This window comes from Streptomyces sp. ATexAB-D23, from assembly GCF_000373645.1.
GTDB classification, from domain to species: Bacteria; Actinomycetota; Actinomycetes; order Streptomycetales; family Streptomycetaceae; genus Streptomyces; species Streptomyces castrisilvae.
The window spans coordinates 433,370-491,040 of record NZ_KB892024.1 but is presented as its reverse complement, the minus strand read 5'-3'; the positions used below and the strand labels follow the sequence as shown (position 1 = coordinate 491,040).

The window sequence follows — 57,671 nt, the reverse complement described above, 5'->3', positions numbered from 1 at the left end:
GCCGAGCTGCGCGAACGCGCCCGCCCCCTGCTGGTCGCCCCCGCGTAGGACCCCTCCGGCGGGTCGGGGCGGACGGGCCCCGGGCCGCCCGCCCCGGGAAGAAGCGCCACGCTCGCCCGCACTGGTTTGAGTGCGTTGTCAGTGGGTCAGTGCACTATCGGGGTGGGAGGTGGCGTGATGATGACGCACGCGGCGTACGACTGCGATGTGCTGGTGATCGGCGGCGGGATCGTCGGCCTGTCGGCCGCGTACGCGCTCACGCGGACCGCACCGGGCACGCGGGTGACCGTGCTGGAGAAGGAGCGTGCTCCGGCGCGCCACCAGACCGGACGCAACAGCGGAGTGATCCACAGCGGGATCTACTACCCGCCCGGCTCCCTCAAGGCCCGGTACGCGCTCCGCGGCGCCGCGGAGATGGTCGACTTCTGCCGGGATCACGGAATCGCGCACGCCGTGACCGGAAAGCTGATCGTCGCGACGGACCGCGCCGAGCTGCCCCGGCTGCACGCCCTGGTCCAGCGCGGCCGCGAGCACGGGCTGCCGGTGCGCGAGCTGGGGCCCGCGCAGATCGCCGAGTACGAGCCGAGGGTGCGGGGCCTGGCCGCGATCCGGGTGGGCACGACCGGGGTGTGCGACTTCCGGGCGGTCGCCGGGCGCCTCGCCGACGAGGTGCGCGGCGCGGGCGGCCTGATCCGGTTCGGCGCCGAGGTCACCGCGATAGACCGGCGCCCCTGGGGCGTGGCCGTGCGCACGGCCGACGGTCTGGTGGTGCGGGCCCGGGTGCTGGTCAACTGCGCGGGACTGCACTGCGACCGCGTCGCGCGGCTGGCCGGTGACGACCCGGGCATGCGGATCGTGCCGTTCCGGGGGGAGTACTACGAGCTGGCCCGGCCCGAGCTGGTGCGCGCTCTGGTCTATCCGGTGCCCGACCCGGCGTTCCCCTTCCTCGGCGTGCACCTGACCCGCGGCCACGACGGCTCCGTCCACGTCGGCCCCAACGCGGTCCCGGCGGCGGCCCGCGAGGGGTACGGCTGGCCGGTCGTCCGCCCCCGGGAGCTGCTGGACACGCTGGCCTGGCCGGGCTCCTGGCGGATCGCCCGAAGACACTGGCGGTACGGGGCGGGCGAGGTGCACCGCTCGCTGTCGAAGGGAGCGTTCACCCGGGCCGTGCGGCGGCTCCTGCCCGACGTCACGGAGGATGACCTGCGCCCCTCGCCGGCCGGTGTCCGGGCCCAGGCGGTGCTGCGGGACGGCACCCTGGTGGACGACTTCCTGATCCGCGAGGCCCCGCACACCGTGCACGTGCTGAACGCCCCGTCGCCCGCCGCCACCGCGTCCCTGCCCATCGGCCGGGAGGTGGCCCGCCGGGCGCTGCTCCGAGCTCGGGCGGCCGGGTGGAAGCCGCCCACCCTGGAGTCCGTCGAGTGACCCCCGTGGCCCGTCGGGCGCCTGTCGCGTGCGGACGCCGGGCGGCCCGTGCGCGCCTTCGCCGAGTGACCCGTGCGCGGGCGGCCCCGTAGAATCAGGGCATTGTGTCTGAGCCCTTGAACCCCTCCCGCCCGACGCCCGGCGAGGCCGCCGCGCCGGACGGCGCCGTGTCCTCCACCGCCGGAATCCCGGACGATCTGCGTGCCGCGTCGCTGGACCGCGCGCGCCGGCTGCGCCAGGAGCCCCGCTTCCCCGGCGGCCCCGCCGCCGACCCGGCCGGCTCGCACCACGAGCGCCGCATCCGCAGCTTCCAGCCGCGCCGCAGCCGGGTCACGCCCGGCCAGCAGGACGCCCTGGAGCGGCTCTGGCCCAAGTGGGGCCTGGACATCGACGGACTGCGCGTCCTCGACCTGCCCGCGATGTTCGACGGGCTCCCGGTGGTCCTGGAGATCGGCTTCGGCATGGGTGAGGCCACCGCGCAGATGGCGGCCGACGACCCGGCCACCGGCATCCTCGCCGTCGACGTCCACACGCCCGGCCAGGGCAACCTGCTCGGTCTCGCCGACCGGAACGGGTCGTCCAACATCCGGGTCGCCAACGGGGACGCGATCATCCTGCTCCGCGAAATGCTGGAGCCGGACTCGCTCGACGGGCTGCGGGTGTACTTCCCCGACCCGTGGCCCAAGACCCGCCACCACAAGCGGCGGCTGATCCAGCCGGAGTTCCTGGACCTGGTGGCGGGACGGCTGAAGCCCGGGGCGATCGTGCACTGCGCGACCGACTGGGAGCCGTACGCCGAGCAGATGCTCGATGTGCTGACCGCGCACCCCCGCTTCGAGAACACGGCGGCCGACGGCGGTTACGCCCCGCGCCCCGCGTTCCGGCCGCTGACCCGCTTCGAGGGGCAGGGCCTGGACAAGGGCCATGTGGTGCACGACCTGCTCTTCGCCCGCCGCTGACCGGCCCGGCTCTCCCCTCGGGGTCCACGCCCCGTGCCATGGCCGTTGTCAGTGCCGCTCGTTAGGGTCATGGGGTGTCCGACGGGTCTGTTCAGCGACAACGGCAGGAGCAGCCGGCCGTCCCGGTGCTCAGGGAGCAGCGGGTCGGCGAGATCCTGGCGGCCGTTCCGGAGCGGAGCCAGTGGCGTTACCGGCCGCGCCGCGCCGGCCTGGTGTGGCGGAGCCGTACGTTCCGCGTGGTCGCCGTCTTCACGCTGCTGGCGCTCTGCGGGGTGGTGATCCTGGCCCTGGTGCGCGACGAGACGGGGACCGAGGGGTTCCTCGTCGGTCTGGGCCTGGCGGTGCTGCCGGTCCCGGTGCTGATGACGGCTTTCCGCTGGCTGGACCGGGTCGACCCGGGGCCGTGGCGCAACCTGCTGTTCGCCTTCGCGTGGGGCGCGTGCGCGGCGGCGCTCGTCGCGATCATCGCCAACTCCTTCGCGACCCGGTGGATCGCCACCGCCGACCCGGGCAACGCGGACACCCTGGGCGCCACGGTCATAGCCCCCGTGGTCGAGGAGAGCGCCAAGGCGGCGGCCGTCCTGCTGCTCTTCCTCTTCCGCGGGCGGCAGTTCACCGGGATCGTCAGCGGCGTCGTCGCCGCCGGCTTCACCGCGACGGGGTTCGCCTTCACCGAGAACATCCTCTATCTGGGCAACGCCTTCGGCGAGGACCAGCAACTGGGCTCCGGCTTCGCGGCGGTGACCGTGATGACCTTCCTCGTCCGGGCGGTGATGACGCCGTTCGCGCATCCGCTCTTCACCGTGCTGACCGGCATCGGGCTCGGGATCGCCGCGAGCAGCCCGCCGCACCGGCGGTTCAGGCGCGTCGCGGCGCCGCTGCTCGGCCTGCTCCTCGCGATGGGCATGCACTCCCTGTGGAACGGCTCGCCGACCTTCGGCCGGTACGGCTTCTACGTCGTGTACGGGCTCTTCATGGTCCCGGTCTTCGGCCTGGTGACCTGGCTGGCCGTCCGGTCGCGCCGCAACGAGCTGCGCACGCTCGCCGTCGAACTCCCGGTGTACGCGGAGGCCGGCTGGCTGCCGCCCGCCGAACCTCTCACCCTCGCCTCGATGCGGGCCCGCGCCCTGGCGAGGAACGCCGCGCGGCGACGGTACGAGGTGGCGGTCCGCCCGTACGGCGGGCACCACCCGGCGCACGCCGCCTCGTCCGCACCGGCCGCGGCCAGGGAACGCGGCAGGGCGGCGGCGCGGACGGTCGCCGAGTACGAGGCGTTCGCGACGTCCCTGGCCTTCCTGCGCCGGCAGGTCCGCCGGGGCACGGCGGACCCGGACTTCGCCGCGCGCGAGCTGGAGCTGCTGCACCACCTGTGGCAGCGCAGGGATGTCGCGGGCCCCGCCCTGGCCTACGCCGCTCAGGTCACGCAGCGCGTGCGCGCCCGCCGCGCCGCCCCGCCGCCGGGCCCTTACCCGTGGTACGGAGCGCGCGGGCCCACCGGCCCGTACGGCCCCGGTCCCTACGCGCACCCGGCGCAGCCGTACGGCCCCGGCGCCCACGGCCAACAGCCGTACGCCTATCAGCCGTACGCTCAGCCGCCGTACACCGCACCACAGCAGACCGGCAGCCCTGACGTCGGGGGGTGAGCGCCAGGACTGCCGGGGTTCGGTGGCCGCGGAGCAGCCGTGCGGGGGCGCGCCGGGGCGCGTGTGAACGCGAGGGGGCACGCCGGAGCGAAAGGGGTGTCAGACGGTCAGGCCGCGGGCGCGGAGCCAGGCCATCGGGTCGATGCCGGTGCCGTCCGGGGTGTGGACCTCCAGGTGGAGGTGCGGTCCGGTGACATTGCCGGTCGCGCCGACGCGTCCGATGGTGTCGCCGGTGGTGACCTTCTGGCCGACGGTGACGCCGATCGAGGACTGGTGGCAGAACCACAGCTCCGTACCGTCGTCCAGCTCCAGCACCGTGCGGTAGCCGTAGGCACCGGACCAGCCGGCCGACTTGATGGTGCCGGTGTGGATGGCCTTGATCGGAGTACCGGTCGGCGCCGCGAAGTCGAGGCCCGTGTGGTAGCCGGAGGACCACATCGAACCGGCCTCGCCGAACGTCGAGGTGATCGTGTACGAGGAGGTCGGGATGGCGTAGCTGGCGGCGAGCTTGGCGAGGCGCAGGGCCTCGGCCTTCTTCTTCGCCTCCTCCTCCGCCTTCTTCTTCTCGGCGGCGGCCTTGGCCTCGGCCTCGTCCTGCTGCTTCTTCGCCTCGGCGGCGGCCTTCTCCGCCGCGGCCTTCTCCTCGGCCGCCTTGGCCTCGGCGTCGGCGGCGCCCTGCTGCTGCTCGGCCTGCTGGAGGATGCGGGCGCGCAGCGCCTCACCGGCGTCCGTGGTGCCCTGCTCGGCCTCGGCGGTGGTGATGCCGGCGGTCGTCAGCGGGGCGGCGGCGGTCGCGGTGGCCGGGGTGTCGGCCTCGGCCTCACCGGAGAACAACGCGCCCACGCCGGGGAGGGACTTGGCGTCGGGGAGATTGTCCGCGATGGAATCGGGAAGAGAGATGGAGACCGGCGGTTTGCTCTGTGCGGTGGCCATGCCGCCCGCACCGACGGCCGCGATGACACCGACGCCGAGGACGGTGGAGCTACGGGCCAGACCATTGCGCTGCTTGGCGACGCGGTGCTTGCCTCGGACGGGGCGGACGGACTCCTCGGTAGGGTTCCATTCCTCCCAGGTCCGGTCTGAGCCGGCGTCACCCGCGTCCGTGCGGAAACCGGTGCCGAAGTCGGGGCCGGCGCCGAAGTCCGGGCCGGCGCCGTCGGCGAAGCCGTTGCCCGGATCGGTCGCGTAGCCACTTCCCTGCTCCGGGACGTACGCGGTGCCGGGGACCGGGGCGAAGCCGGGGCCGTACTCGGGCACGAACCTGGAAGGGGATTCGGGGGCAGGCTTGTTGGACGCCACGCGGGCGCACTCCTTTCCTTCCTTCTCGCCTACCGGGTTAGCTGACGGGTTCGGAGCAGGAAGGTCTCCTACGGGTTCCTCCGCCTCTTGCGAAGACAGAGATGCCCGATTCACCCCATGTAGGTGGTTCCCCGGTTCCCTTGCGGAATTCGGCGCTCGCGCACGGTGCCGCCACTGACGGCGGCTGGGACAACCGCGCTGCGTTATCGAACGTTAATAGACAGGCGGGCCCGATTCCAAGCCGTTCCCGCTGATCGTTCACGTCTTTGGCCTGGACTTTACGGGACACAAGCGGGTGGAAGCGGGCGAGCTGCCAGCCATCCGGGCCCTGCCCAGTTTCTGACGGTGTGTCAAATGTTATGCGGAGCGGCGCCCTTCAGTCACGGAGGGTGGCATCCCGTTTGATGATCTTGACCGTCCTGCGCCGGTCGGGCTGCCCCTTCGCCGGCCGCAGGACCGCGAGCAGCGCCATGTCGTCGGTCGCCTTGCCCCCCGTATGCAGCCGTACGTCGTCGCTGAGCGCGGAGAGCAGTTCCTCGGGCTCGGGGAAGAGCCGTCCGCGCAGCCGCTCCACCGGGTCGTAGAAGACGCCCTCGGCGTCGCGAGCCTCGGACAGCCCGTCCGTGTAGAACAGGAGCGTCCCCCCGGCCGGCAGCTCCCACTCGTCCGCCCGGTCCGGCCGCACGACCAGATCCATGCCCAGCGGCAGCGCGGGCTCCGAAGGCGTCAGCGTCTCCACCGCCCCGTCCTGACTCAGCAGCAGCGGGTCGGGGTGGCCCCGGTTCACGATCCGCACCCGTTGCGCACCCGGCGGAATCTCCGCGACCACGGCGGTGACGAACTCCTCGAACGCGTCGAAGCCGCCGTCCCGGGTCGACTCCCGCTCCAGTGCGCGCTCCAGCCGCCGCGCCACCCCCTCCAGCGACTTCTCCTGCTCGGCCGCCTCCCGGAACGCCCCGATGACCACCGCTACCGCGGCCACCGCGTCCAGCCCCTTCCCCCGCACGTCCCCGAGCACCAGCCGCACGCCGTACGGGGTGTCGGTCGCCGAGAACAGGTCGCCCCCGACGAACTCGTCCGCCTGCGCCGCCTCGTACCGCGCGGCCACGTGCAACCCGCCGATCCGCTCGGCCGGCGTCGGCAGCACGGCCCGCATGGCGGTCTCCGCGATGACCCGGGCCGAGGCCAGCCGCTCATTGCTCCGCTGGACGACCCGGTTGATCACGCACGCCTGGACGAAGACCGTGAAGACGGTGAGCAGTTCGATGAACGGGACCACACCCGGCAGCGCCCCCCTGTACAGCCGCATGCCCACTATGGCGACCATCGAGGCGATCCCGATCCGGATGGTCGCGCCCAGACTGAAGAAGGGGGCGGCGAGCAGCGGGGCGGCCGCGAACATCGGGACGGCCGTGAAGGCGGCCGGGGTGAAGAAGTCGAACACCACCCCCACGAGGATCATCGCGGCGGGCAGAGTCCGGACGAGCCGGCGGTTCGGCACGCCACCGCGCCCCCGCCACCGTCGCTGCCACTTCCCCACCTGCGGTCTCCTGCCCGGCGCCACCACGGCCGCGGACGGTACCGCGCACCACTCCCCAGACTCACCTCATCCCGGCCGCACGGCGACTCCTCGTCGGCCGATGGGGCTAGCGAGAGGGCTGAGGGCCCCCGGGAAACGCATCAGGCCCGGCACGCTTCATGCGTGCCGGGCCTGATCCTTCAGTAGCGGGGACAGGATTTGAACCTGCGACCTCTGGGTTATGAGCCCAGCGAGCTACCGAGCTGCTCCACCCCGCGTCGTTGAATACAACTCTACGGCATGTTCACGGCCTTGATGACCACCGAGCGGCCCCACCCCGGCGGATGCGCGGCCCCCCTCGCCCCACACCAACGAGCAATGGGGTGAATGTGGTGATATGACTGGTTTCAGATTCAGCCATTCAGCACGGCTCCGGGAGTGGACGATGGACGACTATCCGCTGCTCAACCTGTTCTGGACGATGCTCTGGTTCTTCCTCTGGATCATGTGGCTCTTCCTGCTCTTCCGGGTCATCATGGACGTCTTCCGCAGCCACGACCTCGGTGGCCTGGCCAAGGCCGGCTGGCTGATCCTGGTGCTGGTCCTGCCCTACCTGGGCGTTCTCATCTACGTGGTCGCCCGCGGCAAGTCCATGAGCAAGCGCGACGCCCGGGAGGCCAAGGAGCGCGAGGCCGCCTTCAAGGCGTATGTGAGAGAGGCGGCCGGCACGGACGGCCGCGACGGTCAGGACGGCACCCGCGGGGGCAGCCACGTCGAGGACCTGTCGAGGCTCTCCGACCTCAAGGACAAGGGCGCGCTCACGGAGGAGGAGTACCAGCGGGCGAAGTCGAGGATCCTGGTCTGACGCCGGGCCGCCGCACGGCGCGCACGGCCGACTCCCACTCGTCACGCCCGGGGCCGTCGGTCCCGGGCGTGAAGTCCGGGTGGTCCGCCAGCCAGACCGCCAGCCGGGCCCGCACCTCCTCGGTGCCGTAGGCCCGGTCGGCGGTCTCGACGAGATGGCGGACACGGGCGCGGGCCCGCATCACGACCGGGTCCTCCCAGGAACACGCGGACAGGGCGGCCTTCTCCCGGGCACTTTCCCGGCCGCCCTCCCGGTCCGCCGCTCCCCCGGCCCCGCCCGTCGGTGTCCGGTCCGGTTCCCGCCCGAGGTTCTTCAGCCGGGCCGCGTTGGCCCGGTCCGTCGCGACCTGGACGTCGAACCACGGGCGCAGCCGGCGCCCGGCCCAGCGGTGGTAGGCGTCCGCGAACGACGCCGGGTCGTCCGCCGCGACGCCCGCGTTGCCCGCCACCCACTGGGCCGCCCACAGGGCCAGGGACACCCCCTGGCCCAGCGTCGGATTGGTGTGCGTCGTCGCGTCCCCGACGCCGACCAGGCCGGTGACGACCGGCCCTTCCGCGTCGGCCAACGCGGTCCAGCGGTTGTCGAGGCCGCCCATCGCGAGGACCCCGGACACCGGCTCCGGGCCCAGCGCCAGCCAGGCCGCGACGGCGGGGAACGTCCGGGCCGCCCGTTCGAACACCTCGGGGTCCATGAGCGCGCCGCGTGTGGGGTCGGCGGTGGACACGGTCAGGAGCACGGCGAATATTCCGTTGTCGGAGGGGAAGACCCCGCCGACCGCGAACGCCGCCACCGAACCCGCCCTGACCCGCCCCGGATCCCTCGGCCCGTCCGGCGGCAGCCGGTACCAGCGGCTGAAGTACGCGATGCCGATGCGGTGGTTCTCCACGGCCACGTCCCGGCAGCCCGCACCGGCCAGCCAGCCGGGCACCGGGGAGCGCCGCCCGCCGGCGTCCAGCACCAGATCGGCGTCGTACCGCCCGGCCGCCGTCCGGACCCCCGTCACCCGGGGAACAGCACCGCCCCGCTCGACGAGGAGCCCTTCGGCGGGCTCCCCGAGCCGCACGTCGACGTTGGGCTCGCGGTGCGCGGCATCGTGCAGTGCGGCCTCCAGCACGATGCGCCGCGCCTGCACGGTGACCAGGTCCTCGTCCCCCGGCCGGGCGGGCACGGGTTCGGCGAACCACTCCATCTCGTTGCGCTCACGGGCGCCCCGCCGCAGCATCGCCTCGTACACGTCCGGGGCCTGTGCGCGCAGCACGGTGCGCACCGGCGCCAGGAGCCCGTGCGGCTGGACGGCCTGGGGCACGCCCGGCCGCCGCCAGGCGGAGAAGTCCGCGTCGAGATCGGACCCGGGCCGGTACGGATCGCGCTCCAGCACCGTGACCGTGTGCCCCCTGCGCGCCAGGAACAGCGCGGCGGCCAGACCCGCGATCCCCCCGCCGACCGTCGTGACCCGAGTCAATGCGGCCCCCTCCACGCCGTGTTGCCCGTCAACGGTAGCGGAGGACACCGACAGTCCACCCGTACAGGAACGCACGGCGGCCCCGGACCGGCGGTGTGCCGGTCCGGGGCCACGAGGTAGGCCGTGTGGGACTCGAACCCACAACCAACGGATTAAAAGTCCGCTGCTCTGACCAATTGAGCTAACGGCCCTCGGCGAATCACCCACGAGCATAGCCCGCCCCGGCCGCGCAGCCGATCGGGTATCAGTTGCGCGGCCCCGTCATCGGGGTGGGGGCGGGCTCGGGGGGCTCAGAAGAGGTGCTGGTACATCTGCCAGCTGCCGCCGACCTTCACCCGCGCGGCCAGGGCGCCCTTGCCGTCGCCCCGGTAGCTCCACAGCACCCCGGACGCGTCCCGCGCGAGCAGGTCCGCCCTGCCGTCGCCGTTCAGGTCGCCGGAGCCGACCATCGTGTCGTACATGGTCCAGCCGTAACCGACCTGGACGCGGGTGCCGAGCGTGCCGTTGCCGGTGGACGGGTAGCGCCAGACCAGTCCCGAGCGGTCCCGGGCCAGCAGGTCGCCGTTGCCGTCGCCGTCGAGGTCGCCCATGCCGGCGAGGAGGTAGCCGTGCCAGCTGTAGCCGATCTTCACCCGGGGCTCGAACAGGCCGTTGCCCCTGCCGCGGTAGAAATAGAGGTCGCCCTCGGGCGTCCGGCCGAGCAGGTCCGCGTGGCCGTCACCCGTCATGTCGCCGGGCGAGGTCAGGGCGTCGAACATGTTCCAGCCGGCGCCGATCCTCGTGTACGGCGTGGAGGGCTTGAACGCGGCGCCGCAGGCCGGCTTGTACGCGCGCAGCTCGCCGGCCTTCGTACGGACCAGCACGTCGTTGCAGCGGTCGCCGTTGATGTCCTCGAACGGCACGGCGGCGGTCACGGTGTCGTCGCCCGTCCAGCCGGTGGCCGACACCTTGTCCTCGACCCGCCCGGTCCCGGTGCCCGTACCCGCACGCCAGTCGGCGGTGCCGGCCGAGGTGAAGGCGAGGAGGTCGCCGAACCCGTCGTTCCCGACGAAGTCCCGCGCCACGGCCGCCCCACCGGTCAGCTCGACCGTCCCCGAGGTGGTCAGGGCGGCGCCCACGCCGTCGGCGGGCGCGGCGGTGAGCGTCCAGGTGTAGGCCCCGTTGGGGGCGTACGCGCCGGCGGCGGTCCTGCCGTCCCACGAGGCCGTCACCAGACCACGCGCCTCACCGCCGGAGAGGGTACGCACCGCGGCGCCCGACGCCGTGTTCCTCAGCGTCAGCTGCCAGGAGGCGGCGGGCTTGGACAGCCACCAGGAGCCCTGCCAGTGCGGGGCGGACGCCCGTAGGTCGAGCGAGCCGCCCGGTGCCTCGGTGTCGATGACGGTCAGGGCCGGGGCCGGGACGCCCGTGGGGACGATGCGCACCCGCCGGTCGTCCCCGGTGTACGCGACGTGACCGCCGAAGCGGTCCACGGTCCAGCCGGAGCGGCGCACGGTGCTCCGGCCCAGGTCCGCCGCGTCCACCAGTGTCCGCTGCGGCAGATCGGCGTACGTCCCGCCCGCCGGCAGGCCGTTGTGCAGGTCGAAGAGGGTGAGTCCGCCGCCCTCCTCGTGAGTGACGAAGTAGCCGTCGGCGAGGAGGGTGTCGTCGTCGGGTGCGGTCACGAAGCGGCCGGTCTGCCGGTCGTAGACGCCCGCGCCCTTGACCCAGCCCCCGTCCCGGCACAGCCAGTGCACCCAGCGGCCCACGGCCTGCAACTCGGTGGGGACGCACTGGTTGGGTGTGGTGAACGAGGCGCCGGCCGCGCCGGTCGTCAGGGTCTTCGACGCGACGGTGGGCGAGCCGGGGAGATTGCTCCACAGCATGTTGCCCCACAGCGCCGCGACCGTTTGCGACCGGGTCTCCAGCACCTTGCCCGAGTCGGTGCTCCCCTGGAACTCGACGACCTTCTGACCGGCGCCCGACGCCTCGTTCACCACACCGAACCGGCCGGAGAGGTCGACGAGCCGGGGAGTCATCAGGCCCGTGGTGAGCTGCGGGCCCCAGTCCTCGGCGCCGTTGCGGAAGAGCATCGTCTGACCGCGTTCGGTGCCCTCCCTGCGGCCGTGGAGCCCGTCACCGCTCGCGAGCAAGGTCACGCAGTACGGCTCGTCGCCGCCCCAGCCACAGTCCGCGTCCCGCCCGCTGGTGAGGCCGTCCACGGTCGTACGGACCTCGTCCGGGCGGCCGGACGTCTTGAGCCAGGTGCTCCGGTACGCGCCGATGTACGTGGCCGGCTGGAACAGGCGGGAGTCGTCCGCCGTGGTGAGGATGCCGCTGCCCAGGGCGATGCCCGCGGGCCGGGCTGGCATGTCCTCGATGTCCGCGACGCGCGTGCGCTTCACGGTCCCGTCGGCGGCTTCCGTGAACCGGTAGTAGCCCCAGTCGAGAGGGCCCTCGGCGGTCCGGGTCTCGGCGCCCGCGACCAGGAGGGAGCCGTCCGGTGTCCGGGCCAGGTCGGGGTGGGCGACGGCCAGCAGGTCCCCGGTGGTCCTGCCGTCGTCGGAGATGCGCACCAGATTGTCGCCGCGGTACTCGTTGTTGCCGGTGCTGACGGGCGCGACCCCGACGAGCGAGTTCCCGAGCATCCTGAAGGTCGTGTCGTGCTCGTAGCGCCGCAGGTCGAACGACCGGGGTTCGGCCGACAGATCCTCACGGTCGAACAACTCGGCGGCGTAGGAGCCCACTTGCAGCAGGGTGTCCGTGCCCAGAGTGACGTCCGAGGCATGCTCGTCCAGGGCCTGGAGCGTCCCGCTCGCCAGGTCGACTAGCCACCAGCCCTGGGCCATGGTGGTGCCCTCCCAGGAGATTCCCCGGATCACGACCGAGCGGGCGTCCCCGTCGGAGACCGACAGGTTCCACCCCTCGGGAAGCCCTTCCAGCCGCTGGTCCTCGACCTCGCCGTTCGCGGTCCGCAGCAGGTGGAGGCCGGCCACCGTGCTCTCGGTGCCGGTGCGGGTGACGACGGTCGTGCCGTATGTCCCCACATACGTCCGGCCCTCCGGGATCGCGATGCTCGTGACCGGTCCGCCGCCCGCGCCCTGTCGCAGCGTCACATGCGGACTCGGGCTCTCCGCGTAGACCGCCACGGTGTCGGAGCCGTGCCCGAATCCGGTGGGCCAGTCGCCACGGGGGCGGACCGCCTCGGGGTCGTACTCCGGCGCCTTCGGAAGCCGGTCGGGCAGCACGGTCTCCGTACCGGACGCGTAGTCGGTCCAGCGGAGGCGGTCGTCGCCCTCACGCGCCGTCAGGAAGCCCGTGTCACCGGCGTTCAGCACACTCGTGGCGCGGGGTACGAAGCGGGCGCCCGGCTTCACGATCACGGTCTCGGCGGCCGTATCGGCGACGGCCGTACCCGTGGCCATCGCACTCGCCCCGGCGGTCATCGCCAAGGTGACCATAAGAGCGATGCGCGCGGAGGCGCGCCGGTGTCTCCACCCGTTGGAAGAGCGGGTCACGTTGAAGGTCCCTCCCCAGGAACAAGGCGCGGGGAGAGGCAGGCGGAGAACACATCCGGCCTTCGCGGTGCGGCAGTTGCCGCGTGCACCCACCCCCGCGCAGATGCGGTGACCATAACAGCAGTCGCGGACACGCCAACGCCCATTTCGAACTCGTTCAAAGGGGCCGGGCCAGGCAGGTCGGCGGGCCTCTTCCGGCCCATGCGAAAGCGGGCCCGTCCATGGAGGACGGGCCCGCTCCCAACAGACCTTCAGCAGGTCTTCAGCGCTCTCTCAGCCGTTGCGCTTCCAGCGCGGCTTGTCGTCGCGGCGGCCGAAGGAGCCGGTGCTCGTGCCGGTCGAGCGGTGGTCGTCGCGGCGGCCGGTCGGGCGGTCGCCGCCGCCGGAGCGGAAGCCGCCCGAGGGACGGTCGTCACGACGGTCACGGTTGAACGGACGGTCGCCGCCGCCGGAGCGGAAGCCGCCCGAGGGACGGTCGTCACGACGGTCACGGTTGAACGAGGGACGCTCGTCGCGGCGCTCGAAGGAACGGCCACCACGGTCGTCGCGACGGTCACCGCCACCCGAGCGGAAGCCGCCCGAGGGACGGTCGTCACGACGGTCACGGTTGAACGAGGGACGCTCGTCGCGGCGCTCGAAGGAACGGCCACCACGGTCGTCGCGACGGTCGCCACCACCCGAGCGGAAGCCGCCCGAGGGACGGTCGTCACGACGGTCGTTGCTGCTGCGGAACGAGGGGCGGTCGCTGCTGCCCCGGTAGCCGCTCTGGCCGGCGGGGCGGCCGGAGCGCTCGCCGACACGGTCGTCGCGGCGGTCGTTGCCCCGGTAGCCACCGCGGTTGTCGCGGCGCTCGTAGTTGCCCCGCTCGTCGCGGCGTTCCTCGCGCGCGGCCGGCTGCTCCGGCACGGCGGCGGCCGCGAGGGCGGCCTCCGCCTCGGCGGTGACCTCGGCCACGGCGGCCTCGGGGTCGTCGCCCCGCTCGCGCGCCGCGCGGGCGACCAGACGGCCGGCCTCCTCGCGGAGCTCCACCGCACGGCGCTGGACGCGCTCCAGCTGCTTGCTCAGCTCGGCGGCCTCGCGCTCGGCCTGCTTGGCGGCGTTGTTCGCGGAGTCGGCCTGGACCTCGGTGAGCGAGCGGGCGCCGGTGATCTCGGCGACCTCCGGCTCGAAGACGCCCGCGCCCTGGACGATGTGGCGCGAGGCGTCGACGCCCGCGTCCTCCATCAGGCGGAAGATCTGGCGACGCTGGTGCGGCAGGGCCAGCGAGACGACGACCCCGGACTTGCCGGCACGGGCGGTACGGCCCGAGCGGTGCAGGTAGTCCTTGTGGTCACCGGCCGGGTCCACGTTCAGGACCAGGTCGATGCCGTCGACGTGGATGCCGCGCGCGGCGACGTCGGTCGCGACGAGCGCGTTGACGTAGCCCTTCTTGAAGTCCTCCAGGACGCGGGTGCGCGCGCCCTGGGTCATGCCGCCGTGCAGCGCGTCCGCCTTGACGCCCGCGTCGACGAGCTGCTCGGCGATGCGGTCGGCGCCCAGCTGGGTGCGGACGAAGATGATGGTGCGGCCCTTGCGGGCGGCGATGGCGGAGGTGACCGGCGCCTTGTCCTTCGGCTTCACGACGAGGACGTGGTGGGACATGGTCGAGACGTTGCCCTGGGCGGAGTCGACCTCGTGGGTGACCGGGTTGCTCAGGTAGCGCTTGACCAGGGTGCCGATCTCGTTCTCCATGGTGGCGGAGAAGAGCATGCGCTGGCCACCGCCGGGGATCTGGTCCAGCAGCTCGGTGACCTCGGGCAGGAAGCCCAGGTCGGACATCTGGTCGGCCTCGTCGAGGACGGCGACCTGGACGCTCGAAAGGGAGCAGGCGCCCCGGTTGATGATGTCGCGCAGCCGGCCCGGGGTGGCGACGAGGACGTCGACGCCGCGCTCCAGCGCGTAGATCTGGTTGCCCATCGACGTACCGCCGCAGACGACCTTCATCTTCAGGCCGAGCACGTCGCCGTACGGCTGGAGCGCGTCCGCGACCTGCATCGCGAGCTCGCGGGTCGGGGTGAGGATGATCGCGCGGGGCTTCTTCTTCTCGGTGTGCCCGCCGGCCAGGGCGGACAGGGTCGGCAGACCGAAGGAGAGGGTCTTGCCGGAGCCGGTACGGCCACGGCCGAGGATGTCCTTGCCGGCCAGGGCGTCCGGGATGGTCGCCGCCTGGATCGGGAAGGGCGCGGTCACACCGTTCTGCGCGAGCTTGCGGACGATGCCCTCGGGCAGGCCCAGGTCGGCGAAGGTGATGGTCGGCTCGGCGTCCGCGACCTCGGCCTCGGACGCGGCGGACTCGACGACGGCCTCCGCGACCGCGGTGACCTCGGTGAGCTCGTCGTTCTCGACGTGCTCGGGCATGACGGTGTGGTCAGAACTGGAAATTGACATGCGAAATGCGAAACCTTCCGGAGTCTCGGCACGCGCCCGTAACTCCGTGATTCGCAATTTCGACCGCCTCAATGCGGTCCAGCCACGGCAAGGGAGAGTACGCGCCACACGGCGCTCTTCTGTGTCGGCGCCGGGCAATGGGATCAAACGATCTACCACCATACGCACCCTCCCCCACATCGCGCAAACCGCCTCCCTGCGGCCGGCCCCTCAAGCGGGTCCCGCCTGCGGTGATGCCTCCGGTGTCCGCAGCATGTCCACCTCCTCCGGCCACCCCCTCGCGTCGGTCCGGAACTGCGCGGCCGGAGACGCCGAGGGCGCCGGCTGCTCGGGCTCCGAGGGCTCATCGGGCTTCGATGGCTCCGGCTCGGGCTCCGGCGGGTCCGGAGGCCGCGGGGTGTCCTCCGGGTCCGGCCCCGGGTCCGGGTCGGAGGGGCCCGGGGGCTCTGGCTGCCCGCCCGTCCCCGGGGCGGCCGACGCCTCCGGCTCGGACGGGCGGCCGGCCCGGTCGCGGTCCTCGTCCGGCCGGGACTCCTCGGCCGCGGGCTTCCCCGCCGGTGGCGCGGAGGCGCTCGGGGCGCCCGGACCGGCGCTCCGCCGCTGCGACTGCGCCCCGGCGCCGCCCGCGCCGGAGCTGCCGGTGCCCGTCACCGTGGTGCCGTTCGGCTCGACCGCGGCACCCTTCTCGTCGGCGGACCGCGAGGACACGGGCTCCGCACCGTCGGAGCCGACGCTCATACAGCCGGTGGAGGTGGCGAGCGTCACAGCGGTGACGGCCACCCAGCGGACGGGGACGGGCAACTGGCGCACGGGGGCACCTCCGGGGGCACGGGGAGGACGGGCCGGCCGGTCTGGCATTCCTGACATGAACGAGCCGGGTGTGCCGTGCCCAACTCCCGCCGACCCGCCGGGGACACGCCCGCCCGGCCGGTCCGCACACCTCGTTCACAGGTGACGGCCCCCGGAGGCTCACCCGTAGCCCAGCGCGTGCAGCCTCTCGTCGTCGATGCCGAAGTGGTGGGCGATCTCATGGACGACCGTGATCTCGGTCTCGGCCACGACGTCCTCGCGCGTCTCGCACATCCGCAGCGTCGGCCCCCGGTAGATGGTGATCCGGTCCGGGAGCACGCCCGCGTACCACTCACCGCGCTCGGTCAGCGGCGTGCCCTCGTACAGACCGAGCAGTTCCGGATCGTCGGATTCCGGTTCGTCCTCGACGAACACCGCGACGTTGTCCATCAGCCGGGTCAGCTCCGGCGGAATCCGGTCCAGCGCCTCGGCGACCAGTTCCTCGAACGCTTCCCTCGTCATCTCCAGCACCCGGCCATTGTCCCGTACGGGCACCGCACGCGCCTCGGCCCCGGAAAGCCCCCGGAAAGGGCATATCCACCCCGGGCCCGGGGCACAGGCACCCAATGGCCCGCGCCCGTCACCTCCTCCGCCCGCCGACCCGCCCCACCACCGGCGGGCCCCTCGCCTCGCCCCGCCCCTTCGTCCGGGCGCTGGGCCTGGTCGTCGTCGTGCTGTTCGGCGCCTGGCTGGGGCTGCTGGCCGTCGGCAGCGTCCGTACGCCCGTGGGGCCGATGGACACGACGATGACCCTGCGGCCCTCGCTCAGCGGCGGCACCAAGATCAACGTCTCGCCGCTCGGCGCCCTGGAGCTGGACTCGCACCACGCCCCGGTCCGGCTCGACGTCGACGTGGACCGGCTCGACCCGGTCCGCTCCGAGGCCCTGGTCCAGCATCCGGAACGGCTGTCGGGCCTGGAGGACGAGGTCACCGCGGATGTCGCGTCCGGCACCCGCGAGCTCGCCCTGCGCTCCTGCGTGGCGGTCGTCACCGGGGCGACCGCGCTCGGCCTGGCCGTCTACCGCAGGCCGCGCCGGGCCCTGGCGGCCGGCGGACTCGCCCTCGCGCTGCTGGCCGCGTCCGGCGTCGGCGCGTACGCCACCTGGAACCCCAAATCGGTCCTGGAGCCCAAGTTCTCCGGGCTGCTCTCCAGCGCCCCCTCCGTCGTCGGCGACGCCCGCTCGATCGTCACGGACTTCGACGTCTACCAGCAGGAGCTGGCCCGGCTGGTCACCAACGTCACCAAGCTGTACGACGCCACGTCGACGCTCCCCGTCTACAGCCCGAACCCGGCGACCCTGCGCGTCCTGCACGTCTCCGACATCCACCTCAACCCGGCCGCGTGGCACATCATCGGCTCGCTCGTCGAGCAGTACGACATCGACGTGATCATCGACTCGGGCGACACCATGGACCACGGCACCGCCGTCGAGAACGGCTTCCTGGACCCCATCGCCGACCTCGGCGCCCCGTACGTCTGGGTGCGCGGGAACCACGACTCGTCGGTGACGCAGAAGTACCTGGAGAACAAGAAGCGCTTCAAGAACGTGCACGTCCTGGACCAGGGCCGGACCGTCACCGTCGGCGGGCTGCGGGTGGCCGGCGTCGGGGACCCGCAGTTCACCCCGGACCGGACGGGACCCGAGCAGTCCGAGGACGTCCAGCGCGTGGCGGGCCGCACGCTCGCCGCCGCCCTGCGCGAGCAGCAGCGGTCCGGCACGCCCGCGGACATCGCCGTCGCCCACGAACCGGAGGCGGCGAAGGAGACGGACGGCGAGGTCCCGCTGGCCCTGGCCGGCCATGTGCACCACCGGCAGAACGAGGTCCTGAAGGGCGGCACCCGGCTGATGGTGGAGGGGTCCACGGGCGGCGGCGGGCTGCGGGCCGTACAGAACAAGAAGCCGGAACAGGTGCTCGCGTCGGTGCTCTATCTGGACCGCTCCACGCGCCGGCTCCAGGCCTGGGACGAGATCACCCTGGGCGGTCTCGGGCTGACGACTGCTGAGGTCAGCCGTCATCTGCCGGCGGACGGCCACCCCGACGCGTCACCCTCCCCTATTCGGTTTGGCTGACGCGGAAACGCCGTAGTACAGTCTCCCACGTGCCCAAGGGCGCCGGTCGGGACTTGACCGTTCTGAAACCTCCAGGGGTGAAGGAAGAAGCGGAACCTCCAGGGGGAAGCGGAGTCACATGCTTCTCACGTTCCCTCGGGCCTCGTGGTAACAGACGCGGAAGCAAGCTGTAACAGCAGTTCTGCCCTCATCGTCTAGTGGCCCAGGACGCCGCCCTTTCAAGGCGGTAGCACGGGTTCGAATCCCGTTGGGGGCACGCATCACCCTATGCAGTAGGCATTTTGCATAGTTCTTGGTCCTGTGGAGCAGTTAGGAGTGCTCGCCACCCTGTCAAGGTGGAGGCCGCGGGTTCAAATCCCGTCAGGACCGCTTGCAGCCCACTTCGGTGGACTGCGTGGCTGGGTAGCTCAGTTGGTACGAGCGATCGCCTGAAAAGCGATAGGTCGCCGGTTCGATCCCGGCCCCAGCCACCACCATGAGAACGTCCCGGACGGCATCCCGTCCGGGACGTTCTCGTTTGTATGCCTCTGTATGCCCCGGAGTCCGTATGCCCCGGAGTCCGTATGCCCCGGAGTCTGTATGCCCCGGAGAAGGCCCGCCGGAGCCGGGGAGCCCGAGCCGCAGCGGCGCGTACCCGTGGCATGAACCGGAAGCGAAGGATCCATTCGTGAGCCTTGCGCGGGGAAGCCATCGTGTGCCATGACTGCCCCGGAACCATGGGGCTACCGTGCCGCCGTGGATCAGCTGACTCCCCAAGACCCTGCCCGGATAGGCCCGTACCGTCTGATCGCCCGGCTGGGTGAGGGAGGGATGGGGCTGGTGTACCTGGGGCGCTCGGACGCCGGGCGCACGGTCGCGGTCAAGGTCGTCCAGGCGGAGCACGCCCAGCATCCGGAATTCCGCCGGCGGTTCGCCCGCGAGGTGGCCGCCGCCCGGCGGGTGGGCGGCGAGTGGACCGCGGACGTGCTCGACGCCGACACCGACGCCGCCGTTCCCTGGGTGGCGACGCAGTACGTTCCCGGGCCCGACCTGACCCGTGTGGTGGGACGTGACTTCGGGCCGTTGCCCGAGGACTCCGTGCGGGTCCTGGCCCACCGCCTCGCGCTCGCCCTGACCGCGGTGCACGGCGCGGGCCTGATCCACCGGGACCTCAAACCGTCCAATGTCCTGGTGACCGTGGACGGACCGCGCGTGATCGACTTCGGGATCGCGCGGGCCATGGACACGCTCGCGCCGCAGAGCCTGCTCACGCGCACCGGCATGCTGATCGGGTCCCCGGGCTTCATGTCGCCCGAGCAAGTGCGCGGCCTCGAACTCACCGCTGCCAGCGATGTGTTCTGCCTGGGCGCGGTCCTCGTGTACGCCGCCACGGGGCGGCTGCTGTTCGGTGCCGCGGACACCGGCCTCAACGCCCACCTGTTCCGGGTCGCCGAGGAAGCGGCGGACCTGACCGGGGTCCCCGAGTCGCTGCGGGATCTCGTCGGCGCGTGCCTCGCCAAGGACCCGGCCGAGCGCCCCACCCTCCAGGAGGTCGCCGACCGGACCGCCTCGGGCTCCGACGAGGTCTGGCTGCCGAGCGCGATCCTGGCCCAGCTGGGCCGCCACGCCGCGCAGTTGCTGGACTTCGCACCCCAGGCCCCGGCCAGTCCCGCTCCGGACGGGCCACCGCCGAACCCGCCCGTACGGCTCGGCCGGCTCCAGCCGTCCGTCTCCCCGCGGGACCTGTACACACCCACCGCCGCCGCGCACCTCGGCGCCCCGCCCGCCTTCGGTCCGCCCCCGGGCACGGCCGGGGACCCCGCTCGTCCGGCGTCCGCTCCGGGCCGGGCGCCGGATCCGCGCCGATGGCGGGGCCTGGCCGCCGCGGTGTTCGCACAGTTCGTCGTGGTCCTCGACGCCGCGAGTCTGCACGCGGCCGCCCCCTCCCTCGCCCGCGACCTCGCCATGCGCACCACGTACTCGCTGTTCACCGCCTACGGCGTGGCCCTGGGCGCGCTGTTGCTGCTCGGCGGACACCTCGTGGACCGGGTGGGCGGCCGGCGGACGCTCTTGACGGGGCTGTCCGCGGTGGCGGTGGCCGCCGTTGTCGGCGCGTTCGCCCCGACCGCCGGCGTACTCATCGCGGCCCTTGCCCTGCAGGGCGCCGGTGCCGCGCTGGTGACACCCGCCGTGCTCGCGCTGGTCTCGGCCCGCTTCGCCGAGCCCGGGGAGCGCGGCCGGGCCCTCGGTGTCTACGCCGCGGTCGCGGTGGGCGGCTGGCCCGCGGGGTTGACCTGGGGCGCGGTGACGACCGAGTTCGTGAGCTGGCGCACCTGCCTGTTCGCCGACGTGCTCCTCGTACTGACCGCCCTCGTCGTCGCCGCCACCCGGGTGCGGGACCGTACGGGGCCCGGCCGGGGCGGGCTCACGACGCCGGGCCTGCTGCTCGGCTCCGTGGGCGCCCTGCTCACGAGCTACGGGCTGTACGAGGCGCGCCCGCACAGCTGGACAGCCGCTTCGCTCCTGGGCCCGCTCGGCATCGGCGTCCTCTTGCTCGCGGCTGCGGGCGTTCCGCACGCCGCCCGCGCGTTCGCCCGCGACCGGGACCGGATCGTCGGCCTGGTGGTGCTGTGTCTGGGCGCGGCGGGCCTGTTCGCGCTCTTTCCCGCGCTCACGCTCGTCCTGGGGCCCGTCTCGGGCCTCTCGCCGGCAGCGGCCGGTGTGGCGGTGCTGCCGGCGGGCATCGCCTTCGTCATCGGTGCCACCCGGATCGCCCCGAGCCTGCGACGCGTCGCGCCGCGAAAGCTGATCGCGGCGGGCCTGCTGCCGGCCGCCGTCGGGCTGCTGCCCCTGGGTGCCATCGGAAACGGCGGGACGTTCGCCCTCGTGCTGGCAGGCTCGGTGCCGGCTGGACTCGGCCTGGGTACGGCCATGGCGCCGCTGTTCTCCATCGCCGTGGCGGGGGCGGCGGACCGGGGCCGGGGCGGTGCCGCGGCGGTGGCCACCACCGCTCTCCAGCTGGGCACGGCCCTCGGCGCCGCCTTGTTCGGCGCCGGGGCCCCCGCCTGGGGAGGCACCGGCACCAGCGCCCTGTTCGGCGCCGCCGGGCTCACCCTCGTCGCTGGCCTCTGCGCGGCGGCGCTGATCACGACCGCTGCGGGCCCGCCGGTCATCGCACGGACCGGACCCCGCCTCCCCGAGTGACGGGGCACCGGACGACGCCGGCCCCTCACGAGGGTGCGCCGCCGGGTCCCCGTTCCGCCAGGTCCTGGTGCGGAGCGGGGCCTCACCCGGTCATGGCCTCCACCAGGCGCGGCAGCAGTACGGCGTTGGGACTGTCGAGCGACACCCTGAGCGGCTGCGACCGGCCCTGCTCGTGGACGGAGACCAGGCCGTGCGCGACCTCGATACGGGTCAGCGCGCGCCAGTCGGCGTCCATGACCCCGCGCAGCGTGAGCCCGTCACGGTGCACGCGCACCTCGCCGATGGTGAATGCCCCGCCCCGCCGGATCAGGTCGAGGTGCTGCGCCAGGAGCCGGGGTTCGACCACCCGCTGGACGAAGTCGACGAGGGCCACCCACTCCTCGGGGGGCGTGGACCTCTTCCCTCCGTTGTCCCAGCTGATACGTCCCAGTTTCCCGGGGGAGTCCGCGTACGTGCCCACGCCGAAGGCGTAGGTGTTGGTGTAGAGGGACGGAAAGAGGAAGCCCTGGTGCTTCATCCGGGAGACCGGATACCGGACCCAGTCGACCTCGTCCCAGTCGAGCGTGTCGTGCCCGTAGCTGACGCGGTGCCGGTCGGCGACCAGCGAGGACCTGCCGACCCTGCTCTCCACGAAGGGCCGCTCGGCCGGCTCGGGTCGCGAGGGCTCCACCCGCGCGGCCGGCGTACGCGAGGGCTCCGCCCCCGCGCGCTCCGGCCGCCGCCCATGTCCTGCGGCATAGCGCGTCAGCCATGCCGGCACCTCGGCCCGCGGGTAGGCGGCGAGGTCGTTGCGGTAGTGCGCCGGGGCCAGCAGGTGGGCGTCGGCCAGGCGCTCGTCCCCGTAGTCGTACTCGGTGGCGACCTGCGCGCGCCCGTCCGCGCCCTTGGTGATGGTGAGCAGCATGCGCAGCCACGGGCCGGCCGGCATGGCGGCGGCGAGGTGCCGCTGGCGGCGTACGAGGAGCGCGACCTGTTCCGGGACCCGCACGTCCAGGGGCTGTTCATGGTCCCAGAAGGACACTCCCGCCCTCTCGGCGGACACCGCGCACGAGAAGACCGCGGTCATGCGTTGCCACTGCGCCGGTCCGAGCAGGGCCAGTTGCTGCGCGGTCTCCTGGGCGAGTGCGGCTACGCGGCCCGCGATCTGTTCCTCGGGCGGGGTGGAGACGACCGTGAAGTCCGCGATGGCGCTCGGCCGCCCCGACAGGGCGTCGAGGCGCTCGAACTCCTCCTTGAAGCTGTTCATGAAGGACTCCTCGACGGGCGCGCGCCGCACGAAGGCCTCCTCGGCGGTGAACAGGGTCCGTGCCTGTCCGGGTGGGATCGCCGTGGTGACCTCCTTGATCCGCCCCACGTCGCTGATCAGGAACACCGATCGGTCGAGCGGCAGGTCGAGGAAGGCCATGGGGTCGCTGTCGTCGATGTCGACGGGCGCGTACACGCTCCACCCGGCGGCGAACCGGTCCGCCTCCAGTCCCTGGGACGGGTAGTCCAGACCGCGGGCGTCGATGTGTTCCCGGACCAGGGCGACGGCGCCCGCCGCGTCGATGCTTCCGCCGGCCCCCGCGGCGGGAGCCCTGCCGAGCGGATGGCTTCCGGCTGTCCTGCCGGGGCCGGGGAAGTGGTGGGTGAGGTCGAACCAGAGGCGCATCTCGTCGACGGTCACGGCGTCGGTGCCGGCGCACACGACGCACCAGATCCCGTCGGGGTCGCGGGCGTAGAGGCTCACTGCCGCGTCCTGGGTCACGGTCACGTAGTCGCACGCGTGCAGGTCCCCGTACGAGGCGACCAGCGCCAGCGGGGGCGCCGTGTCGCGGGCCTCCTGCCCGATCGGTTCGCCCCCGGCGCCGACCGCGGTCAACACATGGCGGGGCATCGGCACACTCCCTTCGCCGCCTTGCGTGGCGACCGTAGCCCAAGGCGACTTTCACGGTGGGGGGAACGGTGAGATCGCCCGCCCGGTGCCGGGGTCCGCATCTCGTTGGGGGCGCACGAAACCTGTGCGACACTTGGTCGAGCGATGCTTGGTCCTGTGGAGCAGTTAGGAGTGCTCGCCACCCTGTCAAGGTGGAGGCCGCGGGTTCAAATCCCGTCAGGACCGCTTGCAGCCCGTACGAGCTGCGTGGCTGGGTAGCTCAGTTGGTACGAGCGATCGCCTGAAAAGCGATAGGTCGCCGGTTCGATCCCGGCCCCAGCCACCATCCGAAGGCCCCGTCCGGTGGACGGGGCCTTCGCCGTGTCAGACGGTCTCGCTCTCCGTGGCGTCCGGCTCGTCCTCGCCCGCCGTGGGGCGCCGGCGCACGGCCCGTACCGCGAGCACCAGCAGCACCACCGCCGCCACCGAGACGAGCAGCACCGCGTCCGGCACATGCCGGCCGACGCCCTGGGCCCATCGCTCGACGGCGAACGACTGGTCCACGTCCAGCAGTCCCGGGAGCGCGGTCGTCCCGTCGTACGCCAGGAACAGCGCGCCGAGCGCGACGAAGAAGAGGCCCGAGAGCAGGGTCGTGGTGTGCAGCTCGAAGCGCCCGAGCCGCAGGACCCGGCCCCGCAGCCAGGTGCGCCGGCCCAGCTCGAACCGCTCCCAGAGCAGGGCGAGCACGAAGAGGGGCACCGCCATGCCCAGGGCGTAGACGGCGAGCAGCAGTCCCCCGTACGCCGGGCTGCCGCTGACCGCCGCCACCGTCAGCACGCTGCCCAAAATCGGGCCCGCGCAGAACCCGGCGAGGCCGTACACCGCGCCGAGCGCGTAGACCGACAGGGCGGTCGTGGGGCGGATGCGGCCACTGAGGGCGGCGATCCGGCGCGAGGCGAAGCCCAGGCCGATGATCTGGGCCACACCGAGCGCGATGATCAGCCAGCCCGCGCCGAGGACGAGGGCGTCGCGGTGCCGGTAGAACAGCCGCCCGGCGTACGAACCCGCGGCGCCCAGCGGGACCAGGGTGGTGGCCAGGCCCGCGTAGAAGATGCCGGTGCGGGCGAGGAGCCGCGACGCGGAGTCGATGGAGTACGCGAAGAACGCGGGGAGCAGCAGGGCGCTGCACGGGCTGAGCAGGGCGAGCAGCCCGCCGAGGAACGCGGCGAAGTAGCCGACATCGGCCGTCACTTGGCGGAGCCCTTCGTTCCGGAAGGCCCGGCCGCGGCCGCCGCCCGCTCGATGGCGTCGGTGAAGGTCTCGATGGGCTGGGCACCGGCGATCGGACGGCCGTTGATCAGGAAGGACGGGGTGGAGGTCGCGCCGATCGAGTACCCCTGCTCCTGGTCCTCGCCGACCGCGGCGGCCGCCGCCGGGCCGTCGGTGTCGCGGGCGAAGCGGTCGAGGTCGGCCACTCCCGCCCGGCGTGCGAGCGCCTTCAGACGGTCCTTGCCGAACCCCTTCTCCTTGACGCCCTCGGCGTAGGCGGCGCGGTGGAACTCCCAGAATCGGTCCTGCTGCCCGGCCGCCCAGGAGGCCCGCGCGACGGCCTCGGACTCGGCGCCGAAGATCGGGAAGTTGCGCCACTCGATGCGCAGGACGCCCTCGTCGACGTACTTCTTCACGAGGGCCGGTTCGGTGTCGCGGGCGAACTTCGCGCAGTAGCCGCACTTGAAGTCGGCGTACTCGATGAGGACGACGGGCGCGTCGGCCCGGCCCAGGGCCAGCTTGTCGCCGGAGTCGCGGCGGGCGAGCTTCGCCAGTTCGGGGTAGACGCCGTCCTGCGGGTCCGCCGTGACGTCGGCGGCCACGGAGGAGCCGGCGCTCCGGGGCTCGGGGGCGGTGGCGCGGTAGGAGACGTATCCGAGCAGGGCGGCCACGGCGATGACTCCGGCGCCGTAGAGGAGCGGCTTGCGGGACGTGGCGCGGGCCTTCCCGCGCGCCTTCCCCGGGGTCTGCTCCCGGGTCTTCTCGCGGGCCTTCTCGCGGGACTTCGGGGACGGCTTGGACGTGGGCGTGGGCATGCGGAACTCCGGGATGGCGGTACGGGAGGAGAGTGGACGGGCGGGGGCGCCGCCGTCTACACCCGTAGGACGGAGAGCTCCACCGGGCCCGGCGCGGCCTCGTCCGGTCCGCGCGGCGTCATGGGCGCGTACGCCTCGGCCGGCTCGGTTCCAGGGGTGGCGGGCAGGCCCCACTCGGCGAGGCCGGGCGCCTGGTCGTGGGCGGCCCGTGCCCGCGCGGGGGTGGACGGCTCGGTGCCGTCGCGCTTGCCGCCCTTGCCGCAGCCCGGAATCCCCTGCCCGGCGTCCACGGCGGACGCGGCGACGGGGGCGGGCGCGGGGGCCCCGGCCGCCGACGCCCGCACGGCCGGTCCGCAGAACAGCCCGAGCACGACCGCGAGCACCGCCACCAGGCAGCACCACTGCGAACGGGACACGGGGCGGGCCTTTCGGCAGGTAATGGTCGACTGCCCGGAATCGTACGTCCTGTCATCGCGCCGCTTCCCACCACGCCGACGCGGAAACCCGCCCGTACGGGCACCCCCGCCGAGGGCGTACGGGCGTTGCGGCCGGGAACGTACGTGCACCGCCACCGGGAACGTAAGAGCACCGTGACCGGGAACGTACGAGCATCGTGACCAGGACCGCTCGAAATAGGTTCGCCGTTCCCCGGGCCCGGGTGAGATCCTGGGACCCGTATGTCTACTTCCTTCGCCGATCTCCAGTCCCAGCTCGCGCAGCTCTCGCTCCGCGACGCGCACCGGCTCGGCCGCCGCCTCGAAGGCGCCCGCCGCATCCGCAAGCCCGAGGCCCAGCAGGCCGTGCTGGACGAGATCGCCGCCCAGGCCGGCAAGGCCGCCGGGCGGCTCACTCAGCGGGCCGCGCGGATGCCCGGCGTCTCGTACCCGGAACAGCTCCCGGTCAGCCAGAAGAAGGACGAGATCCTGGAGGCGATACGCGACCACCAGGTCGTGATCGTCGCGGGTGAGACCGGCTCCGGCAAGACCACCCAGATCCCCAAGATCTGCATGGAGCTGGGCCGTGGCGTCCGCGGCATGATCGGGCACACCCAGCCGCGCAGGATCGCGGCGCGCACGGTGGCCGAGCGGATCGCCGACGAGCTGGACACGCCGCTGGGCGAGACGGTCGGCTGGAAGGTCCGCTTCACCGACCAGGTGAACCAGGACGCGACCTTCGTCAAGCTGATGACGGACGGCATCCTGCTCGCGGAGATCCAGACGGACCGCGAGCTGCTGGCGTACGACACGATCATCATCGACGAGGCCCACGAGCGGTCGCTGAACATCGACTTCCTGCTCGGCTATCTGGCCCGGCTGCTGCCCAAGCGCCCCGATCTGAAGGTCGTCGTCACCTCCGCGACCATCGACCCGGAGCGCTTCTCGCGCCACTTCGGCGACGCGCCGATCGTCGAGGTCAGCGGGCGTACGTATCCGGTGGAGGTCCGTTACCGGCCGCTGCTGGAGGGGGACGCCGAAGACACGGACGACGCCGACCGGGACCAGATCACCGCGATCTGCGACGCCGTGGACGAGCTCCAGTCCGAGGGGCCCGGCGACGTCCTGGTCTTCCTCTCCGGCGAGCGCGAGATCCGCGACACCGCGGACGCGCTCGGCAAACGCAACCTCAGACATACCGAGGTACTCCCCCTCTACGCGCGCCTGTCGCACGCCGAGCAGCACCGGGTGTTCCAGCGCCACACGGGACGCAGGATCGTTCTGGCGACCAACGTCGCCGAGACCTCGCTGACCGTCCCCGGCATCAAGTACGTGATCGACCCGGGCACCGCCCGTATCTCCCGCTACAGCCACCGCACCAAGGTCCAGCGGCTGCCGATCGAACGGATCTCGCAGGCCAGCGCCAACCAGCGCAAGGGCCGCTGCGGCCGTACGTCGGACGGCATCTGCATCCGGCTGTACTCCGAGGACGACTTCCTGACCCGCCCGGAGTTCACCGACGCGGAGATCCTGCGGACGAACCTGGCCTCCGTCATCCTCCAGATGACCGCGGCCGGCCTCGGCGACATCGAGAAGTTCCCCTTCATCGACCCGCCGGACCACCGCAACATCCGCGACGGCGTGCAGCTGCTCCAGGAGCTGGGCGCGCTGGAGCAGGAGGAGAAGTCCCCCCGGGAGGGGAAGAGGGGACAGCGGCTCACCCCGCTGGGGCGCAAGCTCTCGCAGCTCCCGGTGGACCCGCGTCTGGCCCGCATGGTCATCGAGGCGGACCGCAACGGCTGTGTCCGCGAGGTCATGGTCATCGCCGCCGCGCTCTCCATCCAGGACCCGCGCGAGCGGCCCTCCGAGAAGCAGACGCAGGCCGATCAGCAGCACGCCCGGTTCAAGGACGAGACGTCCGACTTCCTGGCGTTCCTGAATCTGTGGCGCTACATCCGCGAGCAGCAGAAGGAGCGCGGCTCCTCCAGCTTCCGCCGGATGTGCAAACAGGAGTACCTGAACTTCCTGCGCATCCGCGAATGGCAGGACATCTACGCGCAGCTGCGCACGGTCGCCAAGCAGATGGGGATCGAGCCCAATGAGGACGACGCTCCCGAGCAGTCGGTGCACACCTCGCTGCTCGCCGGCCTGCTGTCGCACATCGGGCTGAAGGACACCGAGAAGAACGAGTACCTGGGCGCCCGCAGCGCCAAGTTCGCGATCTTCCCCGGTTCGGCGCTGTTCAAGAAGCAGCCGCGGTTCGTGATGTCGGCCGAGCTGGTCGAGACGTCCCGGCTGTGGGCACGGGTCAACGCCCGGGTCGAGCCGGAGTGGATCGAACCGCTGGCCCAGCACCTGCTGAAGCGCACCTACAGCGAGCCGCACTGGGAGAAGGACCAGGCGGCGGTGATGGCGTACGAGCGGGTCACGCTGTACGGCGTACCGATCGTCGCCCAGCGCAAGATCAATTTCGGCCGTATCGACCAGGAGACCTCGCGGGACCTCTTCATCCGCAACGCCCTGGTCGAGGGCGACTGGCGCACGCACCACCAGTTCTTCCACGACAACCGCAAGCTGCTCGGCGAGGTCGAGGAGCTGGAGCACCGGGCCCGGCGCCGCGACATCCTCGTGGACGACGAGACGCTGTTCGACTTCTACGACCAGCGCATCCCGGAGCACGTCGTCTCCGGTGCGCACTTCGACTCGTGGTGGAAGCACAAGCGCCGGGACGAGCCGGACGCGCTCGACTTCGAGCGCTCGATGCTCATCAACGAGAAGGCCGGGGCCGTCACCAAGGACGACTACCCGGACTCCTGGCGGCAGGGGAAGCTCAAGTTCCGGGTGACCTACCAGTTCGAGCCGGGCGCGGACGCCGACGGGGTGACCGTCCACATTCCGCTCCAGGTGCTCAACCAGGTCACGTCCGAGGGCTTCGACTGGCAGATCCCGGGCCTGCGCGAGGAGGTCGTCACCGAGCTGATCCGCTCGCTGCCGAAGCCGATCCGCCGGCACTACGTGCCCGCGCCGAACTACGCGGACAAGTTCCTCGACCGGGCCGTACCGCTCCAGGAGCCGCTGCCGGTGACGCTGGCCCGTGAGCTCCAGCGGATGGTCGGGGTCCCGGTCACCGCGGACGACTTCGACCTGGGCCGGGTCCCGGACCACCTCAAGATCACCTTCCGGATCGTCGACGAACGGCGCCGCAAGGTCGCCGAGGACAAGGACCTGGAGGCGCTGCGCGTACAGCTGCGACCGAAGGCCCGCCAGGCGCTGTCCAAGGCCGCCGCGGCGACCGCGGGGCCGACCGGTGAGTCCATCGAGCGTTCCGGCCTCACGGACTGGACGATCGGCACGCTGGACCGGGTCTTCGAGACCCTTCCCCGAGCTCTCAGCTCCGTTCGAGCAGGGGAGACCCCACTGGCCGGACAGCCGGTCAAGGCGTACCCGGCCCTGGTCGACCAGGGCGCGACCGTCGCCGTACGCCTCTTCGACACCGAGGCGGAGCAGCAGCAGGCGATGTGGCGCGGCACCCGGAAGCTGATCCTGCTGAACATCCCGGTCAACCCGGCGAAGTTCGCCTCGGACAAGCTCACCAACCAGCAGAAGCTCGCCCTGTCCCGCAATCCGCACGGCTCCATCCAGGCGCTCTTCGACGACTGCGCGACGGCCGCCGCCGACCGGCTGATCGCGGCGCACGGCGGCCCCGCCTGGGACGAGGCGTCGTTCCGGAAGCTGTACGACAAGGTGCGCGCGGACCTGGTGGACCTGACCGTCCGCACGATCGGCCAGGTGCAGCAGATCCTGGCGGCCTGGCAGGCGTGCGAGCGCCGGCTGAAGACCACCAACAGCCTGGTGCTGATCAACAACGTCACGGACGTACGCGATCACCTGGCGCGCCTGATGCCGCCCGGCTTCGTCACCGCGACCGGGCTGCGCAGGCTGCCCGACCTGATGCGCTACCTGGTCGCCGAGGACCGCAGGCTCCAGCAGATGCCGGCCAACGCCCAGCGCGACACCACGCGCATGGAGAAGGTCCACGAGATGCAGGACGAGTACGCCTGGCTGCTGGAGCAGCTGCCGAAGGGCAGGCCCGTCCCGCAGGAGGTGCTGGACATCCGGTGGATGATCGAGGAGCTGCGGGTGAGCTACTTCGCGCACGCCCTCGGCACCGCGTTCCCCGTCTCGGACAAGCGGATCGTCAAGGCGATCGACGCGGCGGCGCCGTAGGAACGGCGGGTGCCGGTCCGGGTGACGGCTGGGCAACCAGGAGTGAGTTCGACCGCACCCGTCGGCCTCCTGTACAGTCTGTCTTCGCAGCAGGCCGCAAGGCAGCCGCGAAAACCTGGTCCTGTGGAGCAGTTAGGAGTGCTCGCCACCCTGTCAAGGTGGAGGCCGCGGGTTCAAATCCCGTCAGGACCGCAGTGACGAAAGCCCGGATCCCCTGGATCCGGGCTTTCGCGCGTCTTGACTCCGGTGTGTGCCGACGAGTACTCAGAACCCAGGGGCTGCCCCGGGATTCCCGGAGCGGGGCGGCGCGCATCCACCGGGAGGTGGCGCGATGGGGGCATCCACGGGCGAGGGGTACCGCGAGCCGGCGCAGGGCCGCGGCAGGGCACCCCGGCACGAGATACGCGCGCTGCTGCGCGCGCACCTGGCGGCCGCGTCCGGCTACCGCCACCTCACCCGGCACTGCGCGGTCTGCGCCCGGCTGCTGAGGCTCGCCATGGAGCCCGTGGCGGCCCCACGGGGCGGCCGGGCGGCCGATGAGCCCTCCCGGGCGCCCGAGCCACCCACGGAGCGCCCCAGGGCCGCTTTACGGGCCTCGCGAGCCGGGGACGTAAGTCCTCCCACGACGTGACCTTCGGCGCGACCGTCGGCTTCCTCACAGTGGCAGGCTCGTAGTTGGCAACACCTATGCGGTGTGACGGGTGTCACTGAATCAGTTTTGAGAAGGGGTGACTTTACACCCTTCCTACAACTGGCGAATTTAATATGTGCAATTGCACCTCTCGGGAGGGCGCCCGCCGAACCCGCGTGAAGCGGCCCCGACGGCCTTCCCGACGCTCGGCCACCGGGCCGCGGAGCGGTGCGGCACGGGGTGCGCCACAGGCCGCGGGGACGCTCCCGCGCGGACCCGCGCAGGGGCCGGCCCGACACCCGCATACGGACCCGACTCGGGCACGGGCGGGCAGCGACTCGGGCACCGGCGGGCACAAAAAAATCGCGCTGGACCCGGCGGAGTCCAGCGCGATCGGATGACATGACCCGTATGGCACAGGTATGGCGCCCGTTGGGGCGGGCGCCCGTCATATGGAGCTATGGGTGGGCAAGTGGGTTGGGGGACCCAAAAGCCCAGGTGTGGCGCGGCGACAGGGGGTTTGTCAGGCCTCGCTGCGCTGCTGCGGAATACCCGCAAGCAGTGCGCGGACCTCTGCCTCGCGGTACCGGCGATGTCCACCGAGCGTGCGGATGGACGTGAGCTTGCCAGCCTTCGCCCAACGGGTAACCGTCTTCGGGTCCACGCGGAACATCGTGGCAACCTCAGCCGGGGTCAGCAGCGGCTCGGCATCAGGGGTGCGAGCGGTCATGAGCGGCCTCCTCGGGAGAACCGAACCATCTCGGTTCTTTCCTCTAAATTCTGCACCTTGACCCGCGTTGCCCGAAATGGCGGACGCGGGCCGAGTCGGTTATAGGACGAACGGCTTGTCCTCGGCACTACAACTACACCATCCGTCCAGCCACGTCGGCCAAACCGATGGAATTGCCCTCCCAGGTGTTCATCAGCGACGGAAAGCCGATGGACCATGCCATAGCGGACAGTCACACCCCCGTGACGATCAGTCACAGAGCGATCAGGGGTCACCAGACCCCCCATAGCGTGCAATGCTGAAGCAATCCGTCCAGACATGGACGGATGGAGTCCTCCCCGGACTCCTTGTCCTATTTTGGCACGAGGAGTAGGGAAGGGCGCAAGGGCCCCGTAAGTGCTATCCATCACGGTTGAGGCAAAGGCCCGGTTCGGGACGTAGGTCCTGACGCCCCTGGAGAAGCTTCCGCCCCTTCACCCTCACGTGTCACACACGAAGCGGGTTCATCGCCGTTCAGTTGGCGAACTGACGGTCCCTTACGGCCCGCCAGCGCTCCGCGAGACGCGCGTACGCCTCGGCCGCCCTCTCGGCGTCCCCCGCGCGCAGCGCTGCGATGCCCTCGGCCACATCGGCGGCGCTGCGGTCCTGAGCGAGCTGCCGCTCCGGCAGCGCGTGCACGAGCCCGCCGTAGTCCAGCTCGACCAGCGCGCGCGGATGGAACTCCTCCAGCCACCGCCCGACGTCCACCAGGCCCGCGGTCAGCGGCCCCTCGTCCATCGTCTCCCGCAGCGTCCTGAGCGACCTGGCCAGCCGGCGCCGCGCCTGGACCATCGGCGTGCGGTAGCGGAACACGGGCGGCTCCCCGTCCCGCCCGGCCGTCACATGCTCGCGCTCCTCGTCCGTGAACAGCACGAACCAGCGCACCGGCACCTGCCACACCGCCGTCCTGATCCACGGCCGGGCGTCCGGATTGCGCTGCGCCCACCGCTCGTGGTCGGCGAGGACCTGGCCGCGCACCACCGGCGGCAGCACCGCGTCGAGCACCGGCCCGGGGAACAGGTCCGCCAGCCCGTCCAGGGCCAGCCACCCGCGCAGCCGGGTCCGCCACGGGCAGACGCACACCACGCCGTCCGCCTCCGCGACGAAGGCGTCCGCGCTCTCGTGGACGGGCACTCCGGCGGGCGGGGTCGCCGCCAAGTCCGCGAGCGAGCGGCGCAGTTCGTCCTGGGCCGTGGGGATCCGGTCCCGGGCCGCGTAGCGGGCCCAGTGCGCGCGCTCGGCCTCCGGGAAGGCCGCCAGTGGCTCGTAGACCCGGAGGTAGGACGCGTAAGGGACGAGCACCGAAGACACCACCGACATGCGGTGATCGTGTCACGCCTGTCCCCCGGTAGGGGGTGATCCTGGGCACTGGAACAGATCTACGTGCGCGTAGGACTTACCCTCTTGCCCACCGGGCCGTCCGTGGCGGTCGGTCCGGTGGGCCCTCCCCACCTTCAGGAGGGACCTTCCCGCCGCTTCGTACTTGGGAGTCACCACAGTGACCGATGTGACCGGCGTGCCTGTCGATGTCCTGCACACCCTGTTCCACTCGGACCAGGGCGGACACGAACAAGTCGTCCTCTGCCAGGACCGTGCCAGCGGCCTCAAGGCCGTCATCGCGCTCCACTCCACCGCCCTGGGCCCGGCCCTCGGCGGTACCCGCTTCTACCCGTACGCCTCCGAGGCGGAGGCCGTCGCCGACGCGCTGAACCTCGCGCGCGGAATGTCGTACAAGAACGCCCTGGCCGGCCTCGACCACGGGGGCGGCAAGGCCGTCATCATCGGCGACCCGGAGCAGATCAAGAGCGAGGAACTGCTCCTTGCCTACGGCCGGTTCGTGGCCTCGCTCGGTGGCCGTTACGTGACGGCCTGCGACGTCGGCACCTATGTCGCCGACATGGACGTGGTGGCCCGCGAGTGCCGCTGGACCACCGGCCGCTCCCCCGAGAACGGCGGCGCGGGCGACTCCTCCGTGCTCACCGCCTTCGGTGTCTTCCAGGGCATGCGCGCCTCCGCCCAGCACCTGTGGGGCGACCCGACGCTGCGTGGCCGAAAAGTGGGGGTCGCCGGAGTCGGCAAGGTCGGCCACCACCTCGTCGAGCACCTGCTCGCGGACGGCGCCGACGTGGTGATCACCGATGTGCGGGAGGAGTCCGTGCGCCGGATCACCGAGAAGCACCCCGGGGTCGCCGTCGCGGCGGACACCGAGGCGCTCATCCGCACCGAGGGCCTGGACATCTACGCCCCGTGCGCGCTGGGCGGCGCCCTCAACGACGACAGCGTGCCGGTGCTCACCGCGAAGGTGGTGTGCGGTGCGGCCAACAACCAGCTCGCGCACCCGGGTGTCGAGAAGGACCTCGCGGACCGCGCGATCCTGTACGCGCCCGACTACGTGGTGAACGCGGGCGGTGTCATCCAGGTCGCCGACGAGCTGAACGGGTTCGACTTCGACCGGTGCAAGGCCAAGGCCACGAAGATCTTCGACACCACGCTGACCATATTCGCACGTGCGAAGGCTGATGGGATTCCGCCGGCCGCCGCCGCCGACCGGATCGCCGAGCAGCGGATGGCCGAGGCCCGCCGCCGCTGATCCGTGCGGGCCCCCGGGCCGCCGGCTCCGGCCGGCGGCCCGCTTTCGCGCGCGCCGGCGGCCGGCCGGGGAGACAAGACTCACCCCGGTCGGCGGGTCGCCTGCCGATAAGAGGTTAAAATCGCAGTTGACCAGCGAGGACGGGGCTCCTCGCGGGTCCTCTTCCGGGGCACGTGATGCGGGCGGCGTACCGTATGGCCGCGGAAGCAGGTACCGTTAAAGCTCTACAGGCACGGTCTCTCTGCCGAGAGTCCGTCCTGAAACATGAACGCGTGTCAAGACTCTGGGGCCGTCGAGCCCCGTCACCGAGGGGGTCGAGCCATGGGGCGCGGCCGGGCAAAGGCCAAGCAGACCAAGGTCGCCCGCCAGCTGAAGTACAGCACCGGCGGGACTGACCTGTCGCGTCTGGCCAATGAGCTGGGCGCATCGCCTTCGAGTCAGCCACCGAACGCAGAGCCGTTCGAGGACGACGACGAGGAAGATGACCCGTACGCACAGTACGCGGATCTCTACAACGACGACGAGGACGAGGACGGGGACCAGCAGTCCGGTCCGTCGTCCAAGCGCCGCGGCGCTTGACCTCGCATTGACACATCGACCCGGTCCGGGCCTGTCCCGGACCGGGTTCTGTGCTGTCCCGGTCCGGAGCGGCTGTCCCGGTCCGGAGCCGACGAGGCAGCCGGTGACCGGGCGGACCCGAGGGCCCACCCGGTGTTCCGTGCGTGTCCCGGTGGTGCGGAAGCGACGGCCGGTCCCCACTCAGCGTGCGTACGCGCCCACGAGCTCCGCGCCCGTCGTGTGTGCGCCCCGGTCGGTGATCTCGCCGGCGACCCAGGAGTCGACGCCGCGGTCGGCCAGGGTCGTCAGCGCGGCGTCCACCGATTCGGCGGGGACGATCGCGATCATGCCGACGCCCATGTTGAGCGTCTTCTCCAGCTCCAGCTGCTCGACCTGACCGGCCTTGCCGACGAGGTCGAAGACGGCGCCGGGGGTCCAGGTGGAGCGGTCCACCGTGGCGTGCAGGGTGTCCGGGACGACGCGTGCCAGGTTGTTGGCCAGACCGCCGCCGGTGACGTGGCTGAAGCCGTGCACCTCGGTCGTACGGGTGAGCGCGAGGCAGTCCAGCGAGTAGATCCGGGTGGGCTCGAGGAGCTCCTCGCCGAGCGTCCGGCCGAACTCCTCGACCTGGCGGTCCAGCGTCCAGCCGGCCCGGTCGAAGACCACGTGGCGGACGAGCGAGTACCCGTTGGAGTGAAGACCCGAGGACGCCATGGCGATCACGGCGTCGCCCTTGCGGATGCGGTCGGGGCCCAGCAGACGGTCGGCCTCGACCACGCCCGTACCGGCGCCGGCCACGTCGAAGTCGTCCGCGCCCAGCAGGCCCGGGTGCTCGGCGGTCTCCCCGCCGACCAGGGCGCAGCCGGCCAGCACACAGCCCTCGGCGATGCCCTTGACGATGGCCGCGACACGCTCGGGGTGCACCTTGCCGACGCAGATGTAGTCGGTCATGAACAGCGGCTCGGCGCCGCAGACGACGAGGTCGTCCACGACCATGCCGACGAGGTCGTGGCCGATGGTGTCGTACACGCCCATCTGGCGGGCGAGGTCGACCTTGGTGCCGACGCCGTCCGTGGCGGAGGCGAGGAGCGGACGCTCGTAGCGCTTGAGCGCCGAGGCGTCGAAGAGGCCGGCGAAGCCGCCGAGACCGCCGAGTCCTGCGACCTCGGGGCGCTGCGTCTTCTTCACCCACTCCTTCATCAGCTCGACGGCGCGGTCGCCGGCCTCGATGTCGACGCCCGCTGCCGCGTAGGAAGCACCTGTTGTCTCAGACATTGCCTGGGATCTTTCGTGTGGAAATACGGGGCTGGGGGAAGGGCTGCCGGGCGGTCCGGGTCACGGACGCCGCAGCGCGTCGGCCGCGGCCGTCGCCGCAGGGCCTGCCGCCAGCTCGGTCTCCAGCAGCTGCTTGCCGAGCAGCTCCGGGTCGGGAAGCTCCATCGGGTACTCACCGTCGAAGCAGGCGCGGCACAGATTCGGCTTGTCGATCGTCGTGGCCTCGATCATCGAGTCGATCGAGATGTACGCGAGCGAGTCGGCGCCCATGGAGGTGCCGATCTCCTCGACGGACATGCCGTTGGCGATCAGCTCGGCGCGGGTCGCGAAGTCGATGCCGAAGAAGCAGGGCCACTTCACGGGCGGGGACGAGATCCGGATGTGGATCTCGGCCGCACCGGCCTCGCGGAGCATCCGGACCAGTGCGCGCTGGGTGTTGCCGCGGACGATCGAGTCGTCGACGACCACCAGGCGCTTGCCCTTGATGACTTCCTTGAGGGGGTTCAGCTTGAGGCGGATGCCCAGCTGGCGAATCGTCTGGGACGGCTGGATGAAGGTCCGGCCGACGTAGGCGTTCTTCACCAGGCCGGCGCCGAACGGAATCCCGCTGGCCTCCGCGTAGCCGATGGCCGCGGGGGTGCCGGACTCCGGCGTCGCTATGACCAGATCGGCCTCGACGGGCGCCTCGGCGGCCAGCCTGCGGCCCATCTCCACACGGGAGAGGTACACGTTGCGGCCGGCGATGTCGGTGTCGGGGCGGGCCAGATAGACGTACTCGAAGACGCAGCCCTTGGGCTTCGCTTCCGCGAATCGAGAGGTGCGCAGACCGTTCTCGTCCACGGCGATCATCTCGCCCGGCTCGATCTCGCGGACGAAGCTGGCACCGCAGATGTCGAGGGCGGCCGACTCCGAAGCGACCACCCAGCCGCGCTCCAGGCGGCCGAGGACCAGCGGGCGGATGCCCTGCGGGTCACGGGCGGCGTAGAGCGTGTGCTCGTCCATGAAGACGAGGGAGAAGGCGCCCCGCACCTCGGGAAGCACCTTGGCGGCGGCCTCCTCGATGGTGAGCGGCTTGCCGTCCTCGTCGGTCTGGCCGGCGAGCAGGGCGGTCACCAGATCGGTGTCGTTGGTCGCGGCGACCTGGGTGGCGCGGCCGTCCTTGCGCGGGAGGTCGGCGACCATCTCCGCGAGCTGGGCCGTGTTGACCAGGTTGCCGTTGTGACCCAGGGCGATCGAGCCGTGCGCGGTCGCACGGAACGTCGGCTGCGCGTTCTCCCACACCGAGGCACCGGTGGTGGAGTAGCGGGCATGACCGACCGCGATATGGCCCTGGAGCGATCCCAGGGAGGTTTCGTCGAAGACCTGCGAGACCAGTCCCATGTCCTTGAAGACCAGGATCTGGGACCCGTTGCTCACTGCGATGCCCGCGGACTCCTGTCCACGGTGCTGCAGGGCATACAGTCCGAAATAGGTGAGCTTGGCGACCTCTTCGCCCGGAGCCCAGACACCGAAGACGCCGCAAGCGTCCTGGGGGCCTTTCTCTCCGGGGAGCAGGTCGTGGTTGAGTCGTCCATCACCACGAGGCACGCCACCGAGTGTAGGGGAGATCGACCACTGGTCCGAATTGGGGATGCCGCGCCGAACCGGCCCGGAAGGGCCCCCGGAACCCGCTCTCCGGGCCGTCGGACCTGTCACCCGCAGTGATCGCCGCCCCGTCCGGGTCTACGCGCGGCAACCGCCGCAGGGCAGGCGACACCCGGATCACCGGCCGGTTACCGACAGGTTCCGGCCACCCGGCCGAGGGCGTCGACGGTCCTGTTCGTGGCGCTGTGTGAGGCGGCTCGCGGCGACCGTGCGGGCAGGGCCCGAACGGTCGTTTCGTGGCGAGCCTCACACCGTCGCCGCCCGGTATGCGGCTTCTCGGGGACCGGCGGCCGGTCGCGGTCGGGCTCGATCCGCCGAACCGGCCTCAGCCGCTCCCCTCGGCCGTTCCCTTCAGCCGTTCTCCTCGGCCGCCGAGGCGCCGATCCCCTTGTCGCCGCCCTGAGTGGTGAGGGTCAGCGTCCGCTGGTCGATGGCGAAGGTCGTCCTGGTCCCGTCGAGCACCTCGCGTACGGCGCTCTCCAGCCGCATGTCGGGGTCCGGGCACGTCTTCCGAGTGGCGGTGAGCGGGCCGAAGGTGATCGTGGAGCCGGAGACCTCTGCCGTGGCCCGGAAGGTGTTGCAGCCGAGGGTGCCGTGGACCGTGCCGTCCCGGCCGAAGGTGATCCGCGCCCCGCCCTCCGTGCCGCTGGGCACGGACGAGGCGGTGGAGCCGGAGGCCAGCGTGGTGACCCGCCAGTCGGTGCCCGCGAGCGGGACCGGGCGGCTCGCGGTGAGGGTGATGGTGTCGCCCTTCGCCGTGGTCAGGGTGACCGTCTTGTCCTTCACGGTGGCGGTGAGCCTGCCCTTGAAGGCGCCGGCCAGGAGGGATTCGAAGCGCTGGACGGCCGGTTCGCAGCCCATCTCGGTGGTCAGCCCCTGCTCGACGGTGAGGGTGTCGCCGTCGAGCCGCACCTGCGCGGTGAACCGGTTGCAGCCGTAGCTCCCGCCGGCCCGGCCCTTCGTGTCGATCTCCAGGTGCGCGCCGGCCGGGGCCTTGGTGCGCCGCCCGTCGACCGTCAGCGCGTCGACGTTCCACCGCACTCCGGTGAGGGACTCGGCCGGCTGTGCGGAGCCGCTGTCACCTGCGGGGGCGGCCCGTGAGGAGCCCGCGCCGGTCCCGTCGGCCGACTCCGTGCCGCAGGCGGTGAGGGCGAGCAGGGCCAGGAGGCCGACGGCCAGGTGCCGTCGCCGCGTGGAAGGCTGCGTGGAGAGCTGCATGCCGGTGAGACGGCGGGCACGGGCGATCCGGTTCCCCTGCCGGGCCGCCGGAACCGGAACCGGCCCGTCAGCCCATGAGGGGCAGCAGGGCGGACAAGTCGGCCCGCTCGCCACTGGCGCCGACCTTCGCCGCGTCGACCTCCCGCTCCCACCGCGTACGCCCGGTCGCCAGCCGTATCCAGGTCAGCGGGTCGGTCTCCACGACGTTGGGCGGGGTGCCCCGGGTGTGGCGCGGGCCCTCGACGCACTGCACCACGGCGAACGGCGGGACCCGCACCTCGACCGAGCCGCCGGGCGCCTTCTCGGCCAGGGCGTCGGCGAGCAGCCGGGTGCACGCCGCGAGCGCCTGCCGGTCGTACGGGATGGAGAGCCCGGTCGCCTCGCTGAGGTCGTAGGTGTGGACGACCAGCTCCACGGTGCGGGTGACCAGGAAGTCGCCGAGGCGCATCGCTCCGACCCGGGTCGCCAGCAGCCGGTCCTCGGACGCGGCCGGCACCAGCGCCTCGAAGCGGGCGGCGACCTCCGCGTACAGGGTGTCCAGGTCCGGGGCGTCCGCGGCGCGTGCGGCGGTGTCGTCCGCTGTGCGCGGGGCGCGCTCCGCCGTGGTGAGCGGCCACCGCGCGAGGGAGACCTCGGGCCTGGCCAGTGCCGGGGCCGGGAGCTCCAGGGTCCGGCTGACGTGCGAGAGCGCCATGGTGATGTGGGCGGCCAGCTCGCGCACCGTCCAGTCCCCGAGGCCGCTCGGGGAGGCGAGCTGTCTCGGGGTCAGGGTGCGGACGGCTTCCCGTACGTGCGCGAACTGGGCCAGGACCGCGGCACGGGTCCTGACCGGGTCGTAGCGACGGGGGCGCTTCTGCGAGGGCGGCATGGTGAGGAGCCTACGACTCGGCACTGACAACACAGTTGGGACGAGGAAGGGGCGGGGTGGGAGGGGGGGCCGCAGGCCGGGGCGGGGGGCCGGGGCCGGGGGCCGGGGCCGGGGGCCGGGGCGGGGGCCGCAGGCCGGGGCCGGGGCCGCGGGCCACGGGGCTCGGGACGCGGGACGCGGGGCTCGGGACGCGGGACGCGGGGCTCGGGACGCGAGCTCAGCACGTGGGATGGGCACATGGGCTGAGCCCGCAGGCGCGGGACGCGGCTGCGGCCGCCCCGGTCGCCCGGGTGCCCCGCCCGTCAGGTCCGGGTCGCGTAGTCGCCGAGGCCCTTCTCCAGCAGGTCGAAGGCGCGGCCGGCGAGCCTGACGGCGTCCGCCGCGATCGCGTCGGCCGATTCACCGGCCAGCAGGCGCCGGTGGTTCTCGGTGATCAGCGCGTTGTGCGCACCGAGCAGCTGGGAGGCGACGACGAGGGCGATGGCCGGCTCCTCGCCCTCGTCGATCAGGGCATCGGTGAGTTCGTCGAGGGTGCCGACGAAGAAGGCGTGCGCGCGGGTGAGCAGGACCGGCGTCTGCTGGATGAGCCGGATGAGACCGAGCGCCACCGCGTCGTCGCTCATCCCCACCGAGGGGTCCCGGCGCTCGACGGCCTCCCGGTACTGCCGGCGCATGGCCGCGACCACGGATTCGCCGAGCGCGCGGTCCCGCACGATCCGGGCGGCGTCGCCGATGTGCTCCTCCATCGGCGCGAAGACCAGGTCTTCCTTGCTGTCGAAGTAGTTGAAGACGGTCATCTTCGACACGTTGGCCGCTTCGGCGATCTCCGCGACCGAGACCTGGTCGAAGCCGCGCTCGCCGAAGAGCTTCGTGGCCTCCGCCAGCAGACGACGTCGCGTCTCGATCTTCTTGCGCTCGCGCAGGCCCATCCCCTCGGTCATGACCCTCACTATACCAGGATGAAAATTTATCCCAGCCGAAAACTTGACTCAGTACATGAATGTCCGGACAGTGGGACTCCACGCAGCGGCGGGGAGCCCGCGCCGCTCAGGAGGGGGAGCCCTGCCATGCCCGAAACGAAGACCGCGGCCGAGCCTCCACGGGCGGCCGGCACCGAGCGGCCGGCCACCGACCGCCGCGTCACCGACCGCCGCGCCACCGTCGCCGTCGCACTCTGCATCGTCACGATCCTGCTGGCCGTGCTGGACTCGAACATCGTGTCCTCGGCGACCGTGCCGATCGTCCGCGATCTCGACCCCGTCCACGGCGTCGACCGGATCCCGTGGCTGATCGCCGCCTACCAGCTCGCCGCGACCGCCGCGCTGCCGCTGTACGGGAAGCTCTGCGACACCCTCGGCTCGAAAACCGTCTTCATCGGGGCGCTGGCGACCTTCCTCACCGGTTCGGCGCTGTGCGGAATGGCCCAGTCCATGGGCGGGCTGATCGCCGCGCGCGCCTTCCAGGGCATCGGCGGCGGCGGGCTGATGAGCGTGACCATGGTCGTCCTGCACGAGCTGGGTTCCGCGGCACGGGCGAACGGCGGCGGGGCAGAGTCCGGCGCGCAGCGCGGCGACTCGAAGGGCAGCCTGGGCGGGATCATCGCCGGCGCGGGCATGGCGCTCGGCCCCTGGCTGGGCGGCGCCCTCGCCGACCACGCCGGGTGGCGGTGGATCTTCTACGTCAATCTGCCCGTCGGCGTCGCCGTCCTGGCCGGCGCGGTCGTCGTGGTGAGGCTCCCCGTACGCACCACCCGCCACCGCATCGACTTCCTCGGCGCCGGCCTGGCCGCCGCCTTCTCGACCGCCCTGCTCCTGGTCACCGAGTGGGGCGGCGGACGCTACGCCTGGACCTCGCCCACCGTCGTGGGCCTGGCCGTGGCCGCCGTCGCCGCACTGGTCCTGTTCCTCTGGCGCCAAGCCACGGCCGCCGAACCGATCCTGCCCCTCTCCCACTTCGCCCTCCGGCCCATGCGCTACGGCTTCGCGATCCAGGGCCTGGTCGGTGTCGCGATGATGGGGTCGATCGTCTACGTGATGATCTACCTCCAGGTCGTACGGGGTGTCGCGGCGACCTCGGCCGGACTCTTCCTGGTCCCGATGGCCATCGGCATGACCGTCGTCGGCCTCGTCTCGGGCCGTCTCGTCGCGGCAGGCTGGTCGCAGAAGACCTTCGTCGTCAGCGGCACCGTCTTCGCCTCGGCCGCCCTCGCCGTCCTCACCACGCTCGGCACGGACACCGGGCTGTGGACGGTGCGCGGCGCGATGCTCCTGATGGGGATCGGCTTCGGCCAGCTCATCGGCCAGCTCATCCAGCTGGTCCAGGAGGCCGCCCCGCCGAGTCAGCTGGGGGTGGCGACCACCGGGGTCCGGTTCTTCCAGACCCTCGGCACCGCGCTCGGGGCCTCCGTCTTCGGAGCCGTACTCAGCAGGGCCTACGCGGCCAAGGGCCCCGGCGGGTCGACCAGCGACATCGGCGGGCTCACGGGCGCGGCCCGGCGGCAGGCCCTGGACGCCTTCGCCTCATCGGCCGACGTCGTCTTCGCCTGCGCCACCGGAGTGATGGTCCTCGCCCTGATCCTGTCCACCCGGCTCCCGGGCACCCGCAGAAAGGCGTGACCACTCCCGTACGGCACGGCCCGGCATTTCCCGTACGCACATCGCAAAGGCCCCCGACCGGTCGGACCGGTCGGGGGCCTCGGCATGGGCGAACTGCCCGCGGACTACGCCAGCAGCGCGGGGATCGTGTCCTCGTGCGCCGTACGCAGCTCGCTCAGCGGGATGGAGAACTCGCCCTGGACCTCGATCTCGTCGCCGTCCACGACACCGAGGCGGGTCACGGGCAGACCGCGCGCCCCGCACATGTCGTTGAACCGCAGCTCCTCGCTGCGCGGCACCGAGACGACCGCGCGGCCCGCGGACTCCGAGAACAGCAGCGTGAACGCGTCCAGGCCGTCCGGCACGACCAGCCGGGCACCGTTCCCGCCACGCAGGCAGGACTCGGTGACCGCCTGGATCAGACCGCCGTCGGACAGGTCGTGCGCCGCGTCGATCATGCCGTCGCGGGAGGCCGAGATCAGGATCTCGGCGAGCAGCTTCTCGCGGCCCAGGTCCACCTTGGGCGGCAGGCCGCCGAGGTGGTTGTGGACGACCTCGGACCAGGCGGAGCCGCCGAACTCCTCGCCCGTGTCGCCCAGCAGGTAGAGGAGCTGGCCCTCTTCCGCGAAGGCGACCGGCGTGCGCCGCGTGACGTCGTCGATCACACCGAGCACGGCCACGACCGGCGTCGGGTGGATCGCCGTCTCACCGGTCTGGTTGTACAGCGAGACGTTGCCGCCGGTGACCGGGGTGCCCAGCTCCAGGCAGCCGTCCGCGAGACCGCGGGTGGCCTCGGCGAACTGCCACATGACGTCCGGGTCCTCGGGCGAACCGAAGTTCAGGCAGTCCGAGATGGCGAGCGGCTTGGCGCCGGAGGCGGCGACATTGCGGTACGACTCCGCCAGCGCGAGCTGCGCCCCGGTGTACGGGTCGAGCTTCGCGTACCGGCCGTTGCCGTCGGTCGCCATGGCCACGCCGAGGTTGGACTCCTCGTCGATGCGGACCATGCCGGCGTCCTCGGGCATCGCGAGCACGGTGTTGCCCTGCACGAACCGGTCGTACTGGTCCGTGATCCAGGACTTCGACGCCTGGTTCGGCGAGGACACCAGCTTGAGGACCTGTTCGCGCAGCTCGGCGCCGTTCGCCGGGCGGGCCAGCTTGCCGGCGTCGTCCGCCTGGAGCGCGTCCTGCCAGGAGGGGCGGGCGTACGGGCGGTGGTAGGTCGGGCCCTCGTGGGCGACGGACCGCGGCGGAACGTCCACGATCTGCTCGCCGTGCCAGAAGATCTCCAGCTGCGAACCCTCGGTCACCTCACCGATGACGGTGGCGATGACGTCCCACTTCTCGCAGATCTCCAGGAAGCGGTCCACGTGCTGCGGCTCGACGATCGCGCACATGCGCTCCTGCGACTCGCTCATGAGGATTTCCTCGGGCGAGAGGGAGGAGTCACGCAGCGGCACGGTGTCCAGCTCGACGCGCATGCCGCCGGAGCCCGCGGAGGCCAGCTCGGACGTGGCGCAGGAGAGCCCGGCGCCGCCGAGGTCCTGGATGCCCGCGACGAGCTTCTCCTTGAAGATCTCCAGGGTGCACTCGATGAGGAGTTTCTCCTGGAACGGGTCGCCGACCTGGACGGCGGGGCGCTTGGCCGGGCCGGTCGACTCGAAGGTCTCCGAGGCCAGCACCGAGACGCCGCCGATGCCGTCGCCACCGGTCCGGGCGCCGTACAGGATGACCTTGTTGCCGGGGCCGGACGCCTGCGCGAGGTGGATGTCCTCGTGCTTCATCACGCCGATGCAGCCGGCGTTGACGAGCGGGTTGCCCTGGTAGCAGGCGTCGAAGACGACCTCGCCGCCGATGTTCGGCAGGCCCAGGCAGTTGCCGTAGCCGCCGATGCCCGCGACGACGCCCGGCAGGACGCGCTTGGTGTCCGGGTGGTCGGCCGCGCCGAAGCGCAGCGGGTCGACGACCGCGACCGGGCGGGCGCCCATGGCGAGGATGTCGCGGACGATGCCGCCGACGCCGGTCGCCGCGCCCTGGTAGGGCTCGATGTACGAGGGGTGGTTGTGCGACTCGACCTTGAAGGTGACCGCGTACCCCTGGCCGACGTCGACCACACCGGCGTTCTCACCGATGCCGACGAGCATGGCGTCGTTGGCCGGGACCTTCTCGCCGAACTGCTTGAGGTGGACCTTGCTGCTCTTGTACGAGCAGTGCTCCGACCACATCACCGAGTACATGGCGAGCTCGGCGCCGGTGGGACGGCGGCCCAGGATCTCGCGGATGCGGGCGTACTCGTCCTCCTTGAGGCCGAGTTCCTTCCAGGGCTGCTCGGTGTCCGGGGTTTCGGCCGCGTGCTTGACCGTGTCCAGGCTCATGCGTTGACCAGCTTCTTGATGATCGAGGTGAAGAAACCGAGACCGTCGGTGCGACCGGTGCCGATCAGCGGCTCCACGGCGTGCTCCGGGTGCGGCATCAGGCCGACGACGTTGCCCGCGGCGTTGGTGATGCCGGCGATGTCGCGCAGTGAGCCGTTGGGGTTGCGGCCCACGTAGCGGAAGGCGACGCGGCCCTCGGCCTCCAGCTCGTCGAGCGTGTGCTCGTCGGCGGTGTAACGGCCGTCCATGTTCTTGAGGGGGACGGAGATCTCCTGGCCCGCGGAGTAGTCCGAGGTCCAGGCGGTCTCCGCGTTCTCGACGCGCAGGGTCTGGTCGCGGCAGATGAAGTGCAGGTGGTTGTTGCGCAGCATCGCGCCGGGCAGCAGATGCGCCTCGGTCAGGATCTGGAAGCCGTTGCAGATGCCGAGGACCGGCATGCCCGCCTTCGCCTGCTCGATCACCGTCTCCATGACCGGCGAGAACCGGGAGATGGCTCCGGCGCGCAGATAGTCGCCGTAGGAGAAACCGCCCGCGAGGATGACCGCGTCGACCTGGTGCAGGTCCTTGTCGCGGTGCCACAGCGATACGGGTTCGGCGCCCGCGACCCGTACGGCCCTAAGGGCGTCCTGGTCGTCGAGCGTGCCCGGAAAGGTGACGACTCCGATACGAGCAGTCACTTCGACTCCTCGGCCTTCTCCACCTTGACGGTGAAGTCCTCGATCACGGTGTTGGCGAGGAAGGTCTCCGCCATCTCGTGAATACGGGCGAGGGCGGCGTCATCGACCGGCCCCTCGACCTGCAGCTCGAAACGCTTTCCCTGACGTACGTCCGCGATTCCCTCGAAGCCGAGACGGGGCAGTGCGCGCTGCACCGCCTGTCCCTGCGGGTCGAGGATCTCGGGCTTGAGCATGACGTCGACTACGACGCGTGCCACTGGCACTCCCGGTGTGGTGGTGTGGTGCGGCTGTTTCTCCGGGGGGTTCCCCAGACCCCCGCGGGTCCACTCAGCGTACCTGCCCGGAAATTCTACGCGGGTAGATATCAAACGGGGCAGATCACGCCGAGATATCGGCCGATCACGGGCCACGAAAATCCCGCGAAACAAATGATCGCGGGCGGCCCACATAGCGGGCGGACACGCGCAGGTAATTGGGCGGGCTTCACAATGCGGCACCAGTCGCTGTACAAATGATTACCAGGGAAAGCAGCATTGCCCCCGCGACACCGACAACAGTCGGGCCGCATCCGCGCTCACAGCCGGAAGGCCGGCATCGGCGCATGTCAGACGCGTCGATGCTGTAGGAAAGGACCGATATCCGTGGCGCAGCGCGTAGTGGTCACACTCTCCGACGACATCGACGGGGGAACAGCGGCGGAAACGGTCTCCTTCGCCCTCGACGGGAAGTCGTACGAGATCGACCTCAATCCGTCCAACGCAAAGAAACTGCGCAAAGCCCTGGCCCCGTACATGGCGGCCGGCCGTAAGCAGACAAATACCGGCAAACGCGGCAAGGTTCCCGTCTCGTACCGGCACACCTCGCTCGCACCCGACCCCGCGGCGGTGCGCGCCTGGGCGCGCTCGCACCGGATGGACGTGCCGGCCCGGGGCCGGATTCCCAAAAGCGTCTACGAGGCGTTCCAGGAAGCCAGTTGATCCTGCGCCCGGACCGGCGTGCGGGCCGGCCGGCCGCGCCGGACCCGTGCGGCGGACGCGCCCGACGCCCCGTCAGGGTGGCGCCGGGCGACGCCTCTCGGGAGCCGACTTGCGCGACACCCCCGCAGGTCGGCTAGAGTCTGGAGCACGCCGAAGGGCAAGGCCGAAAAGCCGAACCCCAAGCAGCGTGCGGGTGTAGTTCAGTAGCAGAACATCCCCCTTCCAGGGGGAAGGCGCAGTGTGCAATTCCTGTCACCCGCTCTGCATCACTCTTCACGACCACTCCAGTGGATCGGGTAGAGTAGTGCTCGCTCCACCGGTGAAAGCCGAGTGGTTGCAATGCGGACGTAGCTCAGTTGGTAGAGCGCAACCTTGCCAAGGTTGAGGTCGCCAGTTCGAACCTGGTCGTCCGCTCGTATATCGAAGGCCCCGGTCGATTTCGACCGGGGCCTTCGTCGTGCCTGGATCTTCGCTGTGCCTGGATCTTCGTCGCGCCTGGATCTTCGTCGCACTGGCAGTCTTCGTCGCGCCGGCAGTCCTCCTCGCATCGGGGGTCTTCCTCGTGCAGGGAGGCCTGGTCGCATTCCGGTGCTTCCGCTTCTCCGACGCGACACCAGGTGCTTTCCCGGCCCGCTTCGCACCACCCATGACGTTTGTCATAGGTGGTGGTGACAGCGCGCACTGCCGTAGGCCGTCCGGCGGAGGAAGCCTTGAGACATGACCAGCGACGACATGTCCCGTGAGTGCGTGATCCAGGCGGATGACGTCCGGCGCAGTTACGCCGGCGGCTTCGAGGCCGTGACCGGCGTCTCCTTCAGCGTGGCGCGCGGCGAGCTGTTCGCCCTGCTCGGCACGAACGGCGCCGGAAAGACTTCCACCGTCGAGCTTCTGGAGGGCCTCGCCCGCCCCGACGGCGGCACGGTCCGGGTGCTGGGCCACGATCCGTACGCCGAGCGCTCCCGGGTCCGCCCACGGATAGGCGTGATGCTCCAGGAGGGCGGCTTCCCGTCCGACCTCTCGGTGGCCGAGACGGTACGGATGTGGGCGGGCTGCACCAGTGGCGCCCGGCCGACCGGCGAGGCCCTGGAGCTGGTCGGGCTCGGCCACCGGGCCCGCGTCCGGGTCAAGCAGCTCTCCGGCGGCGAGCGGCGGCGGCTGGACCTGGCGCTCGCCCTGCTCGGCCGGCCCGAGGTGCTCTTCCTGGACGAGCCGACCACCGGTCTCGACGCCGAGGGCCGGCGCGACACCTGGGAGCTGGTGCGCCGACTCCAGGAGGACGGCATCACCGTGCTGCTCACCACGCATTACCTGGAGGAGGCCGAAGCCCTCGCCGACCGGCTGGCGATCATGCACCGCGGCCGGATCGTGACCGCGGGCACCACCGCCGAGGTGACGGCCGCCCGCCCCGCCCGCATCCGCTTCGAGCTGCCCCACGGCATACCCGCGGCGCGGCTGCCCCTGGGGCTCCGCGCCGCCGCCGACGGCCCGCGGATCGAGATCCGCACGCACCGGCTCCAGGAGGCCCTGACCGAACTGCTGCGCTGGGCCGCGGAGTCCGACGTCCCGCTGGTGGGGCTCGACGCCCGATCCGCCTCGCTCGAAGAGGCGTTCCTCGACATCGCGAAGTCCGCCGCCCAGACCGAAGAGGTGCCTGTTCCATGACGACCGCGACCACCGCCGCCCCGGCCACGAAGCGCACCACGGGGACCACGGCCCGGACCCGCCTGACGGCCCTCGGGCGGGCCGAGCTGACGCTGCTGGCCCGCAACCGCACGGCGATCTTCGTCGCGCTGTTGATGCCGGCGGCCATGATCATGGCCATGAAGTCGACCTTCGAGCAGGTGGACCTCAAGAGCACCGGGATGACCGTGGCCGGGGCGGCGCTCGTCGGCGGCATCGGGACGGTGCTGCTCCAGGCCGTCTACATGAACCTGGTCGCCGCGTACGTGGCACGGCGGGAGGAGCTGGTCCTGAAGCGGCTGCGCACCGGCGAGGTCACCGACGGGGAGATCCTCGCGGGCACCGCCCTGCCGGCGGGCGCGCTGGCCCTGGCACAGAGCCTGGTGATCGTCGTCGCCGGTACGGCCTTCTTCGGGCTCGGCGCGCCCGAGCGCCCCGCACTGCTCCTCGCGGGCCTGCTGTTGGGCGTGGTGCTGCTGACGGCGCTGGCCGCGGTCAGTTCCGTGGTCACCCGCACCGTGCAGACCGCCCAGCTGACGACCCTGCCGCTGTTCCTCGTCTCGATGATGGGCTCCGGCTTCTTCGTCCCGCTGGAGATATTCCCCGACCGTCTGGCGACCTTCTGCGAACTCCTGCCGCTGACCGGGGTGATGACCCTGATCCGGGCCGGCTGGCTCGGCGGATCGGGAGGCACGGAGGTGCTCGGGGCGGCGCTGGCGGGGTTGGTCTGGACGGCGGTGGGCGTGTTTGCTGTGCAGCGGTGGTTCCGCTGGGATCCGCGACGCTGACAGGGAGGACGGGCCGTGATGCGCCTTCGGGGCTGGCACCGCAGTTGGCAGGAGCGCGGCAAGATGGAGCGGATAGACCAGTACTCGCGGTTCACCATCTGCGCGATGCCCTGGCTCTTCACCCTGGCCTGGCAGGGGGCTCCCTTCGACCACGACATCCGGCACGAGCCGCTGCCGCTGGCGCTGGGGGTGGCGCTGCTCCTGGTCAGCGTGGCGCAGTGCGTGCTGAGCAACCGCAATCTGTCCGTGGCCTACGAGCACTACCTCGGGACGTCGGTCTTCCCCGGGCGGCGGCTGCTCGCCCCCGTGGTGCTCATGCTCCTGGCCGTCGGGCTGCTGGCGACGCTGACCGGCGTGGACGGGGTGCATGGATCGGGGCTGCTGCTCATGGCGCTGAACGCCCCGATGGCGCTCGTGATCACGCGCGTGCTCCTGGTCCCGGTCCGGCGGTTCGTCATCGAGTCGCTCTGCCTCACCCTCCTGACCACCGGAGCGCTCGCCGCTTCCGGACTGCGGGGCGGCACCCTGGCCGGCGTGGTGCCCTGCACCCTGTTCGGCTGCGTGCTGGTCCTGATCTCGGTACGGCCGAGCGCCTGGAGCATGAGCGTGATGTGGCAGGCCGAGCAGGCCCGGGACATACAGGCCAGGCTCGCCGTGGCCGAGGAGCGGCTGCGGTTCGGGCGCGACATGCACGACGTGATGGGCCGCAACCTCGCGGTGATCGCGCTCAAGAGCGAGCTGGCGGTGGAGCTGGCGCAGCGCGGCAGGCCGGAGGCGGTGGATCAGATGGTCGAGGTGCAGCGGATAGCGCGCGCCTCGCAGCAGGAGGTGCGCGATGTGGTGCGCGGTTACCGGGAGGCCAGCCTGATCACGGAACTGGCCGGGGCCCAGGGGGTGCTGAGCGCGGCCGGAATCGAGTGCGTGGTGAGCGACGGCACCGGGGAGCGGCTGCCCGCGCCCGTGCAGGCGGCGCTCGGCTGGGTGGTCCGCGAGGCGGCGACCAACGTGCTGCGGCACGGCGACCCCCGGCGCTGCGTGATCCGGCTGGAGACCACCGCGGACAGCGCCGTGCTGCACGTGGAGAACGACGGGGTGACGGCACAGTCGCCGTCGACGTCACCCTCGACGGCGGCCGCGCCCGACGCTCAGGGCTCCGGGCTGGCCGGCCTCCGCGAGCGGCTGGGCGCGCTCGACGGCTCACTGGAGGCGGGGCCCGCACAGGGCGGGCTGTTCCGGCTGACGGCGACCGTCCCGCTGGGCGACCGGGAGGAGGCCGATCGCACCGACGACTTGGCCGGACGCTCCCGGGGCGGGGGCGGGGAGACCGTGCCCGGGGCGGCGGTTCGCGGTGCGCGGGCTCCCAGGACGTCGGCCCCCGGGGCTGGGGTTCCCGGGGCGTCGGCCCCCGGGGCCGGGCGGCCGGGCTCCGTGGTGAGTCCCGGTGTGATGGTGGGTCCGGGGCCGGGCCTCGTGGAAGGACGACGATGACCGCGGTACGGGTGCTGCTCGCCGACGACGAGCATCTGATCCGGGGCGCGCTCGCCGCCCTCCTCGCGCTGGAGGACGACCTCGTGGTCGTCGCGGAGGCGGCGACGGGCCCGGAGGCGCTCGCGATGGCCCGCGCGCACCGCCCCGATGTGGCGGTGCTGGACCTGGAGATGCCGGGGGCGGACGGTGTGAGCGTGGCCACATCGCTGCGGGCCGAGCTTCCGGACTGCCGGACGATGATCGTGACCAGTCACGGCCGTCCCGGGCACCTCAAACGGGCGCTCGCGGCGGGGGTGCGGGCGTTCGTGCCGAAGACGGTGAGCGCCCGCCAGCTGGCCGGGATCATCCGTACCGTGCACGCCGGAAACCGTTATGTGGACCCGGAGTTGGCGGCGGACGCGATCTCCGCGGGGGACTCGCCGCTGACCGTGCGCGAGGCCGAGGTGCTGGAGCTGGCGGCGGACGGGGCGCCGGTCTCGGAGATCGCCGACCGGGCTTCGCTGTCGCAGGGGACCGTGCGCAACTACCTCTCGGCGGCGGCCTCGAAGCTCGGGGCGGAGAACCGTCATGCGGCGGTGCGTCTCGCGAGGGAGCGGGGTTGGGTATAGTGGTCCTCGCGCTTCGGCGCTTGCGGACGTAGCTCAGTTGGTAGAGCGCAACCTTGCCAAGGTTGAGGTCGCCAGTTCGAACCTGGTCGTCCGCTCGGTTCAGCAAGAAGCCCCCGGCCTTCCGGCCGGGGGCTTCTTCGTGTGCGGTGGCTACTTCCAGGGCGTGCCGGTGAGGAGTTCGTACGCCTCGATGTACTTGGCGCGGGTCGCGTCCACGATCTCCTGGGGCAGCGCCGGCGGGGGCTGCTCGCTCCTGCGGTCCCAGCCGGAGGCCGGCGAGGTCAGCCAGTCGCGTACGAACTGCTTGTCGTACGACGGCTGGGCGTGGCCCGGCTCCCAGGAGGCGGCAGGCCAGAAGCGGGAGGAGTCCGGGGTCAGCACCTCGTCGGCGATGATCAGTTCCTCGCCGCCGTCGGCGGTGGGCGCGAAGCCGAACTCGAACTTGGTGTCCGCGAGGATGATCCCGCGCTCGCGTGCGATGTCGCGGGCCCGGCCGTAGACGTCCAGGGTCGTCCGGCGCAGCAGGGCGGCCGTCTCGGTGCCGACCTGGTGGGCCACCTCCTCGTAGCTCACGTTCTCGTCGTGGTCACCGACGGCCGCCTTGGTGGCGGGGGTGAAGATGGCGCCCGGAAGCTCGGAGCCGTCCACGAGGCCGTCGGGGAGGGCGAGGCCGCAGACCGTGCGGGACTCGTTGTACTCGGTGAGGCCGGAGCCCGTCAGGTAGCCGCGGGCCACGCACTCGACCGGGACCATCCGCAGCGACTTGCAGATCATGGTGCGGCCGGCCCAGTCGTCGGGGGCCCCGGCGGGCACCTCGGTCGACAGGACGTGGTTGGGCACGAGGTCGGCGAGCTGGTCGAACCACCACATCGAGAGGCGGGTCAGGACACGGCCCTTGTCCGGGATCTCGGTCGGCAGCACCCAGTCGTAGGCGGACATCCGGTCGCTGGCGACCATGACGAGGTCACCGGCCTCGTTCCGGTACAGGTCTCGCACCTTGCCGGTGTGCAGGTGGGTGAGTCCCGGTACCTGCACGGGCTCGGGCTTTTCTACAAATCCGGACACGCTGCCTCCGCGTAGGTTGTTCCAGGAACCGTTCCGATTGTCCCGTATCCGGGTGCGGACGGCTGCGGAGGGGTGCCGGACCGGACGCCCCGGAAGCGGACGGGGACGCCGTGGTTCAGGCGCGCTTGCAGATGCGGTCGAGGAGGTTGGCGGTGGCCCGCTGGATGCGGGGGTCCACATGGCCGGGACGGTCCAGGGCCGGCGACCAGGCGAAGGTGCCGGAGGCGAAGACGAGTGCGCCGGACGGGGCCCGGTACAGGGACGTCTCCTGGTGGCGCGTCGCCCCTTCGCTGTCCTGGTACGGGGAGTGGGCGAGCAGGATGCGGTTGTCGTGCTCGGGCAGCGTGGTGCGCGGGAAGTAGCGGTCGGCCTCGCCCGCGACCAGGCCGTCGATCTCGTCGCCCTCACCGGCGCCGGTCGCGTCCCACAGCCAGTGCTCCGCGTTCCGTACGACGAGGGGGTGCGGTTCTGGCACCCGGCCCGCGTACTGGATGCCGAGCAGCTGCTGCTCGGGGCGGTCGATCTCGCGCCAGAGGGCGGGCTTGCCGGGGCCGCGGCGCTTGCGGCAGGTGAGCAGCCGGTCCGGGACGCCGGACGCCGAGGGCCCGAGGCTGACCTGCCAGTACATGGTGTTGGCGGAGAGGTAGACCAGCGAGGTGCCGTTGTCGCGGGCGCGCTCGGCGGTGCGGCGCATGGGCACCGACCAGTACTCGTCGTGGCCGGGGAAGACCAGGCCCCGGTAGCGCGTGGGGTCGACCCGGCCCGCGTGCAGGTCGCGGGTGTCGGCGTAGGCGAGGTCGTAGCCGTAGCGCTCGGCCCAGCGGATGAAGTCGTAGGCGTGTCCGACGTGCAGCGGGAGGCCCGCGCCCGCGTAGGGGCGGTCGAAGGAGACGGTGACCGCCGCGTCCTCCTCCCCCAGCAGCCTGCCCTCCTCGTCCCACGCGTGGTAGAGACTGGCGCCGGTCCGGCCGTCCTCCGGGTAGAGGTTGTACGCCTGCCACGTGATGTCCGGGAGGACCAGCAGCAGGTCGGCCGGGTGGTCGTCGCGGACGGTGAACGGGATGTGCGACCGGTAGCCGTCGAGCGTGGTGAGCACGGCGACGTACGCGCCGATCGACCAGTAGGACGGGATCTGGAGTCGCCAGGACTGCCACCAGTGGTGGCAGGAGACGGTGCGGTCGGCGGTGAGGGGCGGCGGCTGCACGATGCCGGACAGGCGCGGGCTTGTGGTGATCTTGGCCGCGCCGTCGCCGCCGTAGTGGCCGATCCGGTAGACGTCCACGGTGAACTGCTGGGGCGGGTCCACCGTGATGTGGAAGTCGATCGCCTCGCCGGGGGCGGCCGCTCCGGTGGAGGCGAAGCCCTTGATCTGCCGGCGCACGTCGTCGGCGGTACGCGTGCCGCCGTCGGTGGAACCACGGGGCAGCGTGGGGTCCGCGTACCAGGGGACGACCTGGCCGGTGTCGTCGAAGTAGTTCTCACTGCCGCGCAGCCAGGGCAGCGGCCCCTGGCCGAAAGGATCGGTCACGGCATGCGCCAGGGCACCCGATTCCCACCGACGGATCTGTTCCGCCCCCATCACGCTCCCCCTCCCTCAGGCCCCCGGATCAACAGTGATGCGCCGACTGTCAGCGCCGTTCCCCAGCACATCACATAACGCACGCACTCCGTCACCGTTCGTCGCGAATTGACGTGAACGGAACCTATTGCTCCGGTTATGGACTTGTTCTCGGCCGCTTCGGCCGCCCCGCCCTGTCGGTGAGACCTCTTCCGGACGTCCCTTGCAAGGCCTCTTTTCGGACGTACGTTTCAGACCAGACGTACCGGTTTGTCGGTGCGTACGCCGACCGAGGCGAGCCAGGTGCGCAGCGGGCCGGCGTCGCCGTCCTCGATCAGGCTGAGGACCGGGCTGCCGAGATCCGCCCGGCGCTCGCCGTCGACCAGCAGCATGGGTCCGTCGAGCCAGTCGAGACCGGGCGCCGCACCGGCCGTGTCCACGGCGGCGCAGCAGACCATCGCCGCGACGTGATCGGCGAGCAGATCGGTGCCCGTACGGGGCGGCTGAAGCGGGAAGAGGGGCAGCGGGTCGGGCCCCCACAGGGCCAGTACGTCGTCGCCGGAAGCGGAACCCGCGGAGCCGCCCGCCTGCGCGGAGCCGCCGGGGGCCGCGTCAGGGACCCGCTCCTGGGCCTCGGCCTCCTCGCGGGCCACCGCCGCGCTGATCCCGGCCGCCAGCTCCTCGCCACCGTGCTCCCCCGTCTCCAGATGCTCCACGACGCGCGCCAGCGTCGGCACCCCGCCGACGGCCGCGGCGGGCGGAACGCCCATGGCGTCCAGCACGCGGTGCAGGCGCGCCGCCTCCGAGCGCCACTTCCGGTCGACCACCTCGTCCGGATACTGCTGCCAGTCCACCGGGGCCCAGTCGGGGCCCGTCTCGGCGGGCCCGCCGTGGAAGAGGCGGGCCGCCAGCAGGGATGCCGCCTCGTCGGCCGCTCCCGGCTCCTCCAGCAGGTCGCAGGCGGGACGCTCGCCGAGCCGGGAGGCGTATCCCTCGGCCAGCCGGTCGCGGCGGGACAGCTCGGTGAGGGCGGAGACGACGCCCGCGTCCAGCTGCGAGGGCCAGCGGCCCATCCGCCAGGCGGGCAGCGCGACGCGGGTGAGCAGCCGGTCCCAGCCGGCGTAGGCGAGGCCGACCTGCTCCTGGGCGACGATCCTCAGCCCGTAGTCCACCGCCTGGGCGCGCGTCGACGCGGCGGCGGCGACGCCCCGCTCCATCTCCGCGGCGTGCCCGCGGCAGCTGCGCAGCAGTATCCGGGCGATCCGCCCGACGAAGGCGCGCGGCAGCCGCAGCGCCCTGCGCACCGGGCCCCGGGCGGGGACGGAGGCGTCGGCGACCGCCCCGTCGAGGCCCCGCACGAAGCGCCGGGCGGCGGCTATGTCGGGGTGGGCGGAGGAACCGGTGCCCGCGACGACCGGGGCGAGCACCGCGCGCAGCTCGGCGACCCGCATCCACCACAGGAACGGGGAGCCGATGACCAGCACGGGGGCCGCCTGCGCGCGCCGGACGGAGCCACCGGCCGACGGATGGCCGCGGTCCTCCAGCCAGCTGTCGCAGTCGGGCGTGAGCGCTATGGCCGAGGGCGCGGGCACCCCGAGCCGGTCCGCCAGGTCGTGGACCAGCCGGTAGAGATCGGGGGCGGCCTTCTCGCCGAGCGGGACGGTCGGGCTGACCGCCGGCTTCGCCCGTACGACCGCGATCGCGACGGCCGCCGCGATCAGCAGGACGACGACCGCGCAGCCGGCCACGGCCCAGCGCGCCGCGGCCCAGCCACTGCCGTCGGCGAAGCCCTGGGCGCCCGCGGCGAACAGGACCACGGCCAGCGCTGCGGGCAGCACGGCGACCGCTGTCGCCCTGCCGCGGATGCGCAGCAGTGCGCGGGCCCGGACACGCGCTGCCCGCGCACCCAACTCCTCACCTGTACCGGTACCTGACACGGCCGGACTTCACCCCCTCTGCCCCCACGGCGGCGTTGCTCACTCCCCCACTGTGGCACCCGCCACCGACATCGCAATGCCGGTGGGCCAAGTGCCGGAACGCTTGCGCCGCACCCTAGTTGGGGGTTCGACGGGCGTCATCCGGATGGCTCAGCCGTCACCCGATGGAATGGCTTTGGGCAAAGGTGCCGACGTGAAAGGGGGTCGGAGGGGTAGGGCGTTCCGTTCGGATCAGGCCTGCGTGGGCTGCCCCGTCCGGGCGTCCTCCGCGGCCTTCTTCGCGATGTCCGTACGGAGCTGGGAACCGTCGAGCCGGATCCTGGCCGCCGCCGCGTAGGCACGCTCACGGGCGCCCGCGAGGTCGTCCGCCGTCGCCGTCACGGAGAGCACCCGCCCGCCCGCGCTGACGACCGTGTCGCCGTCGAGCCGGGTCCCGGCGTGCAGTACGTAGGCGTGCGGGGCATCCTGCTCCGCGACCGCGTCCAGCCCCTCGATGGGGTCACCCGTGCGCGGGGTGCCCGGGTAGTTGTGCGAGGCGATCACGACGGTGACGGCGGCGGCGTCGCGCCACTTCAGCGGCGGCAGCGCGTCCAGGGTGCCGTTGGCGGCCCCCAGCAGCACACCGGCCAGCGGCGTCCGCAGACGCGCCAGGACCACCTGGGTCTCCGGGTCGCCGAACCTGGCGTTGAACTCGATGACCCGTACCCCGCGCGAGGTGATCGCGAGGCCCGCGTACAACAGCCCCGAGAACGGCGTACCGCGCCGGCGCAGCTCGTCCACGGTCGGCTGGAGGACGGACTGCATGACCTCGTCGACCAGCTTCGGGTCCGCCCACGGCAGGGGGCTGTACGCGCCCATGCCGCCGGTGTTCGGGCCCTCGTCGCCGTCGAGGGCGCGCTTGAAGTCCTGGGCGGGCTGGAGCGGCAGCACGGTGGTGCCGTCGGTGATCGCGAAGAGGCTCACCTCGGGGCCGTCGAGGAACTCCTCGATGACCACCCGGTCGCAGGCCAGCGCGTGGGCGCGGGCCGCCTCGACGTCATCGGTGACGACGACGCCCTTGCCGGCGGCCAGACCGTCGTCCTTGACCACGTAGGGGGCGCCGAACGCGTCGAGCGCGGTGTCGATCTCGGCGGGCGTGGTGCACACGTAGCTGCGGGCGGTCGGTACGCCCGCCCCGGCCATGACGTCCTTCGCGAACGCCTTGGACCCCTCCAGCTGGGCGGCCGCGCCGGACGGGCCGAAGCACGGGATGCCCGCGGCACGCACCGCGTCGGCGACCCCGGCGACGAGCGGCGCCTCAGGGCCGACGACCACCAGCCCGGCGCCCAGCTCGGTGGCGAGGCGCGCGACGGCAGCGCCGTCGAGGGCGTCGACCGGGTGCAGTTCGGCCACCTCTGCGATGCCGGCGTTGCCGGGGGCGCAGTACAGAGCGGTGACGTCGGGGTCGAGGGACAGAGAGCGGCACAGGGCGTGTTCGCGGGCGCCGCCGCCGATGACGAGGACCTTCACGGGGTGCAGCCTAGCCGCCGGGGCGCGGCGCCCTTGACGAGCGCCGATCCGTGGACAGGGGGCGGGGCGGTGCACCCCCACCGCTTGGCGCCCGGCCGACCGGTGCCGCGGCGCTTGACGCCCGGCCGTCCGGCGCCCGGCCGTCCGGCGCCCGGCCGTCCGGCGCCCGGCCGTCCGGCGCCGCGCATCGGCGCTGCTCGTTGGTGCTACTCGTGGGCGCTACTCGTAGGCGCTACTCGTTGGTGAACTCCTCCACGACGGTGGCGCCCAGCTCGCGGACGATCAGCTCGTGCCCGGAGAGCGCGGAGTCGACGAGGTCCGGGTCGTCGGCCTCAGGGGTGTCGTCCTCGGGGGCGACCGACATGGGCGCCTCGGGGGCGGCGTACGACGCGGGCGGGGGCCCGGCCTGTGCCCCTCCGCCGCTCGGCTGCTGCGGGGCAGGCGCGGGGGCGGGGGCCGGTGCGGGGGCAGGGGCGGGCCGTGACTCGTACGACTGCGGCGCGGGCGCTGCGGGGCGGGGCGGGGCGGGCGGCGGGGTGTACGGACGCTGGCCGCCGGACTGCGCCTGCGAGGGCTGTCCGGCGCCCCCGGACGGGTCGACGATCGCCTCGATCTTCCACTGGGCGTTGAACCGCTCGGCCAGCGCCTGCTTCAGGACCTCCTCGCTGCCGCTGCTCGCGAAGTTGTCGCGGGCACCGGCGTTGAGGAAGCCGATCTGCAGGGTGCTGCCGTCGAACCCGGTGACCTGGGCGTTCTGACTGAGAAGGATCCACGTGAAACGTCGGCGGTTCTTGACCGCCTCCAGGATGTCGGGCCACATGTTGCGCACCTGACCGGCGCCCTGCGTCATGCCCGGGGCGGGCTCAGCGGCTGCCGGGCCCGGCGCGGGGGCAGCGGGCGCGGCAGGTGTCGTGGGGGCCGCGGGAGCGCTCTGCGGGGCGGCCGCCCGGCCGGGGGTGGAGGCCGTGGGCCAGCCTCCGGGACGGCGCCCCTGCTCAGGGGCGGCGGCCGCGGCGGGCCAGGCACCGGGCCGCTGACCGGCGGGCGCCTCGGCGGGCG

Annotated in this window: 43 protein-coding genes, 11 tRNA genes and 1 riboswitch (2 of these 55 running past the window's edge); of the genes, 26 read left to right on the top strand and 28 right to left on the bottom strand. The window is 72.2% G+C overall.

Features of this window, described 5'->3' with window-relative positions; translation table 11 throughout:
• The 4 genes from B082_RS0122945 to B082_RS0122930 all read left to right on the top strand — a co-directional run.
• Positions 1 to 48: the 3' portion of a hypothetical protein gene (locus B082_RS0122945; RefSeq protein WP_018554141.1), read on the top strand. The gene continues 1,557 nt to the left of window position 1, outside the view; 48 of the gene's 1,605 nt are visible here — the last part of the coding sequence; the start codon falls outside the window, past its left edge; it ends in the stop codon at positions 46 to 48.
• 129 nt (positions 49 to 177) lie between these two features.
• Positions 178 to 1,428, top strand: coding sequence for an L-2-hydroxyglutarate oxidase (lhgO, locus tag B082_RS0122940; RefSeq protein ID WP_018554140.1), 1,251 nt, complete (start codon positions 178 to 180; stop codon positions 1,426 to 1,428).
• A 104-nt stretch (positions 1,429 to 1,532) separates the two neighbouring features.
• Positions 1,533 to 2,387, top strand: coding sequence for a tRNA (guanosine(46)-N7)-methyltransferase TrmB (gene trmB, locus B082_RS0122935; RefSeq protein WP_037710640.1), 855 nt, complete (start codon positions 1,533 to 1,535; stop codon positions 2,385 to 2,387).
• A 74-nt stretch (positions 2,388 to 2,461) separates the two neighbouring features.
• Positions 2,462 to 4,030, top strand: a complete 1,569-nt coding sequence (locus tag B082_RS0122930) for a PrsW family intramembrane metalloprotease (RefSeq protein WP_037710639.1) — start codon at positions 2,462 to 2,464, stop codon at positions 4,028 to 4,030.
• 99 nt (positions 4,031 to 4,129) lie between these two features.
• Here the strand turns inward: B082_RS0122930 and B082_RS0122925 are convergent, their stop codons facing one another.
• The 3 genes from B082_RS0122925 to B082_RS0122915 form a co-directional block, all read right to left on the bottom strand.
• On the bottom strand, positions 4,130 to 5,329 hold the full coding sequence (locus B082_RS0122925) for a M23 family metallopeptidase (protein ID WP_018554137.1): 1,200 nt from the start codon (positions 5,327 to 5,329) through the stop codon (positions 4,130 to 4,132).
• An 11-nt stretch (positions 5,330 to 5,340) separates the two neighbouring features.
• Positions 5,341 to 5,494, bottom strand: a riboswitch (cyclic di-AMP (ydaO/yuaA leader).
• Between the two features lie 211 nt (positions 5,495 to 5,705).
• Positions 5,706 to 6,830 carry a SpoIIE family protein phosphatase gene (locus B082_RS0122920; RefSeq protein WP_018554136.1) on the bottom strand — a complete coding sequence of 375 codons (1,125 nt, stop codon included), beginning with the start codon at positions 6,828 to 6,830 and terminating at the stop codon, positions 5,706 to 5,708.
• A 222-nt stretch (positions 6,831 to 7,052) separates the two neighbouring features.
• Positions 7,053 to 7,126 (bottom strand) — tRNA-Met (locus B082_RS0122915).
• 167 nt (positions 7,127 to 7,293) lie between these two features.
• On the opposite strand from B082_RS0122915, the gene B082_RS0122910 reads away from it, so the two are divergent.
• Positions 7,294 to 7,713 (top strand): SHOCT domain-containing protein, encoded by a 420-nt coding sequence (locus B082_RS0122910; protein WP_018554135.1) that lies wholly within the window; start codon positions 7,294 to 7,296, stop codon positions 7,711 to 7,713.
• Here B082_RS0122910 and B082_RS0122905 read toward each other — a convergent pair.
• From B082_RS0122905 to B082_RS0122880, 6 genes are all read right to left on the bottom strand, one after another.
• Positions 7,667 to 9,175, bottom strand: a complete 1,509-nt coding sequence (locus tag B082_RS0122905; RefSeq protein ID WP_018554134.1) for an NAD(P)/FAD-dependent oxidoreductase — start codon at positions 9,173 to 9,175, stop codon at positions 7,667 to 7,669. The two genes, B082_RS0122910 and B082_RS0122905, sit on opposite strands and share 47 nt — an antisense overlap.
• 117 nt (positions 9,176 to 9,292) lie before the next feature.
• A tRNA-Lys gene (locus B082_RS0122900) sits at positions 9,293 to 9,366 on the bottom strand.
• 99 nt (positions 9,367 to 9,465) lie between these two features.
• Positions 9,466 to 12,579, bottom strand: a complete 3,114-nt coding sequence (locus B082_RS0122895) for an FG-GAP-like repeat-containing protein (protein WP_234018207.1) — start codon at positions 12,577 to 12,579, stop codon at positions 9,466 to 9,468.
• A 366-nt stretch (positions 12,580 to 12,945) separates the two neighbouring features.
• Positions 12,946 to 15,069, bottom strand: coding sequence for a DEAD/DEAH box helicase (locus B082_RS0122890; RefSeq protein WP_018554132.1), 2,124 nt, complete (start codon positions 15,067 to 15,069; stop codon positions 12,946 to 12,948).
• Positions 15,070 to 15,309: 240 nt separating this feature from the next.
• Positions 15,310 to 15,909, bottom strand: coding sequence for a hypothetical protein (locus B082_RS0122885; protein ID WP_018554131.1), 600 nt, complete (start codon positions 15,907 to 15,909; stop codon positions 15,310 to 15,312).
• 159 nt (positions 15,910 to 16,068) lie between these two features.
• Positions 16,069 to 16,419: a metallopeptidase family protein gene (locus B082_RS0122880; protein ID WP_018101725.1), complete on the bottom strand. Its 351-nt coding sequence runs from the start codon at positions 16,417 to 16,419 to the stop codon at positions 16,069 to 16,071.
• A gap of 95 nt (positions 16,420 to 16,514) precedes the next feature.
• On the opposite strand from B082_RS0122880, the gene B082_RS0122875 reads away from it, so the two are divergent.
• From B082_RS0122875 to B082_RS40525, 5 genes are all read left to right on the top strand, one after another.
• Entirely contained in the window at positions 16,515 to 18,020 is a 1,506-nt protein-coding gene (locus B082_RS0122875; protein WP_018554130.1) for a metallophosphoesterase family protein, read from the top strand.
• Positions 18,021 to 18,203: 183 nt separating this feature from the next.
• Positions 18,204 to 18,276, top strand: a tRNA-Glu gene (locus B082_RS0122870).
• Positions 18,277 to 18,314: 38 nt separating this feature from the next.
• A tRNA-Asp gene (locus B082_RS0122865) sits at positions 18,315 to 18,389 on the top strand.
• A 27-nt stretch (positions 18,390 to 18,416) separates the two neighbouring features.
• Positions 18,417 to 18,493 (top strand) — tRNA-Phe (locus tag B082_RS0122860).
• A 262-nt stretch (positions 18,494 to 18,755) separates the two neighbouring features.
• Positions 18,756 to 21,203 carry a bifunctional serine/threonine protein kinase/MFS transporter gene (locus B082_RS40525; RefSeq protein WP_078622629.1) on the top strand — a complete coding sequence of 816 codons (2,448 nt, stop codon included), beginning with the start codon at positions 18,756 to 18,758 and terminating at the stop codon, positions 21,201 to 21,203.
• 82 nt (positions 21,204 to 21,285) lie between these two features.
• Here B082_RS40525 and B082_RS0122850 read toward each other — a convergent pair whose 3' ends face one another.
• Complete coding sequence (locus B082_RS0122850) at positions 21,286 to 23,079, bottom strand: hypothetical protein (RefSeq protein ID WP_026250090.1); 1,794 nt, start codon at positions 23,077 to 23,079, stop codon at positions 21,286 to 21,288.
• A gap of 150 nt (positions 23,080 to 23,229) precedes the next feature.
• Between B082_RS0122850 and B082_RS0122845 the strand changes: the two genes are divergently transcribed.
• Together B082_RS0122845 and B082_RS0122840 are read left to right on the top strand one after the other, a co-directional pair.
• Positions 23,230 to 23,304 (top strand) — tRNA-Asp (locus B082_RS0122845).
• Between the two features lie 23 nt (positions 23,305 to 23,327).
• Positions 23,328 to 23,404, top strand: a tRNA-Phe gene (locus B082_RS0122840).
• A 38-nt stretch (positions 23,405 to 23,442) separates the two neighbouring features.
• On the opposite strand, the gene B082_RS0122835 is transcribed toward B082_RS0122840, so the two are convergent.
• Genes B082_RS0122835 through B082_RS0122825 form a run of 3 tightly spaced genes read right to left on the bottom strand, consistent with a single transcriptional unit; the run spans position 23,443 to position 25,558 of the window.
• On the bottom strand, positions 23,443 to 24,309 hold the full coding sequence (locus tag B082_RS0122835; protein ID WP_018554129.1) for a cytochrome c biogenesis CcdA family protein: 867 nt from the start codon (positions 24,307 to 24,309) through the stop codon (positions 23,443 to 23,445).
• Complete coding sequence (locus B082_RS0122830; protein WP_018554128.1) at positions 24,306 to 25,142, bottom strand: DsbA family protein; 837 nt, start codon at positions 25,140 to 25,142, stop codon at positions 24,306 to 24,308. Before B082_RS0122830 ends, B082_RS0122835 begins: the two co-directional genes overlap by 4 nt.
• A 56-nt stretch (positions 25,143 to 25,198) precedes the next feature.
• A complete protein-coding gene (locus B082_RS0122825) occupies positions 25,199 to 25,558 on the bottom strand; it encodes a hypothetical protein (RefSeq protein WP_026250089.1) in 360 nt (119 codons plus the stop codon).
• 261 nt (positions 25,559 to 25,819) lie between these two features.
• Between B082_RS0122825 and hrpA the strand changes: the two genes are divergently transcribed.
• The 3 genes from hrpA to B082_RS39525 all read left to right on the top strand — a co-directional run bounded on the left by hrpA (position 25,820) and on the right by B082_RS39525 (position 30,434).
• A complete protein-coding gene (hrpA, locus tag B082_RS0122820; RefSeq protein WP_018554126.1) occupies positions 25,820 to 29,803 on the top strand; it encodes an ATP-dependent RNA helicase HrpA in 3,984 nt (1,327 codons plus the stop codon).
• A gap of 117 nt (positions 29,804 to 29,920) precedes the next feature.
• Positions 29,921 to 29,995: transfer RNA gene (locus B082_RS0122815), tRNA-Asp, on the top strand.
• 139 nt (positions 29,996 to 30,134) lie between these two features.
• The gene (locus tag B082_RS39525) at positions 30,135 to 30,434 is read left to right on the top strand and encodes a DUF6274 family protein (protein WP_018554125.1); all 300 of its coding nucleotides are present in this window, start codon (positions 30,135 to 30,137) and stop codon (positions 30,432 to 30,434) included.
• A 523-nt stretch (positions 30,435 to 30,957) separates the two neighbouring features.
• On the opposite strand, the gene bldC is transcribed toward B082_RS39525, so the two are convergent.
• Positions 30,958 to 31,164, bottom strand: coding sequence for a developmental transcriptional regulator BldC (bldC, locus tag B082_RS0122805; RefSeq protein WP_003949541.1), 207 nt, complete (start codon positions 31,162 to 31,164; stop codon positions 30,958 to 30,960).
• A gap of 513 nt (positions 31,165 to 31,677) precedes the next feature.
• Positions 31,678 to 32,523 carry a hypothetical protein gene (locus B082_RS0122800; protein ID WP_018554124.1) on the bottom strand — a complete coding sequence of 282 codons (846 nt, stop codon included), beginning with the start codon at positions 32,521 to 32,523 and terminating at the stop codon, positions 31,678 to 31,680.
• A gap of 178 nt (positions 32,524 to 32,701) precedes the next feature.
• Here B082_RS0122800 and B082_RS0122795 point away from each other — a divergent pair, with 178 nt between their 5' ends.
• Entirely contained in the window at positions 32,702 to 33,793 is a 1,092-nt protein-coding gene (locus B082_RS0122795; RefSeq protein WP_018554123.1) for a Leu/Phe/Val dehydrogenase, read from the top strand.
• Positions 33,794 to 34,114: 321 nt separating this feature from the next.
• On the top strand, positions 34,115 to 34,372 hold the full coding sequence (locus tag B082_RS0122790) for a DUF3073 domain-containing protein (protein WP_018554122.1): 258 nt from the start codon (positions 34,115 to 34,117) through the stop codon (positions 34,370 to 34,372).
• A 180-nt stretch (positions 34,373 to 34,552) separates the two neighbouring features.
• On the opposite strand, the gene purM is transcribed toward B082_RS0122790, so the two are convergent.
• The 5 genes from purM to B082_RS0122765 form a co-directional block, all read right to left on the bottom strand.
• On the bottom strand, positions 34,553 to 35,626 hold the full coding sequence (gene purM / locus B082_RS0122785; RefSeq protein WP_018554121.1) for a phosphoribosylformylglycinamidine cyclo-ligase: 1,074 nt from the start codon (positions 35,624 to 35,626) through the stop codon (positions 34,553 to 34,555).
• Between the two features lie 60 nt (positions 35,627 to 35,686).
• Positions 35,687 to 37,213, bottom strand: a complete 1,527-nt coding sequence (gene purF / locus B082_RS0122780; RefSeq protein WP_026250088.1) for an amidophosphoribosyltransferase — start codon at positions 37,211 to 37,213, stop codon at positions 35,687 to 35,689.
• Positions 37,214 to 37,621: 408 nt separating this feature from the next.
• Positions 37,622 to 38,488: an META domain-containing protein gene (locus B082_RS0122775; protein ID WP_018554119.1), complete on the bottom strand. Its 867-nt coding sequence runs from the start codon at positions 38,486 to 38,488 to the stop codon at positions 37,622 to 37,624.
• Positions 38,489 to 38,555: 67 nt separating this feature from the next.
• A complete protein-coding gene (locus B082_RS0122770) occupies positions 38,556 to 39,356 on the bottom strand; it encodes a maleylpyruvate isomerase family mycothiol-dependent enzyme (RefSeq protein ID WP_018554118.1) in 801 nt (266 codons plus the stop codon).
• Between the two features lie 302 nt (positions 39,357 to 39,658).
• Positions 39,659 to 40,297, bottom strand: coding sequence for a TetR/AcrR family transcriptional regulator (locus B082_RS0122765; protein ID WP_018554117.1), 639 nt, complete (start codon positions 40,295 to 40,297; stop codon positions 39,659 to 39,661).
• Between the two features lie 126 nt (positions 40,298 to 40,423).
• Here B082_RS0122765 and B082_RS0122760 point away from each other — a divergent pair, with 126 nt between their 5' ends.
• Positions 40,424 to 41,971, top strand: coding sequence for an MFS transporter (locus tag B082_RS0122760; protein ID WP_018554116.1), 1,548 nt, complete (start codon positions 40,424 to 40,426; stop codon positions 41,969 to 41,971).
• 104 nt (positions 41,972 to 42,075) lie between these two features.
• On the opposite strand, the gene purL is transcribed toward B082_RS0122760, so the two are convergent.
• From purL to purS, 3 genes are read right to left on the bottom strand one after another with little or no spacing between them, the layout of a single operon-like run.
• Positions 42,076 to 44,325 (bottom strand): phosphoribosylformylglycinamidine synthase subunit PurL, encoded by a 2,250-nt coding sequence (purL, locus tag B082_RS0122755; protein WP_018554115.1) that lies wholly within the window; start codon positions 44,323 to 44,325, stop codon positions 42,076 to 42,078.
• Positions 44,322 to 45,002, bottom strand: coding sequence for a phosphoribosylformylglycinamidine synthase subunit PurQ (gene purQ / locus B082_RS0122750; protein ID WP_018554114.1), 681 nt, complete (start codon positions 45,000 to 45,002; stop codon positions 44,322 to 44,324). Before purQ ends, purL begins: the two co-directional genes overlap by 4 nt.
• Positions 44,999 to 45,259 carry a phosphoribosylformylglycinamidine synthase subunit PurS gene (purS, locus tag B082_RS0122745; RefSeq protein WP_018554113.1) on the bottom strand — a complete coding sequence of 87 codons (261 nt, stop codon included), beginning with the start codon at positions 45,257 to 45,259 and terminating at the stop codon, positions 44,999 to 45,001. Before purS ends, purQ begins: the two co-directional genes overlap by 4 nt.
• Before the next feature lie 384 nt (positions 45,260 to 45,643).
• On the opposite strand from purS, the gene B082_RS0122740 reads away from it, so the two are divergent.
• The 8 genes from B082_RS0122740 (at position 45,644) to B082_RS0122705 (ending at position 50,638) form a co-directional block, all read left to right on the top strand.
• Positions 45,644 to 45,979 (top strand): histone-like nucleoid-structuring protein Lsr2, encoded by a 336-nt coding sequence (locus B082_RS0122740; protein ID WP_199783831.1) that lies wholly within the window; start codon positions 45,644 to 45,646, stop codon positions 45,977 to 45,979.
• A gap of 189 nt (positions 45,980 to 46,168) precedes the next feature.
• A tRNA-Gly gene (locus tag B082_RS0122735) sits at positions 46,169 to 46,240 on the top strand.
• 80 nt (positions 46,241 to 46,320) lie between these two features.
• Positions 46,321 to 46,393 (top strand) — tRNA-Gly (locus B082_RS0122730).
• Between the two features lie 303 nt (positions 46,394 to 46,696).
• Positions 46,697 to 47,641, top strand: coding sequence for an ABC transporter ATP-binding protein (locus B082_RS0122725; RefSeq protein ID WP_018554111.1), 945 nt, complete (start codon positions 46,697 to 46,699; stop codon positions 47,639 to 47,641).
• The gene (locus B082_RS0122720) at positions 47,638 to 48,447 is read left to right on the top strand and encodes an ABC transporter permease (RefSeq protein WP_018554110.1); all 810 of its coding nucleotides are present in this window, start codon (positions 47,638 to 47,640) and stop codon (positions 48,445 to 48,447) included. Before B082_RS0122725 ends, B082_RS0122720 begins: the two co-directional genes overlap by 4 nt.
• A gap of 18 nt (positions 48,448 to 48,465) precedes the next feature.
• A complete protein-coding gene (locus B082_RS0122715) occupies positions 48,466 to 49,935 on the top strand; it encodes a sensor histidine kinase (RefSeq protein WP_026250087.1) in 1,470 nt (489 codons plus the stop codon).
• Entirely contained in the window at positions 49,932 to 50,543 is a 612-nt protein-coding gene (locus B082_RS0122710; RefSeq protein ID WP_018554108.1) for a response regulator transcription factor, read from the top strand. Before B082_RS0122715 ends, B082_RS0122710 begins: the two co-directional genes overlap by 4 nt.
• A 22-nt stretch (positions 50,544 to 50,565) precedes the next feature.
• Positions 50,566 to 50,638 (top strand) — tRNA-Gly (locus tag B082_RS0122705).
• Positions 50,639 to 50,693: 55 nt separating this feature from the next.
• Here the strand turns inward: B082_RS0122705 and B082_RS0122700 are convergent.
• The 5 genes from B082_RS0122700 to B082_RS0122680 form a co-directional block, all read right to left on the bottom strand.
• Positions 50,694 to 51,608, bottom strand: a complete 915-nt coding sequence (locus tag B082_RS0122700; RefSeq protein WP_026250086.1) for a phosphoribosylaminoimidazolesuccinocarboxamide synthase — start codon at positions 51,606 to 51,608, stop codon at positions 50,694 to 50,696.
• Positions 51,609 to 51,723: 115 nt separating this feature from the next.
• A complete protein-coding gene (locus B082_RS0122695; protein WP_018554106.1) occupies positions 51,724 to 53,187 on the bottom strand; it encodes a N,N-dimethylformamidase beta subunit family domain-containing protein in 1,464 nt (487 codons plus the stop codon).
• A gap of 230 nt (positions 53,188 to 53,417) precedes the next feature.
• Positions 53,418 to 55,103 (bottom strand): hypothetical protein, encoded by a 1,686-nt coding sequence (locus B082_RS0122690; protein WP_026250085.1) that lies wholly within the window; start codon positions 55,101 to 55,103, stop codon positions 53,418 to 53,420.
• Between the two features lie 231 nt (positions 55,104 to 55,334).
• Positions 55,335 to 56,612, bottom strand: coding sequence for a phosphoribosylamine--glycine ligase (gene purD, locus B082_RS0122685; protein WP_018554104.1), 1,278 nt, complete (start codon positions 56,610 to 56,612; stop codon positions 55,335 to 55,337).
• A gap of 232 nt (positions 56,613 to 56,844) precedes the next feature.
• Positions 56,845 to 57,671: the 3' end of a DNA polymerase III subunit gamma and tau gene (locus tag B082_RS0122680; RefSeq protein ID WP_018554103.1), read on the bottom strand. It continues 1,384 nt past the right edge of the window; 827 of the gene's 2,211 nt are visible here — the last part of the coding sequence; the start codon falls outside the window, past its right edge — the gene reads right to left on this strand; it ends in the stop codon at positions 56,845 to 56,847.

Coding starts and splice junctions, on each gene's coding strand:
- B082_RS0122720 (WP_018554110.1), top strand. CDS start 47,638: ATGACGACCGCGACCACCGCCGCCCCGGCCACGAAGCGCACCACGGGG.
- B082_RS0122800 (WP_018554124.1), bottom strand. CDS start 32,523: ATGTCGGTGGTGTCTTCGGTGCTCGTCCCTTACGCGTCCTACCTCCGG.
- hrpA (WP_018554126.1), top strand. CDS start 25,820: ATGTCTACTTCCTTCGCCGATCTCCAGTCCCAGCTCGCGCAGCTCTCG.
- bldC (WP_003949541.1), bottom strand. CDS start 31,164: ATGACCGCTCGCACCCCTGATGCCGAGCCGCTGCTGACCCCGGCTGAG.
- B082_RS0122715 (WP_026250087.1), top strand. CDS start 48,466: ATGCGCCTTCGGGGCTGGCACCGCAGTTGGCAGGAGCGCGGCAAGATG.
- B082_RS0122895 (WP_234018207.1), bottom strand. CDS start 12,579: ATGGCCACGGGTACGGCCGTCGCCGATACGGCCGCCGAGACCGTGATC.
- B082_RS39525 (WP_018554125.1), top strand. CDS start 30,135: ATGGGGGCATCCACGGGCGAGGGGTACCGCGAGCCGGCGCAGGGCCGC.
- B082_RS0122725 (WP_018554111.1), top strand. CDS start 46,697: ATGACCAGCGACGACATGTCCCGTGAGTGCGTGATCCAGGCGGATGAC.
- B082_RS0122830 (WP_018554128.1), bottom strand. CDS start 25,142: ATGCCCACGCCCACGTCCAAGCCGTCCCCGAAGTCCCGCGAGAAGGCC.
- B082_RS0122710 (WP_018554108.1), top strand. CDS start 49,932: ATGACCGCGGTACGGGTGCTGCTCGCCGACGACGAGCATCTGATCCGG.
- purM (WP_018554121.1), bottom strand. CDS start 35,626: ATGTCTGAGACAACAGGTGCTTCCTACGCGGCAGCGGGCGTCGACATC.
- B082_RS0122790 (WP_018554122.1), top strand. CDS start 34,115: ATGGGGCGCGGCCGGGCAAAGGCCAAGCAGACCAAGGTCGCCCGCCAG.
- B082_RS0122695 (WP_018554106.1), bottom strand. CDS start 53,187: ATGGGGGCGGAACAGATCCGTCGGTGGGAATCGGGTGCCCTGGCGCAT.
- B082_RS0122850 (WP_026250090.1), bottom strand. CDS start 23,079: ATGCCCCGCCATGTGTTGACCGCGGTCGGCGCCGGGGGCGAACCGATC.
- B082_RS0122770 (WP_018554118.1), bottom strand. CDS start 39,356: ATGCCGCCCTCGCAGAAGCGCCCCCGTCGCTACGACCCGGTCAGGACC.
- B082_RS0122890 (WP_018554132.1), bottom strand. CDS start 15,069: ATGCCCGAGCACGTCGAGAACGACGAGCTCACCGAGGTCACCGCGGTC.
- B082_RS0122775 (WP_018554119.1), bottom strand. CDS start 38,488: ATGCAGCTCTCCACGCAGCCTTCCACGCGGCGACGGCACCTGGCCGTC.
- B082_RS0122875 (WP_018554130.1), top strand. CDS start 16,515: ATGGCCCGCGCCCGTCACCTCCTCCGCCCGCCGACCCGCCCCACCACC.
- B082_RS0122765 (WP_018554117.1), bottom strand. CDS start 40,297: ATGACCGAGGGGATGGGCCTGCGCGAGCGCAAGAAGATCGAGACGCGA.
- purL (WP_018554115.1), bottom strand. CDS start 44,325: ATGAGCCTGGACACGGTCAAGCACGCGGCCGAAACCCCGGACACCGAG.
- lhgO (WP_018554140.1), top strand. CDS start 178: ATGATGACGCACGCGGCGTACGACTGCGATGTGCTGGTGATCGGCGGC.
- B082_RS0122910 (WP_018554135.1), top strand. CDS start 7,294: ATGGACGACTATCCGCTGCTCAACCTGTTCTGGACGATGCTCTGGTTC.
- B082_RS0122760 (WP_018554116.1), top strand. CDS start 40,424: ATGCCCGAAACGAAGACCGCGGCCGAGCCTCCACGGGCGGCCGGCACC.